The organism is Pseudomonas soli (assembly GCF_900110655.1).
Lineage (GTDB): Bacteria > Pseudomonadota > Gammaproteobacteria > Pseudomonadales > Pseudomonadaceae > Aquipseudomonas > Aquipseudomonas soli.
Window position 1 is genome coordinate 1 of record NZ_FOEQ01000018.1, and the last position, 56,972, is coordinate 56,972.

The window sequence follows — 56,972 nt, forward strand, 5'->3', positions numbered from 1 at the left end:
CGGGCCGCGGATATCAAACTGCACGCAAGCTTGCTGAGCGGACAGTCCGTCTTGCTCAATGCACTGCAAAACCTTCAATTTGAACTGCGCGTCGTAGTGGCTGTACTTGGCAATCAAACCGGCTGCACCGTGTTGCTCGTAGCCCTTTACCCAGCGGCGTAACAGCGATGGACTCAGGTCATGCTTGAGCGCCACCTCATGAACACTGCGGGCAGAAAGGCACTCTTCGATGAGTATCTGCTTGAGTGCCAGGTTGTATTTCGTCATGGAACACCCTCCGGTTGGGGATCAGGTGTCCAACTTTCGGGGGTCAGTTCACGTAAGGGCGAAAAGGTGACTATGCGTCATTATAGCAAATGAATGCGCTTAAAACTGTGAAAACCCACGCCGATCGCATTTGACTTTGACTTTGACTTTGACTTTGACTTTGACTTACACAGCGTGTGTTTTGAAAGTTATATACGCATTCATTCGCCATGTCGACGCATACTCACCTTTTCGCCTTTACGGCGACCTCCTTTTCTCTTGGGAAAAGGAGGCAAAACCGTTCGGCTCCGTTCATACGGCCCCTACGCTTCGCTCCGGGGTCCCCTCACTCCGGGCTTGCTCCGGGAGGACGCGCCGACGGGCCATCCATGGCCTGATCGGCGCTTGACGGGCATCCATGCCCGTCACCTCCCTGCGCAAGCCCTCCGTTCGGCCTCTTGAAGTCGCAATTTGTGTCGCCTGAACTATCGCGCGCTTAGAAGCAACAGCAAGGGCAAAGGCAAAAGCTGGGCTGGGCTGGGCTGGGCGTAATGATTTTGCGGAACATGCCTGCATGACATTGCATTGGTGCAAAGAGCCGACTGCGTCGTTAAATATTATTGACCTAGCTTGCGCCAAACCCTTGTCGCCCAAGGCTCCGACCGCCTACAGCCCCCGAAAAATGGCGGCTTGAGGGTTCGTCACTCGTTTGACATATCGAACGGCTCTGGCAAGCTATGAGTCAGGCCCCGACCGACATCGCCTGCAGGGCGAGCCGGCAGTGCTCGGGGCTTCAGGCAGCACTCAAGGCCCCGGCCGTGCGCCTGCACAACAACGACAGGCATGACCTGTCTCAAGGTGACATATGTCCAACAGCAACATTGGCAACAAGCAACCTTCCCTGCGCAAACCCGTCGTCCTCATGACCATGGGCAGCCAAGAGCGCAAAGGCCATGACTATCAGGTCATGACACACAAATACATCTCCCCGCTGGTCGAGTTCTCCGGTTGTGTTCCGGTCCTGGTGCCCACCTGCTGCGGCGTTGAAGACCTCGAGACCTACCTGGACATGGCCGACGGCGTGTACCTGACCGGTGCCGGCAGCAACATCGACCCGGCCCTCTACGGCCAGGACAACCAGACGCCCGGCAAGGGCCAGGACAAGGACCGCGACCTGTTCGACATCCCGCTGGTCAAGGCGGCGATCAAGCGTGGCCTGCCGATCTTCGGCATCTGCCGCGGCATGCAGGAAATCAACGTGGCCCTCGGTGGCGACATCTACCAGAAGGTCTACGCCGAGCCAGGCTTCAACGACCACCGGGAAAACCCCGAAGATCCGGTCGAGGTCCAGTACGCCCAGGTGCACGGCGTGAAGATCAAGCCGGGCAGCTGGCTGCGCGACACCCTCGGCAGCGACGAAATTCGCGTCAACTCGCTGCACGGCCAGGGCCTGCGCAACCTGGGCGCCGGCATCGAGCCGATCGCCCATGCCGAGGATGGCCTGGTCGAGGCGATCCACGCCCCGAGCATCTCGCCCTTCCTGTTCGCGGTGCAATGGCACCCGGAGTGGCAGGCGGCGAAGAACCCCGATTCGATCAAGATGTTCCAGGCCTTCGGCGACGCCTGCCGCGCCCAGGTCCGCAAGTCCCAGGTCAAGCGCAACCAGGCCGCCTGACCCTCTGAAGCTTCGTTAGCTTTGATCGCGGGGCGGCGCAAGGTCGCCCCCGTTTCCCACGGTCACCCTCTGCTGGTCCCAGAACACCTCCCGTGGAAGCGGGCGGCGGGCTTGTGCCTGTCTCCGCGATCTTTTTTCCTCTCTCCCTCATAGAGATACGATGACTCGTAAGGTCTCGTGTCGTTTCGCCGCCCCTATCGCAGCGCAAGCCCGCTCCCGCAGCCCGGCAGAGCTGTCACGTCATGACTATAGGCGCGGGCTGCCCACGCGCTGAGGCCAGATCTGATCACTACCCCCGCAGAAAATCCATGGACAGGGCTAGTCACAGAACAAGTTGTACGATAACTTACCTCCAACCTTGGTACCCCTCCTTCCAAGCGCCACAGGATGCCTATAACAATGAATCCACAAGAACTGCAATCCATCCTCTCCCACGGCCTGCTGTCGTTCCCCGTCACCGACTTCGACGCGGCCGGCGACTTCAACCCCGCAGGCTATGTCAAACGCCTGGAATGGCTCGCCCCGTATGGCGCAAGCGCGCTGTTCGCCGCCGGTGGCACCGGCGAGTTCTTCTCCCTGGCCGCCAGCGAGTACAGCCAGGTGATCAAGACCGCCGTCGACACCTGCGCCACCTCGGTACCGATCCTCGCCGGCGTCGGTGGCTCGACCCGCCAGGCCATCGAATACGCCAAAGAGGCTGAACGCCTGGGCGCCAAGGGCCTGCTGCTGCTGCCCCACTACCTCACCGAAGCCAGCCAGGACGGCGTCGCCGCCCATGTCGAGGCGGTGTGCAAGGCGGTGAACATTGGCGTGGTGGTCTACAACCGCAACGTCTGCCGGCTGAACGCCGACCTGCTGGAACGCTTGGCCGAGCGCTGCCCGAACCTGATCGGCTACAAGGACGGCCTGGGCGACATCGAGCTGATGGTGTCGATTCGTCGCCGCCTGGGCGATCGTTTCAGCTACCTGGGTGGCCTGCCCACCGCCGAGGTGTATGCTGCGGCGTACAAGGCGCTCGGAGTGCCGGTGTATTCGTCGGCGGTGTTCAACTTCGTGCCCAAGACCGCGATGGACTTCTACCACGCCATCGCCCGCGACGATCACGCCACCGTGGCCAAGCTGATCGACGACTTCTTCCTGCCGTACCTGGACATCCGCAACCGCAAGGCCGGTTACGCCGTGAGCATCGTCAAGGCCGGGGCGAAGCTCGCCGGTCATGACGCGGGCCCCGTGCGCACGCCGCTGACCGACCTCACCGCGCAGGAGTACGAGATGCTCGCGGCGCTGATGGACAAGATGGGCCCGCAATAAGCGAGCACCCCGCGGCCTGCCAAAGCCGCCGCCGGAGCAGGGACGCCCCGCTCCGGCCTACAACCAATCCCCGTATAAAAATAACGAGTGGGAGTAACCAGCATGCAAGCGACGCAAAAGACGCATGTACGCTACCTGATCCTGTTGATGCTGTTCCTGGTGACCACCATCAACTACGCCGACCGCGCCACCATCGCCATCGCCGGCTCCAGCCTGCAGAAAGACCTGGGCATCGACGCGGTCACCCTCGGCTACATCTTCTCCGCCTTCGGCTGGGCCTACGTGGCCGGGCAGATCCCCGGCGGCTGGCTGCTCGACCGCTTCGGCTCGAAGAACGTCTACGCCTTCAGCATCTTCACCTGGTCGCTGTTCACCCTGCTGCAGGGCTTCGTCGGCGGGCTGCCGGTGGCCTGGGCGGTGGTCACGCTGTTCACCCTGCGCTTCCTGGTGGGCTTCGCCGAAGCGCCGTCGTTCCCCGGCAACGCGCGGATCGTCGCGGCCTGGTTCCCCACCCAGGAGCGCGGCACCGCCTCGGCGATCTTCAACTCGGCGCAGTACTTCGCCACCGCGCTGTTCGCCCCTATCATGGGCTGGATCGTCTTCACCTTCGGCTGGGAACATGTGTTCGTGGTCATGGGCGTACTGGGTATCGTGTTCTCGGCGGTGTGGATGAAGACCATCTACAACCCGCGCCAGCACCCACGCATAGGCCAGGCCGAACTCGACCATATCGAACAGAACGGCGGCCTGGTGGACATGGACCAGAAACGCGGCGGCGACGGCCCGAAATGGGGCTACATCAAGCAGCTGCTGACCAGCCGCATGCTGCTGGGCGTCTACCTCGGCCAGTACTGCATCAACGCCATCACCTACTTCTTCCTCACCTGGTTCCCGGTGTACCTGGTACAGGAGCGCGGCATGACCATCCTCAAGGCCGGCTTCATCGCTTCGCTGCCGGCGGTATGCGGCTTCATCGGCGGGGTGCTCGGCGGGGTGCTGTCGGACTGGCTGCTGCGCCGCGGCAACTCGTTGACCTTCTCGCGCAAGCTGCCGATCGTCTGCGGCCTGCTGCTGTCGACCACCATGGTGTTCTGCAACTACGTCGAGGCCGAATGGATGGTGGTCGGCTTCATGACCCTGGCGTTCTTCGGCAAGGGCATCGGCGCCCTGGGCTGGGCGGTGGTCGCCGACACCTCGCCCAAGCAGATCGCCGGCCTGTCGGGCGGGCTGTTCAACACCTTCGGCAACATCGCCTCGATCACCACGCCGATCGTCATCGGCTACATCATCAGCGCCACCGGTTCGTTCAAATGGGCTCTTATGTATGTGGGCGCCAACGCCCTGGTGGCGGTGTTCAGCTACCTGGTGATCGTCGGCCCGATCAAGCGCATCGAGCTCAAGGAGCCGCCCAAGCACGAACCTGCGCCCGATGCGGAACTGGCCCGCCAGTAAGCCGGACACGTCGGCGCCCAACGGCGCCGGCGACAGCACCACGCCTGAGAGACAAGACAAGAAGGGCCTGAACCATGCAGCTGATCGAACATTCCGAGTCGCCCCGCTACGTGCGCCTGCACCCCGACGACAACGTCGTGGTGGTGGTCAACGACGGCGGCCTGGGCGAAGGCGCGCGCTTTGCCGATGGCCTGACCCTGGTCGAGAGCGTGCCGCAGAGCCACAAGGTTGCCACCGTGGACATCCGCCAGGGCGAGGCGGTGCGCCGCTATGGCCAGGTCATCGGCCATGCCCTGGCAGACCTGCGCCAGGGCAGTTGGGTCAAGGAAGATCAACTGGCGATGCCGGCCGCGCCCGAGCTTGCCAGCCTGCCACGCTGCGACGCCGTACCCGCCCCCCTGCCGCCACTCGACGGCTTCACCTTCGAGGGCTACCGCAACGCCGACGGCAGCGTCGGCACCCGCAATATCCTCGGCATCACCACCACCGTGCAGTGCGTGACCGGCGTGCTCGACCATGCGGTCAAGCGTATCCGCGCCGAACTGCTGCCCCGCTACCCCAATGTCGACGATGTGGTCGCCCTCACCCACAGCTACGGCTGCGGCGTGGCGATCAACGCCCGCGACGCCTACATCCCGATCCGCACCGTGCGCAACCTGGCGCGCAACCCCAACCTTGGCGGCGAGGCGCTGGTCATCAGCCTGGGCTGCGAAAAGCTCCAGGCCGGCCAGGTGATGCACGAAGGCGATCCGTCCGTGGACCTCAGCGAGCCGTGGCTGTACCGCCTGCAGGATGCAACCTTGGGCTTCGGCGAGATGATCGAGCAGATCATGGCCCTGGCCGAGACCCGCCTGAAAAAGCTCGACCAGCGCCGCCGCGAGAGCGTGCCGGCCAGCGAACTGATCCTCGGCATGCAGTGCGGCGGCAGCGACGCCTTCTCCGGCATCACCGCCAATCCGGCGCTGGGCTATGCCGCCGACCTGCTGGTGCGCGCCGGCGCGACGGTGCTGTTCTCTGAAGTTACCGAGGTGCGCGACGCCATCTACATGCTCACCTCCCGCGCCGAAACGCCGGAGGTCGCCGAAGCATTGGTGCGCGAAATGGACTGGTACGACCGCTACCTGCAGCAGGGCGCCGCTGATCGCAGCGCCAACACCACGCCGGGCAACAAGAAAGGCGGCTTGTCCAACATCGTCGAAAAAGCCCTGGGCTCGATCGTCAAGTCCGGCAGCGGCGCGATCCAGGGCGTGCTCGGGCCCGGCGAGCGGGTAACGCGCAAGGGCCTGATCTTCTGCGCCACCCCGGCCAGCGACTTCGTCTGCGGCACCTTGCAACTGGCGGCCGGGATGAACCTGCACGTGTTCACCACTGGTCGCGGCACGCCCTATGGCCTGGCCATGGCGCCGGTGGTCAAGGTGTGTACCCGCAGCGAGCTGGCCCAGCGCTGGCCGGACCTCATCGACATCGACGCCGGGCGCATCGCCAGCGGCCGGGCGAGCATCGAGGAGCTGGGCTGGGAGCTGTTCCATTTCTACCTGGACGTGGCCAGCGGCCGCAGGCAGACCTGGGCCGAACAGCACCGGCTGCACAACGACATCACCTTGTTCAACCCAGCCCCTATTACCTGAACGACACAGGTGGCGTGGGAGCGGACCTGCCCCGCGATGATGCAATCGCGGGACAAGCCCGCTCCCACGCATTGGCTCAACACTCATCCTGGAGTTTCCATGCCCAATATCCTCGGCCACAACTTCATCGCCGGCCAGCGCAGCGCCCTTGGCCCGCAACGCCTGTACAGCCTCGACGCCACCAGCGGCGAAGCGCTGCCCTACAGCTTCGTCCAGGCCACCGAGGGCGAAGTCGACCGTGCCGCCCGCGCCGCCGCCGACGCCTTCAGCGCGTTCCGCCAACTGCCCCCGGCCCGCCGCGCCGAGTTCCTCGAAGCCATCGCCGCCGAACTGGACGAACTCGACGACCACTTCGTCGCCATCGTCTGCCGTGAAACCGCCCTCCCCGCCGCGCGCATCCAGGGCGAGCGCGGCCGCACCAGCGGCCAGATGCGCCTGTTCGCCCAGGTGCTGCGTCGCGGCGACTACCTCGGCGCGCGCATCGACCTGGCGCTGCCCGAGCGTCAGCCGCTGCCACGGGTGGACATCCGCCAGATGCGCATCGGGGTCGGCCCGGTGGCGGTGTTCGGTGCCAGCAACTTCCCGCTGGCCTTCTCCACCGCAGGTGGCGACACCGCCGCGGCCCTGGCCGCCGGCTGCCCGGTGGTGTTCAAGGCCCACAGCGGCCATATGGCCACCGCCGACCTGGTGGCCTGCGCCATCCTGCGCGCCGCCGACCGCACCGGCATGCCCAAGGGCGTGTTCAACATGGTGTTCGGCGGTGGTGTCGGCGAATGGCTGGTCAAGCACCCGGCCATCCAGGCCGTCGGCTTCACCGGCTCGCTTAAAGGCGGCGACGCGCTGTGCCGCATGGCCGCCGAGCGGCCGCAACCAATTCCGGTGTTCGCCGAGATGTCCAGCATCAACCCGGTGATCGTCCTGCCCGGCGCCCTGGCCAAGCGCGGCGAGGCCATCGCCCGCGAACTGGCAGGCTCGGTGTGCCTGGGCGCCGGTCAGTTCTGCACCAATCCCGGGATGGTGATCGGCTTGCAGTCCCCAGGCTTCAGCCAACTGCTGGGCGAGTTGGGCCAGCACCTGGATCAGCAGGCCGGCCAGACGTTGCTCAATGCCGGCGGTCTGCGCAGTTATGTCGGCGGCCTGGAACATCTGCAGGCCCACGCCGGCATCCAGCATCTGGCGGGGCAGCCGCAGCTAGGCGATCAGGCCCGCGCCCAGCTGTTCAAGGCCGATGCCCGCCTGCTGGCAGAGGCCGACCCGCTGCTGCAGGAGGAGGTGTTCGGCCCGGCCACGGTGGCCGTGGAGGTCGCCGACGAGGCACAGTTGCGCGCCGCCCTGCTCGGCCTGCGCGGCCAGCTCACCGCCACGCTGATCGGCGAGCCGGACGACCTCGAGGCCTTTGCCTGGCTGGTGCCGCTGCTCGAAGAGAAGGTCGGGCGCATCCTGGTCAATGGCTACCCGACCGGGGTCGAGGTGTGCGACGCCATGGTCCATGGCGGGCCTTACCCGGCGACCTCGGATGCCCGTGGCACTTCGGTGGGAACGCTGGCGATCGATCGCTTCCTGCGGCCGGTGTGCTACCAGAACTACCCGCAGGCTTTGCTGCCGGAGGCGTTGCGCGATGGCAACCCTTTGGGGCTGCGGCGGCTGGTGAATGGACAGTGGAGCGAAGGGGCAGTCTGACTACCTGGAAACGCGATTGGAAACGACGTGGGAGCAGGCCTGATACCGGGCTCCCACGCGTTTGACCACCTCGGACGTCAGCCCCGCTGCGCCTCGGCCTCTTCATGGGCCTGGCGCAGGCGTTCGCGGCTGTTGCTCAGGTGCATGCGCATGGCCATCTTGGCGCCTTCGCTGTCGCGCCGGGCGATCGCCTCGTAGATCGCTTCGTGCTCGTGCATCAACCGGCTCATGTAATGCGCCTGGTCGTCATGGGCCAGGCGCGCCGAGTTGAGCCGGGTACGCGGGATGATGCTGGTGCCCAGGTGATTGATGATGTCGGCGAAGTAGTGATTGCCGCTGGCCTGGGCAATGCGCAGGTGGAACTGGAAGTCCGCCGACACCGCATCCGAGGCATGGGCCGCGCCCTCGTTGAGCTCGTCCAGCGCGGCGCGCATGCCGGCCAGTTGCTCGTCGCTGCGACGCTCGGCCGCAAGGCCCGCCGACTCGATCTCCAGGGCAATGCGCAACTCCAGCACCGCCAGCACCTCGCGCAGGGTGACGATGGTCGCCGGGTCGATACGAAAACCCCCGGTACTTGGGGTGTCCAGCACGAAGGTGCCGATACCGTGGCGGGTCTCGACCTGGCCTGCGGCCTGCAGCCGCGAGATGGCCTCACGCACCACCGTGCGGCTGACCCCTTCCTCGGCCATGATCTGCGATTCGGTGGGCAGCTTGTCGCCGCGTTTGAGCTGGCCGCTGCGAATGCGCTCGGTCAGCACCGTGACCAGTTCCTGGGCCAGACTGCGTGGCTTGCGCCGGGTCCGTGCCTGTACCTGCTGCTCTGTCATGCCCTGTCTGTCTGGTTGTGGAAGACAGGCGCGATGATAGCGCAAGCAGTTGTACGATCACATACGTCCGGGCGGGTTTTCATGCGCCGTGGCGCGCCGCCGAGGGCGTGTGGCCCATGACCTTGCGGTACAGGCTGGAGAATGCGCTGGGGCTCTCGTAGCCCAGGTCCAGGGCGATGGCCGTCACCGCCTCGCCTGCCGCCAGGCGTGTCACCGCCGCCATCAGGCAGGCCTGCTGGCGCCATTGGCCGAACGACAGCCCGGTCTGCTCGCGAAAACGCCGGCTGAAGGTGCGCGGGCTGCAGTTGAGTTGACGCGCCCAGGCCTCGGCCCGGGCATGGATCAACGGCTGCGCCAGGAACGCCTGGCACAGGGCCGCCAAACGTGGCTCCGTCGGCATCGGCGCGAACAGCGGCAGGCGCTCGGCCTGGCCCAGCTCGTGCAGCAGCAGCCCCAGCAGCAGGCCGTCGCGCCCCGCCTCGTCATGCAGTGCCGGCACTTCGGCGCTGGCCAGCAATAGCTGGTGCAGCAGCGGTTGGACACGCAATGCCTCGCATAGCGGCCCCGGGCGAGGCAGTGCTGTCGGCTCGATGTAGAGGCTGCGGGTACTCACGCCGCGCATGCGCACCTGGTGCGGCTTGCCGGGAGGAATCCACACGCCGCTGCCGGGTGGAATGACCCAGGCGCCATCGTCGGTCAACACCTCCATCAGCCCGCTCATCCCGTACAGAAATTGCGCCCGGCGATGGACGTGCCTGGGCAACAGGGTGTCGGGCGGGTAATCGGTGGCGATGGCCAGTACCGCACGGGGGGTGGCATCGACTTGGGACAGGGGAACATTGCGCATGACAACAGGCTCTGGCCGTGATGCGATGATTATTGGCCAATTGGCGCAAGCCGGCCAAGAGGCAGGGGCCTACGCTGGGAGCCCCTGTCCTGGCCCTGAGGCTGTTCCCATGCTCTACCCCCTGCTTGGCTTGTTCGGCTTGTGTGCCGGCGTCACCACCTTGCTGTTCGGCTTCGGCGGCGGGTTCTTCGCCGTGCCGCTGCTCTATGCCCTGCTGCTGACCAGCCACGGCGCAGGCACGGCCGTGGCGGAGCATGCCATGCAGATCGCCGTGGCCACCTCGGCCACGGTGATGATCTTCAGCAGCGCCCTGGCCACCTGGCGCCACCACCGAGCCGGCAGCCTGCGCTGGGACCTGGTGCGGCCCCTGGCGCCGGCCATAGCCATAGGGGCGCTGCTCGGCGCCTGGGCCGCCCTGTACGTGACCAGCGCCTGGCTGCGCGGGTTGTTCATCGCCTATCTCCTGCTCAGCCTGCTCGATGCCTGGCTGCGCCCGGGCTTCGTCCGCACAAGCGGGCAGGCACTGGCTGAAATGAGCCGTACCGGCGCAACCCTCGCCGGCCTGCCCATCGGCGCGCTGGCGGCGCTGCTTGGCGTCGGTGGCAGCGTGATGACCGTGCCGCTGATGCGCCGCCGCGGCGCCAGTATGCGCACCGCCACTGCCATGGCCAATCCGCTGTCGCTGCCCATGGCCCTGGCGGCCACGCTGGTCTATGCCCTGGTGCCGAGCAGTCAGGCTGACCTGGGCTCCGGCGTGCTCGGGCTGATCGACCTGCGCGCCGCCCTGGTTATGACCGTCGGTGCCTGGCTGGGCATGCACCTGGCCGCGCCGTTGCTGGGGCGCATCCCCGACCACGTGCATGCCCGGGCCTACCTGGCGCTGCTGGCCTGCGTACTGCTGGTGATGCTGCTCGTTGGCGATTGAGCCTGGCCATGGGACATGCCCGCGCTGTAGGCTGCGACCTGCTCTCTCCAAGGAAGGAAACCGCATGAAGACGTTCGATCGCCTGCTGCTCGCCACTGGCCTGCTCATTCCGCTCTGGCTGTTGTCGGGCGTTGGCCTGACCGCCCTGGCCTATCCCGGCTACGACCATCTGCAACAGGCCATGAGCCAGCTCGGCGCGGTCGGCGCGCCGACCCATGGCTTCTCGCCCTGGGTCAACAACTTCCCCTTGGCGTTGCTCTTCGGCCTGTTCGGCTGGGGCCTGGCGCGGCGCTGGCAGTACTCGGGTCTGGCTCGGTTGAGCGCGGGGCTGGTGCTGCTGCACGCTGTCGGCAGCCTGGGTACCGGCTGGTTCCCCTGCGACCAGGGCTGCGCGCCGCTGGAGCCGTCATTCTCGCAACAGATGCACAACCTCAGCGGCCTGCTGATGTTCCTCTCGCTGACCCTGGCCAGCGTGTTGTGGATCTGGCTGGGCAAACGCGTGGCAGGTTCCCCCTGGCTGGGAAGGTGGTCGCTACTGTGCTCGGTGCTGGCGATGATCACCGTGGTGCTGATGGCCAAAGCCGCGCAAGGCGGTGAACTGTTCGGCCTGTACCAGCGCCTCAACTACGGCATCAGCGTGTTGTGGGTTGCCGCCCTGGCCCTGCAATCGTTGCGCTGGCGTTCGCGCGATGGCCTGCAAATGGCCATCGCCTGACGGCAAACTGCTGGCCCCCAGGCGTCGAAAGCGCGGGCAAACTTCGTTTTCCTTCAGATGCTTAGGACAGCAACATGCGCGTAATTCTAGCAACCGTGGCTGGCTGCCTGCTGGCCACGACCGCCTTTGGCGCCCAGGCCCGGGCCCTGAGCCAGAACGATCGCCAGGTGTGCGGCTGGGGCGCGCAGATCGCCGCCGAGGCGCAACAGGCCAAGCTTTCCGGGGTGACCCTGTATGCCACGCGCAAGAAGCTGCAGGCACGCAAGTTCGCCAAGCCATGGATGCGCATGACGGCGTTCGGGATCACCGAGCAGACGTATAACAGTCGCTCGCGGCTGAAGCCTGCGGCGATCAAGCAGACGTATTACGAGCAATGCGCCCAGCATGCAGTCGCTAAAAATTAATTCATATAATTCAAATAGTTATGAGTTATATCAAATGTATTTTATTAGAACATGCTGAAGTGATTTCGAGGTATTCGGCGGCGTAATCGGCAACCGGTGGGAGCGGGCTTGCCCCGCGATCTGGCCAAGCGGCCATCGCGGAACAAGCCCCCTCCCACAACACCTCCCTGTCAATCGAGCCTGTCGATCAAGGCTCCACAATCCCCGTGGTATCACCGATCAGCGTCTGAGCCTTGAGCGGCACCGGTGCTGCCTTGCGTAGCGCCGCCACCTGCCCCGCGGTCACCGCCGCGGCCTGGTTGCCCCAGCTGCTGCGAATGAAGTTGACCACATCGGCCACCTGCTGGTCCGACAGCCGCCAGCCGAAGCCGGGCATGCTGAACGTCGACGGCGCGCTCGCCGTGGCCGGTAGGGTCGCGCCTTCCAGCACGATGTGGATCAGCGAGGTGGCATCCTGCCCCTGCACCACTGGATTGCCTGCCAGCGCCGGGAACACCCGGGCATAGCCTTGGCCGTTGGTACGGTGGCAAGCCCCGCAGTTGTCCACGTACAACGCCGCGCCCGTCTTGCCGTCATTGCCTTGCCACAGCGCCTGGGCCGCGCTGGGGTCCGCCTGGAACGGCTGGTCGTCCGGGTTGCTCGGCGGCAAGGTCTTCAGGTAGCGGGCAATGGCCGTCAGGTCGGCATCGCTCATGTACTGCATGCTGTGCTCGACCACGTCGCTCATGCCGCCGAACACCGCGGTGCGCTCGTTGCGGCCGGTCTTGAGGAAGGCGACGATCTGCGCCTCGTTCCAACTGCCCAGGCCGTCCTTGTGGTCGCCGCGCAGGCTCTTGGCGATCCAGCCCTCAAGCGGTGCGCTGCCGGCCAGGAAGGCGTCGCCGTCGTTGGTATCCAATGCCTTTTCCTGCATGGTGATCGCCCGTGGCGTATGACAGGCGCCGCAATGGCCCAGCCCTTCGACCAGGTAGGCACCCCGCGCCACCACCGGATCACGCCCTGCGGCTTCGAACGGCTTGACCTCGGGCGCGAACAACCCACGCCAGAACGCCAGCGGCCAGCGCATGCTCAATGGCCAAGGGATGTCGCTGGCCTTGTTCTGCTGCGCCACCGGCTGCACGCCGTGCATGAAGTAGGCATACAGCGCCTGCATGTCCTGATCGCTGACCCTGGCATAGGACGGGTATGGCATGGCCGGATACAGCGTACTGCCATCCTTGCCGATGCCCTGGCGCACGGCGCGCTCGAAGTCTTCGTAGCGATACTGGCCGATGCCGCTGGCGTGCGGGGTGATATTGGTCGAATAGAGGGTGCCGATCGGCGTCTCCATCGGCAGCCCGCCGGCGAAGGGCTTGCCGCCCTTGGCGGTGTGGCAGGCCACGCAGTCGCCGGCACGGGCCAGGTACTCGCCCTGCTTGACCAAGGCTGGATCGACGCCGTCGGCGGCGTGCAGCAAGGTGCTCGCACCCAGGCCGAGCATGGCGATGAACAGTGTCTTGAGTTTCATGACCGGCCTCCTCATGCCTGCACCAGTGGGCCGGGGTTCTTCAGGTAGCGTTCGCGGATCGCCCGCGCCGACCAGTAGGTCAACGCCGCCACCAGCCCGGTGGGGTTGTAGCCCAGGCCCTGGGGGAAGGCCGAGGCGCCGGGCACGAACACGTTGTGCACGTCCCAGCATTGCAGGTAGCGGTTGAGCGCGCTGGTCTTCGGGTCGGTGCCCATGATTGCGCCACCATTGAGGTGGGTGGTCTGGTAGGTGGAGGCATCGAAGTGCTGGCCGAAGGCCTTTTTCCCCGCGCTGATCGCCTTGGGCCCCATGGCTTCGGCGATCTTGCCCATGCGCTCGACCATGAAACGGTTCATCTTCACGTCGTTGTCCTTCCAGTCGAAGGTCATGCGCAGCAACGGCTGGCCGTAAGCGTCCTTGTACACCGGGTCCAGGTCGAGGTAGTTGTCGCGATAGGACTGGTGCGCGCCGTGGGCGTCCATCGACAGCATATGCCGGTAGCTGTCGGCCACCGCGGCCTTCCAGCCACTGCCCCATTTCGGCGTGCCCGGTGGCACCTTGGTACCGGAGATCGGCTTGGCGCCCGCCTGGTTGACCCAGAACGGCGAGCCGCCGACGAAACCGTGGGGGCCATGGTCGAAGTTATCGGCGTTGAAATCGTCCACCGCCACACCGTTGCCGCCGGCACCGATGAAGGGGTTGGTATGGTGGCTGTCGCGATCAAAGAACGCGGTCACGGTGGAGATGTTCTGGTAGGCGAAGTTGCGCCCCACCACGCCTTGGTTGCTGACCGGATCGTAGGGTTTGCCAATGCCCGAGAGCAGCATCAGGCGCACGTTGTTGTACTGGAAGGCGCCGAGGATCACCAGGTCGGCCGGTTGCTCGACCTCGCGCCCCTGGCTGTCGACATAGGTCACGCCGGTGGCCAGGCGTTTGTCCTCGGTCAGGTTGACCCGCAGCACATGGGCATTGTTGCGCAACTCGAAGTTCGGCACCTGGCGCAGGGCTGGCAGGATATTCACGTTGGGCGAGGCCTTGGAGTACATGTAGCAGGCATAGCCGCTGCAGTAACCACAGAAGTTGCACGGTCCCATCTGCGCACCGTACGGGTTGGTGTAAGGCCCCGAGGTGTTGGCCGACGGCAGGTTGTAGGGGTGATAGCCGACTTCACGGGCGGCCTTCTCGAACAGTTGCGCCGACACGGTGTTCTTCTGCGCCACCAGCGGGAAGTCGCTGGAGCGGTCGGCGGCGAACGGGTTGCCGCCCTTGTCGCGGCCCACCACCTGGCCCTTGATCGACCAGGCCGTGCCGGAGGTACCGAACACCTTCTCGGCGAAATCGAAGTACGGCTCCAGCTCTTCGTAGCTCACGCCGAAGTCCTGGATGGTCATGCCTTCGGGGATGAAGGCCTTGCCGTAGCGCTCCTCGTAGTGGCTGCGCAGGCGCAGCTCCACCGGGTCGACGCGAAAATGCACGCCGGACCAGTGCAGCCCCGCCCCACCCGTGCCGGTGCCGGGCAGGAAGGCGCCGAACTGGCGATACGGCACGGCCACGTCGTTGACGCTGTGGCGCAGGGTCACGGTCTCGCGGGAGATGTCCATGAACAGCTTCTTGCGCGAGTTGTAGGTCAGCTCGTCCATGGTCTGCGGGTAGACGCCATCCGGGTAGGTGTCCCGGGCCGGGCCACGCTCCAAGGCGAGCACCTGCAGGCCGGCCTCTGTCAGCTCCTTGGCCATGATCGCCCCGGCCCAGCCGAAACCGACGATGACTACATCGACTTTCTTCATCTGGCTCATGCTTCAACCCCGCTCGCCGCTGATGGAGACCGGCGGGAACGGATAACGCTCGTCGCGCTCCACCCAGTCCATGAAATCGGCGCGGGCGCCTGGGAAGCCCACCAGCTTCCAGCCGACCAACCCCTGGTTGCCACCGTGCAGCGGATCACTGAAAAAGCCTTCGCGGGTGTTGAGCCAGAGCATGTTGAAGAAGGTGGCCGCCGGCAACGAGGCAAATGTCACCGTACCGCCGTCCAGGGCCTCCAGTACCTGCTGCTGGCGCGCAAGATCGAGCTGGGCGAACGCCTTGCCGAACTGCGCCTTGCACCAGGCGTCGGTCTCGGCGATGCCCAGCCGGTAGATCTCCTGGGGGTTGAGCTTGAGCTGGTAGCCCAGCTCGCTGGGGGCGTCGGGGTGGAATGGCCCCTGCATGTACCACAGCCCGCCACTGCCGTAGCGGGTGTTGAGCTGGCGGTCGATGAACTCGGGCACGCCGGCATCGGCCGCGCCCGCGCCCAGGGCATCAGTGGGGATGAGCACGGCCACGGCGGCGCTGACGAAGGCCCACTCCTCCTGGGTGAAGAAGGTCGGCTGGTAGGCGCGCGCGGTGACCGGCCGGGCCGGTTCGGCGGCTGCCGGGGTGGCGCTGTCGGCGAGCACTGCACCGCCCAGTCCCGTGCTGGCGAGGGTCGCCACCGGGATCAGGGTCAGGGATTGGCGCAGGAACGCCCGGCGCGCCGGTTGCACGGAGGCGGGTTGGTCCTTGGACATGAGGATGTCTCTCTGTTGATCAGGTCATACGGGAATCGTCGCTCCTTTGGTGGGTGGGGCCAGGGCTGCGCAGCGGCCCCACTCCTCGAAATCACACAAGAGCTGTTGTTATCAGGCAAACGAAACGCTTGCCAGGTTCAACGCATACGCAACTCCCACGCCCTCGGGTTGACCAGGTTCGCCGGCCGCTCGCCGGCCAGCGCGGCCAGCAGGTTGTCCACCGCGCAGCGGGCCATGGCTTCGCGGGTCTCCAGCGTGGCCGAGCCGATATGCGGGGTGACCACCAGGTTGTCTAGTTGCAGCAGCGGCGAATCGGCCGCCAGCGGCTCCTGCACGAACACGTCCAGCCCGGCGCCGCGAATGCGCCGCTCGGCCAGGGCCTGGAGCAAAGCCGCCTCGTCCAGCACTCGGCCACGGGAGATGTTCACCAGGATCGCAGATGGCTTCATCAGCGCCAGCTGTGGCGCGCCGATCAGGTTCTCGGTCGCGGCGGTCAACGGCAGGCACAGGCAGACGAAATCGGACTCGGCCAGCAATGCCTCCAGGCTGCGATGCGCGGCGGCGAACCGCGCCTCCACTTCGGGCCGCGGCTGACGGGTGTGGTACAGCACGCGCATGCCGAAACCGGCATGCGCGCGTCGGGCCAGGGCCTCGCCGATACGGCCCATGCCGACGATGCCCAGGGTCTTGCCCTGCACGTCGCAGCCGAACTGCGCCGGCCCGATCCCGGCCCGCCAGTGGCCGGCGCGAATCCAGCCATCGAGCTCGACCACGCGCCGGGCACAGGCCAGGATCAGCGCGAAACCGGTGTCGGCGGTGGTTTCGGTGAGCACGTCGGGAGTGTTTGTCAGCAGCACCCCACGCTGATCCAGCGCCTCGATATCGTAGTTGTCCACGCCCACCGACACGCTGGAGATCACCTCCAGCTGCGGCGCCAGGTCGAGCAGCGCGCGGTCCAGGCGCAGGCTGGCGCCCAGCAGGCCATGGGCGCCCGGCAGCGCCGCGCGCAAGCGCACCAAGCCATCGGCGGCCGGCGCCTCGACCAGGGTCACCTCGGCCTGCGCGTGCAGGCGCGCCATCAGTTCATCGGACAGGCGTTTGTAGGCGACGATGCGCTTTTTCATGCTGAGGCTCCTATCGGCTCGGCGCCAGGCTTTGCCGGCGCGCCTGTTGCAAGGGGTTGAGGACGGCGGTCAGGGCCACGGCCAACAGCAGTGCACCGCACATGAACAGGTACGAAGCGCCGGGGCCGCCGGTGACACCATTGAGGTAGCCGACCAGGTACGAGCCCGAGAACGAGCCCAGCGCGCCCATGCTGTTGATCAGCGCCATGGCGCCCCCGGCGACGTTGGCCGGCAACAGTTCGGGAACGATCGCGAAAAACGGCCCGTAGGGCGCGTACATGCAGGCGCCGGCGATCACCAGCAAGGCGTATGACCACCAGAAGTGCTCGGTACCCAGGGCATAGGAGCCGTAGAACGCCAGCGCGGCGATCAGCAACGGCGGCCAGACGAAGCGCTTGCGCTTCTGCAGGCGGTCCGAGGCCCACGACACCCCGAGCATGGCCAGCACCGCCCCCAGGTACGGCACCGCCGACAGCCAGCCGGCGGTGACGATGTCCAGCGCGGCGGCCTGCTTGAGGATCGACGGCAGCCAGAGGACGAAGCCATACACGCCGATGCTCCAGCAGAAGTACTGCAACGACAGGATGATCACCGTGGGCGAGCGGAATGCCTCGGCATAGTTCTTCACCGGCTTGATGCCCTGCTGCTCGGCGTCCAGCGCTTGGCGCAGCGCGGCCTTCTCCCGGGCATCGAGCCACTTGGCCTGCTCCGGTCGGTCATCGACCAGGCGCCACCAGATGAACGCCCAGAGAATGGCCGGCGCGCCCTCGATGATGAACATCCAGCGCCAGTCGAACTGCTGCACCAGGTAGCCCGAGACCACCGACATCCACAGGATGGTCACCGGGTTGCCGAGGATCAGGAAGGTGTTGGCCCGCGAGCGCTCGGCGCGGGTGAACCAGTGACACAGGTAGATGAGCATGGCCGGCATCACCGCCGCCTCGACCACGCCCAGGAGAAAGCGGATGGCGATCAGCCAATAGACGTCGTGGACGATCCCGGTCAGCGTGGCCAGCCCGCCCCAGAGGATCAGGCTGGCGAAGATCAGCTTCTTCACGCTGCGCTTCTGCGCGTACAGGGCGCCGGGCACCTGGAAGAAGAAGTAGCCAAGGAAGAACAGCGCGCCGAGCAGCGACGACAGCGCCGGGGTGATCTTCAGGTCGTCGGCCATGCCCGAGGCCGCGGCGAAGCCGTAGTTGGCCCGGTCGAGGTAGGCCAGGCTGTAGGTGATGAAGACGATGGGCATGATGTACCACCAGCGTCTGGGTGCGAGTCGATCGATCTGCATGGGTGTTCTCCTGGTCTTGTTGTTCTTGTCACATCAGGTTGCGTACAGGCCGGCGCTTCAGCGTGCTTCGCGCTCAGGGCTTTCGTGGTGGTCCAGTTCATGACGTTGCGGCAGGCCTTCCATGTCGCCGCGGCTCTGCACCGCGCGGCTGCCGCACCAGTTGCCGCGGGCCACGGCGCGGCGCAGCGGCAAGCCTTCGAGCAAGGCGCTGATCACCCCGACGGCGAAGGCATCGCCCGCGCCCACGGTGTCCACTACCCGCGCGACCGGCTGGCCGGGCACCACGCCATGGGCACCCTGGGCATCGCGCCAGTAGGCGCCTTCGGCCCCCAGCTTGATCGCCACGTACTGCGCGCCCTGCTCTAGGTAGAACTCGGCGATGGCCTGCGGCGCCTGCCGGCCGGTGAGCAGGCGCCCCTCCTCCAGCCCTGGCAGCACCCAGTCGGCCTTGGCCGCCAGGGCGTTGACCTCGCGCACCATGGTCTGGCGGTCGGGCCACAGTGACGGACGCAGGTTGGGGTCGAAGGAAATGCTGCGGCCATTGGCTCGCATGCCGTCCAGCAACTGGTGACACAGTTCGCGGCAACTGCCTGAAAGCGCCGCCGGAATGCCCGTGGCATGCAGGTGCCGGGCCTGCAACAACGCCGGCCGCACCAGCGCGGGCGACAGCCGACTGGCCGCCGAGCCACGGCGGAAATACTCGACTTTCGGATCGCTGCCATCGTCGCAGCGCTCCTTGAGCTGGAACCCCGTGGGGTGCCCGGCATCGACCTCGACACTGGAACAGTCCAGGCCTTCGCGGCGCAGGCTGTCGAGCACGAAGGCACCGAGCGAGTCGTCACCGACCCGGCTCAGCCATTGCACCCGCAGGCCCAGGCGTGACAGGCCGATGGCCACGTTGCTGTCGGCACCGGCGATGCGTTTGCCAAAGCCCTCGACCTGGGCCAGGTCGCCCGGCTGCGCCGCCACGAACATGGCCATGGTTTCACCGAAGCACAGCACGTCATGCTCAGCCATGGCACACCTGCCCTTCCAGCTCGGCCAGTTGCGCGACCTGGCGCGCCGTCAGTGCCAGCAGGTCCTCGCCGGCCAGGGGGTACTCGATGGCACGCGGCAGGCCCGGGGCGAAATGCGTCATCAATTCGCGCCACTGGGCCAGGTCGAGGTCCTCGGGCACCACGGCTACCAGGCGCCCGTCGGCGCGGCGCGCCACCGCCTTGCAGTGCACGTAGCGCACCCAACGCCCCAGCAATTGCGCGGCCAGCAGCGGCGACTCGTCGTGCCAGTACCAGTTGCCGATGTCGAAGGTCATGCCCGGCGCCACGCCTTGCGCCTGGGCCTCGCGGAAAAACTTCACCAAGGTCGGCAGCCGCCCACCGTAGGGCGTCTGGTCGTTTTCCACGTACAGCGCCGTCTTGTGTTGCAACAGTGGTGCCAGCGCCAGTAAATCGCAGCCATCCTGGTAATGACCCAGCGACACCTTGAGTGCCACCGCGCCGATCTCGCTCGCCAGTTGCAGGCGCTGGGCAATCGCGGGCTCCAGGCTGCCATCCTCGCGCCACAGTTCCAGTGGCGTGGAGTAGAGACTCTGCAGGCCATGCTCGGCGGCCAGGTTGGCCAGGGTAGCGGCATCAGGCGCAGCGTCGAACAGCTCCTCGCGCCATTCCACCCGCCGTGCCCCTGCCGCAGCGAGCAACGGCAGGTAGCTGGCCTGGCCCAACCGCCTTACGGCATCGGCACCGAAACTCGACAAGCTGATGGAAACAGTGTGCGTGCGCATCGTGGTAATCCTTGTTCTTGTGGATGAAACCGGTTTCATTTTTCTCCGGCAACAACGGCGTCCGCGACGCCGTCAGTGTTGTGATCGGGTAGAGCCTCGCGCAATGAGCTGCGCGCGCAGATCCAGGCGCCGGGCCGGCAGTGGGCTGCCTTGCAGGCGCTCCAGCAGGCACTGGAACGCCGCCGCGCCGATGCGCCCGGTGGGTTGCGCCAACGCGCTGATGCCGTTGCCCACCAGCGGGTACCAGTCCAGGTCGTCCAGCGCCAGCAGGCCCAGGTCCTGGAACAGCGGCTCGCCCCTGGCGTGCAGCACCCGCACCAGCTCCAGGGTGGCGACACCATTGCAACTGAACAGCGCCTGCGGGCCGTGCCCTGCCCCGGCGATGAACGCGCCCAGCTGCTCGGTGAGGCCCGGGCCTACCTCCAGCACCTGCCCGCGCAACCCACGACGCCGGGCGATGGAGGCCTGGAAGGCATCCACGCGCTCCTGCCGCGAGCTGGTGCCATCAAGTGGCTCGGTGACGGCGAGGATGTCGCGATAACCGTTGTGTTCAAGGTGATCCAGCGCCTGCTCGACGGCGTCGCTGTTGTCCAGGCCCACCAGATCGACCGGCAGGCCCGCCAGTTGCCGGTCGACCAATACCATGGGCAGGTCGCGGACCAGGCTGGCCAGCTCCCCGGCGCGGTGGCCCAGGGTGTTGACGATCAGGCCGTCGACGTTGTACGCCTGCAGGGCCTGCAGCTGGCTGCGCTCCTGGGCGTCGTCACAGTCGGTGTTGCACACCACCAGGCTGTAGCCGTGCTGGCGACAGGCCGTCTCGACAGCGTGCATCACCGCCACGGAATAGGGGTTGCGGATATCCGCCAGGAGCATGCCGATCAGCCCGGTGCGACCGCGCTTGAGGGCACTGGCCATGCGGTTGGGGCGATAGCCCAGGCGCTCGACGACGGCTTCGATCCGCTGCGCGGTCGCCTCGGCGAGCAGTTGCCGATCCTCGCCCATATAGCGCGAGACGGTTGCCTTGGAGACGCCGGCCGCCTTCGCGACCTCGCTGATAGTGACCCGCCCGCGGACAGGAACTGCGTCTTTATCCACCCCTGAGCCCTTCTTGTAGGTGTTTGTGCAGGGTTGATGAAACCGGTTTCAATGAAATCAGGGATGATCCATGCCGTCAAGTGGCGAGCTTTGTGCCAAAGCAGGCGCATACACTGCCAAACCCTCCCTCCTGCCCTGTACCTCGGCCTTCGGAGCGGTATGGTGATACTTCGGACTTCGCTCGCCCTGCCCTGGAGATCGCCATGACCGCAGTGTTTCGTATCAGCCTGGTGCTAATGCTCGCCGGCATGGGGATGGGGGATATCGTGGTGGCCAGTGTCGGACTGCTGGGCTTGTGCGCAGGGGCCGTGGTGCTCAGCATTCGCCAGGATGCGGTTGCTCAGCCGGCAAGAGAATCGGAGTTCATCGCCTAGGCCTGTGCCCACATGAAAGAAGCTTCATGATTGCCGCAGAGCCCCTGCCTGCGGGCCAGAGCAATGCCTGGCCAGCATTGCGCGGGGCGCTGCGCCTTGAGCCTCACCGCCTGCCCGCGTAGCATCGCCGCCCCACCCGCCGCTCCCCTGTGCTCATGCCGCAACCCATTCCCCTCAAGGACCACGAAAAGGAAAAGCACCTGGTCAACCGCCGGCTACTGGCCTGCGCCCTGCTGGTGCTCGGCCTGGTGGCGGTACTGGTAGGCCGGCTCTACGTGCTCCAGGTGTTGCAGCACGACCAGCAGTCGGCGGTATCGGAAAACAACCGCGTGCACGTGCTGCCGATCCCGCCCGAACGCGGCCTGATCTACGATCGCAACGGTGTGGTACTGGCCGACAACAAGCCCAGCTTCAACCTGACCATGACCCGCGAGCGGGCCGGCGATTCGAAGAAGGTGCTCGACAACCTGGCGCAGGTCCTGGGACTGTCCGAGGACGACCGCCAGCAGTTCGACAAGGACCTGCGCCGCGGCCGCAAGCCGTTCGAGCCGGTGACCCTGCTGGTCGGCCTGAGCGAGGAGCAGATCGCCCTGATCGCGGTCAACCAGTTCCGCCTGCCGGGGTTGGAGGTGGAGCCGCAATTCATTCGCGAGTACCCCTTGGCCGAACACTTCGCCCATTCGGTCGGCTACGTCGGACGCATCAACGAGAAGGAAGCCAAGAGCCTCGACAGCACCGCCTACCGCGGCACCCAGTCCATCGGCAAGACCGGCATCGAGCGGTTCTACGAGGACCAACTGCATGGCCAGGTAGGCTACGAGGAAGTCGAGACCAACGCCCAGGGCCGGGTGATGCGCGTGCTCAATCATCACGACCCGGTGCCCGGCAAGGACATCGTGCTGAGCCTCGACGCCCACCTGCAGCAAGCCGCCGAGAAAGCCCTGGGCGATCGGCGCGGCGCGGTGGTGGTGCTCGACCCGGACAACGGCGACGTGCTGGCGATGGTCAGCAACCCGGCGTTCGACCCCAACCTGTTCGTCAAGGGCATCAGCTTCAAGCAGTACGCCGCCCTGCGCGACTCCATCGACCGGCCACTGTTCAACCGCGTGCTGCGCGGGCTGTACGCCCCAGGCTCGACGGTCAAGCCCGAGGTGGCCATCGCCGGCCTCGACAGCGGCGTGATCACCCCCGGCAGCCGGGTGTTCGACCCCGGCTACTACGAGCTGCCCAACTACGAGCACAAGTACCGCAACTGGAACCGCACGGGCGATGGCTGGGTCGACCTGTACAGCGCGATCATGCGCTCCAACGACACCTACTTCTACGACCTGGCGCACAAGCTGGGCATCGACCGCCTGCACGACTACATGGCCGAGTTCGGCCTCGGCCAGAAGGTCTCGCTGGACATGTTCGAGGAAGCGCCGGGGCTGATGCCGTCCCAGGCGTGGAAACGCGCCACCCGGCGCCAGGCCTGGTTCCCCGGCGAAACGCTGATTCTCGGCATTGGCCAGGGCTACATGCAGGTGACCCCGCTGCAGCTGGCCCAGGCCACCAGCCTGCTGGCCAGCAAGGGCGTGTGGCACCGCCCGCACCTGGCCCTGACCATCGGTGGCCAGGCGCCGGTCGACCCGCATCCGATGGCAGATATCGTGCTGCATGACAAGCATGCCTGGGACCAGGTCAGCCAGGGCATGCAGATGGTCATGCACGACCCGCGTGGCATCGCCCGCGCATCCGCCGCCGGCGCCCAGTACCGCATCGCCGGCAAGAGCGGCACCGCGCAAGTGGTGGCGATCAAGCAGGGTGAGCGCTACAACCGCAACAAGACCCTCGAGCGCCACCGCGACAACGCCCTGTTCGTCGGTTTTGCCCCGGCCGATCATCCGGCGCTGGTGGTGGCGGTGATGATCGAGAACGGCGAGGCCGGTGGCCGCGTAGCGGGACCGGTGGTGCGCGAGGTGATGGATGCCTACCTGCTGGATGAGCAGGGACATTTGAAAGACCGGTATGCCGGAGTGCAGCAGCCCAGGAACATCCCGCACAGCTAGGGTCGCGTTGCCTCAACCAGCGGCATTCGGCATCAGGTCATAGGGGTGTTTCCACCCTGGCATGTCCTGGATTCGCTGCTTCCAGGCTTCGATATGCCCGAACTCGGCAACCGCCAGGCCGGTGTCCTCGGGCATGTACACATAGCCCGCCAGGGACAGATCGGCGATGGTCAGTCGCCCACCCACCATGAACGGCGTCTTCGCCAGGTGCGCATCGACGATCTGGTACGCCGCCCTGGCCCGCTCGCGCAGAAAGCGGGTGACATCCGACTCGCCCATCTGCTTCAGGCAGTAGATAAAGCGCAACGCCGCGTAGTAGCTGGTGAACTTGTGGTTGTCGAACAGCATCCAGCGCCAGATCTCGCGCTTTTCGTGATCGTCACGCGGGCCGAACTGGCCGGTGCGCTCGGCCAGGTAGTCGAGGATCAGGGCCGATTGGGTAAGCTTCTCGCCGGCATGTTCCAGCACCGGCACCTCCCCTTGCTCGTTGACCGCGTCACGCCAGTCTTGCCCGCGGGTCTGGCCATGGAAGAAATCGACGAACACCGGCACCCAGTCCTGGCCGGTGAGTTGCAGCATCAGCGCGGCCTTGTAGGCATTTCCCGACTCGGCAAAGCAGTGGAGCGTATATTCGGCCATGGAGTACTCCTAGATTCCTTTAATTGGTGGCTGACGCAGGCTAAGAAGGTACGGCGATAAAAGGGCTAGTCAGCTTCAGGTAACACCCATTGGGCAAGTTATCACCCCTCAATGAGAATTGCAGCCTACCGCTTTTTTTCATCCATCGAGACAGCTAGCCATCCGCATTCTTTCACACACGCAATCCTGAATGTCTTACCTGTCAATTCTGCTAGTTGCCAATCAGCCGCGACGAAGGCAAGGTCATATCGACACGTTCCCTTTAGGCGCGCTGATGAAAAAACCAGAAACCATCCGAGTCATGCGAGCAATGCTCGCTACTGATGCGCTAGGTTCGATCTTGTGCAATCAGACCGTGCAGGATATTCATAGGTTGGCGTACTCAGTTTATGGCTATGATCCAATCGCCGTCTTGCACTCCTCGCAGCTAGGCTTCAGTGGGCAAGCACGTGAGCCTAATGGCTTGTACTCGCTCGGCAATGGATACCGATTCTACAGCACCCTCCTGATGCGTTTTGTTTCACCCGATGACCTCAGCCCATTCTCCAGGGGAGGAATCAACACCTATGGATATTGCGAGGCCGACCCCGTAAACGCTTCAGACAAGACCGGACACTCAAGGACCCTTCTAATAGAACGGTTCAAGATAATAAAACGCCAACCACAAACCACCGTAGTACCTGTGGGGAAAAACAAGTTCAAACTCCACACATGGCAGCCAAAAAGCACATTCAGCCATGAGGTTATCGAACTGCAATCAGCATTCGCGAATCAGGGAGCCCCAAGGTATTTAAAGAGCATCGACAGGCTTAACTTTGACATAAACATGCAGCAAATTGCATCCTTGAAATTCGCGCTTTCATCAAAAATGCGTGTCGACATCCCCACAGTAGAAAGCACTATCAAGCATCTTGAGAGCATTAATGAGACCTACCTCGCAAGAGGAGCGGAGCTCTTGCGCCAGGCTGCTGACAGCGACGACCTAACTACCTACTTCAAGGGTGAGCCCAGGACGACTCCTGGCAGCAGTTGATTGCAGACGCTTTCTGCGTAGTAGCCTGCCTCTCGTTGTCATACCCGAGCCCACCGATTGAACTCTCATCCCACAGCAGGGTTCTTAACATCATGCAGTAACACCCTTGGGCATCACCTTTCCGGAGGACTCGCCATGCGCCACTTACTGCTCGTTCCCTCGCTGCTGCTCCTGCTCCCTGCCGGTGCCGCCCTGGCCCGCGTCGATGCCGGGGACGTCGCGACCTCGGCGGGGGTTTCCGCCTCGCTGTACTCGACCTTCAAGGACGACAAACGGATCATCCCGGCCCGCGACGAGCTGTCGGCCTTTGTCGCCAGCGGCGGTGCCATTCGCGGGGCCTATCTGGAAGCGGCGCTGGCCGAGGTGCGCCGGGCCAATCCGGGGCTGCAGGCCAGTGACGAAGAGCTGGCCCAAGCGTTGCTGTCGCAGGATGACAGGTTGGCGGATCACTGACGGACCAGGGCGACCTGGCGCCGCTTGCGCGGCGCCAATGGTCAGCCCGCCCGGTTGGTCACGCCGAACGGGATATGCACCGACGGCACCACCGTGCTGGTCCTCTTAAGGTGCCCGGACTGGTCATCGAAGAAGATGTGCGGCTTGAGCACCTGCAATACCCTGCGCTTCTCGATGCCGCCCAGGAAAAACGCGTCGTTGGCCATCACCCCCCAGCTTTTCAGGGTATTGAGCGCCCGCTCGTGTGAAGGCGCGTTGCGCGCGGTGACGATCGACACCCGCAGGCGGTTCTCGTAACTGGGATTGGCCAGCTTGTGCTGTTCCTCGGCCGCCTGGATGCGGGCAATGCGCACGAAGAACTCCTTGAGCGGGCCGGGATTGTGCGGCTGGGTGACATTGATCACTTCATGGGCGTGGAAACTGCCCAGGCCGCCCGACTGCATCACTGCCTCGGACTCATCGCCGGCCAGCACACCGTCGAAGTCGAAGGCTATGCGCAGATTGTCGTCGCTTTCATCGTCGTCGAACTTCGAATCCAACACCTGCCCCGCGGGGTAGCCGGCCTTGATCGCGGCGTCCACGTGCTGCTTGTCGGCGGACAGGAACAACGCGATGTTCAACGCCGGGATGTACTCATACGGCGAACGGCCTTGGGTGAAGATTGCCCGGGTCATGTTCAGGCCGTAGTGACCGATGGTCTTCATCACCCGCATTCCGGTGTCCGGGTCGTTCTGCGACAGCAACACCACCTCCACCAGCGGGTCCTCTGGATCACCGCGCAGGTCATTAAGTGCCAGCAGGCGCTTGATGAAGGGATAGGCGATGCCCTTGCCCAGCGGCACGTCCAGGTGCTGCTCCTGGTACTTGCGGTATTGCGCCTCGCCGTCGCGACGGAACACGGCGTCCGACTCGCTCAGGTCGAACACGGCGCTGGAAGCGACACCGATGACCAGGCGATCATCCAGTTCGAAGGCCATGGGGCATTCCTTGTGTGGGTAAATGTTGTGCGCAATGCCGTTCAGCTTTCGCTGCGGCCTTGCAGGCGTGAAGTCCAGTCCTCGACCTGGCGTTGCTCCAGGCGTTTTTCCAGGGTGCGACGCCAGTTCGGCACCAGCGGCAGTTCCAGGCATTCACGCAACAGGCCGGGCTCCAGCTGCTTGTCGAACAGCACCGCCGAAAGCCGCGCCACCGACCACTGGCCATAGGGCCGCTCGACCAGTTGCAGGGCATCGCCCGCCTGTACCTCGCCCTCCTCCAGCACCCGGTAGTACCAGCCGGTGCGCCCGCTCTGCTGCACCCGCAGCGCCATCTGCGCCACGTCGAAACGGTCGTTGAGCTTCCAGCACGGCATGCGCCCCTGGGAGACTTCCAGCAACACCGTGCCAACGCGGATACGGTCGCCCAGGCACACATCGGTCTCGCGCCAGCCGCTGCTGCTGAAGTTCTCGCCGAAGGCACCGGGCCGGGTCAGCAAGGGATGTTCGCCGAGTTCAGCGACCCAGTCAGGGTAGTGATCGCGGGGATAATGGTGGATGGCCTTCTCAACGCCGCCGTGCACGCGCAGATCGCCCTGCTCGTCACCGACGATACCGAGCAAGGTCACCTGCAAGGGGCCCTGGCGGGGTTGCTTGTCGATGGCGCTGAGGGAACCTGGGCGGGTGAATGGCCGGGCGCTGCCGGTGAGCAGGCTGTCCAGGCGCGGACTGGGCGAGGTCATGCGGCGGGGCTCGTTAGAAGGACCGGGAGAGCTTACACCAGAGCCCATGAGAGGCCCAACCGGCCGATTGCCGGGGCTGGCCTCCAAGCCCGCTCCTGCTGGAGCGGACTTGTCCCCGAGAGGTCTCGACAGCGCCTACTTGCCCCGCGCCTTGTTGTAGATCGTCTTGGCACGGTCGGCCGAGGCCTGGCAAGTGGTCATGTCGCCTTTGGCCTGGGCGGCCTTGGCCTGCTCGAGCAGCTTGTGGTAATCGGCGGCCATGCCGCCATGCAAGGCCTGGCCATCGCTCTTGCTGATGTATTCCAGGTCCTTGATCTTGGCATCGCAGTTGGTGGCCGGGTCATCCTCGGCGTGGGCGGCGAAGCTCAGTACGCAAGTGATCACTAGCAGTGTCATGGATTTCATGGAGTGTTCTCCTGGGAAACAACCTGACTGCCGGAACATCCGCCGGCCAGTTGGCCGACGCAGCACAGAGCATAGTCCGCCAAGGTCGCCGCCACAGGGCTTCAGCCCAACGGTAGACCCACCTCGGCCACCAGGAAGTCGATGAACACGCGGACGTTAAGCGGCATGTGCCGGGCCTGGGGATACACCAGCATGAACGGCCGCGACGTGCCGCCATATCCGGCCAGCACCTCCACCAGCTCGCCGCTGTCCAGGGCGTCCTGCACGGTGAACCGGTAGGCCTGCATCAGGCGGCCGCCGTGACGCACCAGGGTGGTGGTGGCGAGAAAGTCGCCCAGGCAGGTAAAGGCACCCTGGGCTTCCAGCTCGCCCGTCGCTGGCGCGACGGTGACGGTGCTGCGCCAGCGCGAACGTCGCTGAAACCATCACGGGCGAAAGGGTAATGTCTGTCAGTTCGCGTCACTGGGGCTGCTACGCAACCCATCGCCGGCAAGCCGGCTCCCACAGGTACAGCGCAGAGCTCACGAATTGCGCGACCCCTGTGGGAGCCGGCTTGCCGGCGATGGGCCCCGGGTTTCAGCCGCGGCCCACCGATCGCGCCACACGGTCCACCGCGATACGCGTCTTTTCCACCAGTTCGTCCAGCTCGCCACGGCTGGCCACCAGGGCCGGGGCCATGATCATTCGCCCCAAAGTGGAGCGGATGATCACTCCTTCCTCGAAACCAAAGGTGCGGCACTGCCAGGCCAGGTCGTTCTCGTTGGCGAAGCGCTTGCGCGTGGCCTTGTCCTCGGCGAACTGTAAGGCTGCCACCAGGCCGGTGCCCTGTACTTCACCGATCAACGGGTGATCGGCGAACACCTCGCGCAGGATACGCTGCAGGTACGGGCCGGTGTCGTCCTTGACCCGGCGCACGATACCCTCGTCGCGCAGGGCCTTGAGGTTGGCGATGGCCACCGCCGCCGCCACCGGGTGGCCGGAATAGGTCAGGCCGTGGGCGAACACCCCGCCCCGCTCCACCAAAGCCTCGGCGATACGCTTGCTCAGCACCAAACCGCCCATGGGCACGTAGCCGCTGGTCAGGCCCTTGGCGATGGACAGGGTATCCGGCTCGAAGCCGAAGTGCTGGTGGGCGAACCATTCGCCGGTGCGGCCGAACCCACCGATAACCTCGTCGGCGCACAGCAGCACGTCGTACTGGCGGCAGATGCGCTGGATCTCCGGCCAGTAGCTCTCGGGCGGGAAAATCATGCCGCCGGCGCCCTGGAACGGCTCGGCGATGAAACCTGCGACATTCTCGGCGCCCAGTTCGAGGATCTTCTCTTCCAGTTGCAAGGCGCAACGGCGGCCGAATTCCGCCGGAGTCAGCTCGCCACCGGCGGCGAACCAGTACGGTTCATCGATATGCGCCACATCCGGGATCAACCCGCCCATCTCGTGCATGAACTTCATGCCGCCCAGCGCCGTGGCCGCCAGGGTCGAGCCGTGGTAGCCGTTCCAGCGGCCGATCATGATCTTCTTGCGCGGCTGGCCGACCACCTGCCAGTAGCGACGCACGGTGCGAATCAGCACCTCGTTGGCCTCGGAGCCGGAGTTGGTGTAGATGGCGTGGCTGTAGTGGCCGGGCAGCAGGCTGAACAGCAGCTCGGACAGCTCGATCACCGCTGGGTGGGTGGTGTGGAAGAACATGTTGTAGTACGGCAGCTGGTCCATCTGTGCGGCGGCGGCGGCGGTCAGGTCCTTGCGGCCATAGCCGAGCTGGGTGCACCACAGGCCGGACATGCCGTCCAGGTAGCGGCGGCCGTCGTTGTCCCACAGGTACAGGCCCTCGCCGCGAATGATGACCCTTGGTCCCTCGGCGTTGAGCGCCTTCTGGTCGAGGAAGGCGTGGATGTGGTGGGCGGCGTCGCCAGCCTGGTAGTCGCGGGTATCGCGTTTGCCGGTCGTCGGGGTGATGGGTGCGTTCATTGTTGTTCTCCTCGGGTGAATGTCAGCGCAGCTGGATCCAGGTGGTCTTGAGCTGGGTGTACTTGTCGAACGAATGCAACGAGAGGTCGCGGCCGAAACCGGACTGGCGCCCGCCGCCGAAGGGCACGGTCACGTCCAGGGCGTCGACGGTGTTGACCGACACCGTGCCGGCCCTGAGCCGCCTGGCCACGCGGTGGGCGCGGTTGAGATCGTCGCTCCACACCGACGCGGCCAGGCCATAGACGCTGTCGTTGGCAAGGGCGATGGCCTCTTCCTCATCGTCAAAGGCGCTGACCGCCAGCACCGGGCCGAAGATTTCGTCGCGGGCCAGGGCCATGTCCTGGCGTACGTCGCTGAAGATCGTCGGCGTGATGAAGTTGCGCGAGCCGTTCACGCTCAGGCGCTCGCCGCCGCAGCGCAGACGCGCGCCCTGCTCCCGGGCCTGGCCGATGGCGGCCTCGACTCGCGCGGTCTGCGTGGCATCGACGATGGCGCCGGCACGGCTGGCCGGGTCCAGCGGGTCGCCCGGTAGCCATTCGCGGGCCTGGCGCAGCAGACGCTCGACGAATTCGTCGTGGATCGAGCGCTGCACATACAGCCGCGAATTGGCCGAGCACACCTCGCCCTGGTTGAAGAAGATGCCGAACGCGGCCTTCTGCGCCGCCAGGTCGAGGTCGCGGCAGTCGTCGAACACCAGGTTCGGGCTCTTGCCGCCGCATTCGAGCCACACCTGCTTGAGGTTCGACTGCGCCGAATACTGCATGAAGTACTTGCCCACCTGGGTGGAGCCGGTGAACACCAGGCAGTCCACGTCCGGGTGCAGGCCCAAAGCCCGGCCAGCGGTTTCGCCCAGGCCCGGTACCACGTTGAGCACCCCCTCCGGCAACCCGGCCTCCAGGGCCAGCTCGGCCAGGCGCAGGGCCGAGAACGGCGACTGCTCGGCGGGCTTGAGCACCACGCTGTTACCTGCGGCGAGCGCCGGGGCGACCTTCCAGGCGGCCATGTCCAGCGGGAAGTTCCACGGCACCACCGCACCGACCACGCCCAACGCCTCGCGGCTGATCATCGCCACCGCGCTGGCGGCGGTCGGCGCGACCTGGTCATAGAGCTTGTCCAGCGCCTCGCCATACCAGGCGAACACCTGGGCCGCGCCGGGCACATCGATGCTGTAGGCATCCATCACCGGCTTGCCCATGTTCAGCGAGTCGAGCAGCGCCAGTTCCTCGCGGTGGGCCAGCATCAACTCGGCCAGGCGCAGCAGCACGCGCTTGCGCTCGGCCGGCGCCATGCGCGCCCAGGGTCCATGCTCGAAGGCACGGCGGGCGGCGCGCACCGCCTGGTCGATCTCGCTGTCGGCGCAGGCGGCGACCTGGGCCAGGCACTGCTCGGTCGCCGGGTTGATGGCGGCGAAGGTGGCGCCGTCGCGGGCCACCACCGGGCGTCCGTCGATCAACGCGGTGGTGATGAAGCTTTGCCGCGCGGCGCGCTGCAGCCAATCGCTTTTCGTATGCACGCAGGTCTCCCCTCCGGCCACACGCGGGCCGGTGATTGTCGTTGTCTGGATGAGGTGAAGCGGTGGTCAGCGCCGTCGCAGGTAGCGTTCCAGCGGGTCCTTGCTCAAGCCTTCCTGGGCCTGGGTCAGCGAGGCGATGAACAGCGAGAACAGCTCGGCCTGGGTGGCGATATCGAGCTTGGCGTAGAGGTTCTTGCGGTGGGTCTTGACCGTGTCTTCGCTGATGCCCAGGCGCTCGGCCAGCGAACGCGTGGAATGGCCGCGCAGCAGGTACTGGGCAATATGGCACTCACGCTCGGTGAGCAAGGACGAGCCGAAGTTGTTCAGCGCGGCGTTGATCTGCCGCCCCAGCGCGCTTTCGAAGCGCCCGCCCAGGGCGTCGGCATCCAGCTGCCCCCAGTGGCGGCGCACCACCGCCACCACCCAGGCGGCGACGCACTTGAGCTCGGCCACCTGGCGACTGCCCAGGCGTCGGGTACTGCCCAGGGCCACTGCGATGGTCAGTTGGGCGTCCAGCGGCACCAGGTAGTTGAGTTCGTCCTCCAGGTGCGCGTGCTGGTAGAACGAGGTGTAGTACTCGCTGCGCTTGAAGTGGTCGGGGGCGACATCGCTCAGGCGATAGCAACCGGCGGGCACTCCGTCCATGCAGGCGCGGTAGAACGGGCACAACAGGTAGTAGCCTTCGAGGTACTTCTGCACGTTGCCCTCGGGCAGCCAGGGCCCCTCGTCGTCCTTGGCGAACAGCGCCGACGGCAGGCCCTTGCGCGGATACAGGAACACGGTGATGGCCTGGCACGCTGCCAGCTGGTTGAGCGCGGCGAACAGTGCCTCGACGAAGCCTGGGGTGCCGATGGCGTCGACCACACGGGCCATCTGCGCATACCAGTCGGGCGAATTCAGCTGGGCATTGCTCATTATTGTCTTCCCCGCCAGGGTGAGTGCTGGCCGGGATTGTTTCATGGGGGGACGGAGGCGGCTATCACCCTTCGGGGTGAGAGGCGACCGTCGTTCAACCTGTAGCGACGCCATCGCGTGGCAAGCTCCGCTCCTACAGGTAACCGGTAGTTGCTACAGTGGCTGCCTCGACCAAGAGCGCGCGTGACGACAAAAATGCACGGCAGCCCTGCAGATTTGCCAATTGTGCAAGGTAAATTTGCATGACAGGATCGACCGATCCGCTCGCGCACTCCAGGACTTCACTTGGAAAATCAATAACAAAGCAGGGAGACCGCGATGACCGCGCACGCTCAATCCTCGGCAACGGATCAGGTACTGGCCGAGGTCCGCAACCACATTGGCCACCTCACCCTCAACCGTCCCGCCGGCCTCAACGCCCTGACCCTGGACATGGTGCGCAGCCTGCAGCATCACCTCGACCAATGGGCGCAGGATCCGCAGGTGCAGGCCGTGATGCTGCGTGGCGAGGGCCCCAAGGGTTTCTGCGCCGGCGGCGACATCCGCTCGCTGCACGACAGCTTCAAGGCCGGCGAAAAACTGCACGAGGAGTTCTTCGTCGAGGAGTATGCCCTGGACCTGTGCCTGCACCGCTACCGCAAGCCGGTGCTGGTATTGATGGACGGCTTCACCCTCGGCGGCGGCATGGGCCTGGCCCAGGGCTGCGACCTGCGCATCGTCACCGAGCGCAGCCGCCTGGGAATGCCGGAGGTGGGTATCGGCTACTTCCCGGACGTCGGCGGCAGCTACTTCCTGTCCCGCGTGCCCGGCGAGCTGGGCATCTACCTGGGTGTCAGCGGCACGCAAATCAAGGCCGCCGACGCCCTGTACTGCGGCCTCGCCGACTGGTACCTGGACAGCGCCAGGCTGGCCGCGCTGGATGACGGCCTGGACCGCCTGGTGTTCGGCGAGCACCCGCTCAAGGACCTGCAGGGCCTGCTGGCCAAGCTCGGCACCCAGGTGCTCGAAGACGCCCCGCTGGCGCGCCTGCGCCCGGTGATTGACCACTTCTTCGCCCTGCCCGACTTGCCCAGCATCATCGAACAGCTGCGCGCCGTGACCATCGGCGACAGCCACCCGTGGGCGCTGGAGACTGCCGCCCTGCTGGAAACCCGCTCGCCGCTGGCCATGGCCGTGACCCTGGAGCTGCTGCGCCGTGGCCGCCACCTGAGCCTGGAAGACTGTTTCGCCATGGAACTGCACATCGACCGCCAGTGGTTCGAGTACGGCGACATCATCGAGGGCGTGCGCGCCCTGATCATCGACAAGGACAAGCAGCCGCGCTGGAACCCGCCGACCCTGGGCGAACTCACCGCGCAGCGCGTCGACCAATTCTTCGAAGGCCTGTGAGCCCGGGAGTACACAGATGCAAGACCTGGAACTGAGCGAAGAACAGATCATGATCCGCGACATGGCGCGCGATTTCGCCCGCGGCGAGATCGCCCCCCATGCCCAAGCCTGGGAGAAAGCCGCCTGGATCGATGACGACGTGGTACGCAAGATGGGCGAGCTGGGCCTGCTCGGCATGGTGGTGCCGGAGGACTTCGGCGGCAGCTACACCGACTACGTCGCCTATGCCCTGGCAGTCGAGGAGATCGCCGCCGGCGACGGCGCCATCGGGGCGCTGATGAGCATCCACAACTCGGTGGGCTGTGGCCCGTTGCTGGCCTACGGCACGCCCGAACAACAGCAGGCCTGGCTGCCGCCACTGGCCAGCGGCGAGGTGATCGGCTGCTTCTGCCTGACCGAGCCCCAGGCCGGCTCCGAGGCCCACAACCTGCGCACCCGCGCCGAACTGGTCGATGGCCAGTGGGTGATCAATGGCGCCAAGCAGTTCGTCAGCAATGCCCGCCGCGCCAAGCTGGCCATCGTCTTCGCCGTGACCGACCCGGAGCTGGGCAAGAAAGGCCTCTCGGCGTTCCTGGTGCCCACCGACAACCCTGGGTTCAAGGTCGACCGCAGCGAACACAAGATGGGCATCCGCGCCTCCGACACCTGCGCGGTGACCCTGGACAACTGCCGCATCCCGGCCGCCAACCTGCTCGGCGAACGCGGCAAGGGCCTGGCCATCGCCCTGTCCAACCTCGAAGGCGGGCGCATCGGCATCGCCGCCCAGGCCCTGGGTATCGCCCGCGCAGCCTTCGAGGCGGCACTGACCTACTCCCGCGAGCGCATCCAGTTCGGCAAGCCGATCAACGAGCACCAGAGCATCGCCAACCTGCTGGCCGACATGCAGGTGCAGATCAACGCCAGCCGCCTGCTGATCCTGCACGCCGCGCGTCTGCGCAGCGCGGGCAAGCCTTGCCTGTCGGAGGCCTCCCAGGCCAAGCTGTTCGCCTCCGAGATGGCCGAGCGGGTCTGCTCGATGGCGATCCAGGTGCATGGCGGCTACGGCTACCTCGAAGACTACCCGGTGGAGAAGTACTATCGGGATGCGCGGATCACCCAGATATACGAGGGGTCCAGCGAGATCCAGCGCATGCTGATCGCCCGTGAACTGAAGCATTATCCGATCTGACGTACCCATCGTCGGTCAAGCCCGCTCCACGGTGGAGCAGGCTTGACCGACGATGAATGATTCAATCCATGAGATTTATTCGTCTCATATGATACAGTGATGGATCTTTCGTCTCTTTTCGCCTGCCCGACAGCCGAACCCCGACTGAGGTCCCTATGCGCAGATCCCTCCAAGAAGAACGCCTGCTCAAGGCGCTGGCCCATGCCATTGTCGTCCATCCCCGCGCCACCTTGAAAGAGCTGGCGGAAACCGCCGGGGTCAGCAAGGCCACCCTGCACCGCTTCTGCGGCACCCGCGAAAATCTGGTGAACCTGCTCGAGGACCACGGCGAGCACGTACTCAACCAGGTCATCCAGGAAGCGGACCTGGAGCGCACCGAACCCTTGGTCGGCATTCGCCACCTGATCGCCGAACACCTCAAGCACCGCGAAATGCTGGTGTTCCTGATGTTCCAGTACCGCCCCGACACTCTGCTCAACAACGCCGAGGACTTGCGCTGGCAGGCCTACACCCAGGCCATGGACGCGTTCTTCCTGCGTGCCCAGCAACTGGGCGTGCTGCGCATCGACATCAGCGCGGCGGTGTTCACCGAAATGTTCATGACCATGATCTACGGCATGGTCGATGCCGAGCGCCGCGGCCGCGCCGCCAGCGCCAACACCGCGCAGACCTTGGAGCAGCTATTCCTCAATGGCGCGCGGGCCCAGGCCTGAAGCTGAGGGCGTCTACCGCCCCTGCTCGCCCGCCAGCGCCTCGATGCTGATCTCGCGCATCCTGAACTTCTGCACCTTGCCGGTCACCGTCATGGGGAATTCATCGACGAAGCGGAAATGGCGTGGCACCTTGAAATGCGCGATGCGCGCCCGCGCCCATTCACGCAGTTCTTCCTCGCCCAGGGCCTGCCCCGGGTGCAGGCGAATCCAGGCGACGATCTCCTCGCCATAGCGGCTGCAGGGGATGCCGATCACCTGCACGTCGGCCACCGCCGGGTGGGTGAAGAAGAACTCCTCCAGCTCCCGCGGATAGATGTTTTCGCCACCGCGGATGATCATGTCCTTGCTGCGCCCGACGATGCACACGTAGCCCTGTTCGTCCATCACCGCCAGGTCGCCGGTGTGCATCCAGCCCTCGGCGTCGATGCTCTCGGCGGTGGCCTTGGGGTTGTCCCAGTAGCCGAGCATCACACTGTAGCCGCGGGTGCACAGCTCGCCGATCTCGCCGCGTGCCAGGGTGGTGCCTACGCTGTCGATCACCTTGCTCTGCAGCCACGGCTGGGTGCGGCCAACACTGGTCACCCGGCGCTCCAGGTCGTCGGCGGCGCCGGTCTGCAACGACACCGGGCTGGTCTCGGTCATGCCGTAGGCGATCTGCACCTCGCCCATGTGCATTTCGTCGATCACCCGGCGCATCACCTCGATCGGGCAGGTGGCGCCAGCCATGATCCCGGTGCGCAGGCTGGACAGGTCGAATTCATGGCGACGCGGGTGGTCGAGTTCGGCGATGAACATGGTCGGCACGCCGTACAGGGCAGTGGCGCGTTCTTCGGCCACGGCCTGCAGGGTGAGCAGCGGATCGAAGGCGTCATTGGGGTAGATCAGGGTGCTGCCGTGGGTCATGCAGCCGAGGTTGGCCATGACCATGCCAAAGCAGTGGTACAGCGGCACCGGTACCACCAGCCGGTCATGCTCGGTCAATCCGAGGCTTTCACCGACCATGTAGCCGTTATTGAGGATGTTGTGGTGGCTGAGGGTCGCGCCCTTGGGAAACCCGGTAGTGCCGGAGGTGTACTGGATGTTGATCGGCGCGTGCTGGTGCAGGCTGGCCTGGCGCGTGGCGAGTTGCCCGGGGGCGGTTTCACCGGCACGGGCCTGCAACGCCGACCAGGCCAGCAAGCCACCAGGTGGCGTGGCCGCCAGGCTGATGACCCCGCGTAACGCTGGCAGGCGCGCGCTTTGCAGCTCGCCCGCTCGGCAGGCGCGAAGTTCGGGCACCAGATCCAGCAGCATGGCGTGGTAGTCAGAGGTCTTGAAGGCGTCGGCGCAGATCACCCACTGGCAGGCCGACTGGCCCAGGGCGTATTCCAGTTCGCTGCTGCGGTAGGCCGGGTTGATGTTGACCAGGATCGCACCGATCTTGGCGCTGGCGAACTGGGTGATGCACCATTCGGCGCAGTTGGGCGCCCAGATCCCTAAGCGGTCGCCGACCTGCACGCCCAGGGCCATCAGCGCGCGGGCGTGCTGGTTGACCGCATCGGCCAGCTGCCGCCAGGTGTAGCGCAACTGCTGATGGCGGACGATCAGCGCCTCGCGGTCGGGGAAGCGGGCGACGGTGGTGTCGAAGGCGTCGCCGATGCACAAGTTGAGCAAGGGAATGGCGTTGCTGCCTACGGTGTGGCTGGGCTGTGGCATGGGCTGTCTCGTGTCTTTGTTTTGCCTGACGTGGCCCTATCGCGGGCCAAGCCCGCTCCCACCGGTCCAGTGTGGTCGGCGTGGGAGCGGGCTTGCCCCGCGATGGCGTTAGCGAACGAACACCTGCGGCGTGGTGGTCGACATGTCGCCACCGGGCAGTTTGATGTTTCCCACCTTCTCCAGTGTATTGGGGTCGAACACCGCCAGGTCGTTGAACGTTCCGCCCAGGTAGAGCTTGTCGCCGGCCTTGTCGAAGGTCACGCAGTAGTAGGTATGGTCCAGGTTGGCGGCCTTGACCAGCTTCTTCTGCGCGATGTCGTAGCGGGCCAGGCGATTGAGCACGCCGTACATCTGATTCGGGTCCTTCGGCGAGCGCAGGCCGGTGAAGTACAGCTCGGTCAGCTCGGCGAACTCCTGGGTATGGGCCTTACCGGTCTTCAGGTCGATACTCAGGTAGCCGTACAGCGGCTCGGCGGTTGCCGGGTCCTGCTTGGCGTCCTTGAATTTCGCGATGGTGTAGAGCATCGAGAACTCGTGCAACGAGCTCTGGTGCGGCCAGAAGTACAGCACGTCCGGCGCGCTGTAGCCCGGGCGGTTCCAGCTGCGCAGCGGCAGTGCGACGGTGTATTTGCCGGTGTTGACGTCCAGCTTGTAGATGTCCGGCCCGGCCACATAGAGACTGCCGTCGTCGGCGGCGCGCATCAGGTACACCTGGCGCGGCATCGGGAAGCTGCGCACGGGCTTGGCATCCAGGCCGTCGCCGGTGCGGAACACCTCCAGGCGCGGCGGCTTGACCACATAGTGGTCGTTCAGGCGCTGGCTGGGGTTGACCGTGGCGTACACCTCCTTGCCGTCGGGGCTGATGGCGAAGGAGTACATGGCCTTGCCGACCTCGCCCGGCACGCTGGACAGGTTGGCGTGGAAGGTGGTCTTGCAGCTGTCCAGGTCGATGCCATAGATATCGGCGAAGTGGTTGTTGAGCACGTAGGCGGTGCGGTTGTCCGGCGCCATCATCGCCGTGCCGGGGCCGAACGAATCGGGCATGCGGCAGGTCTTGTACAGCGTGTCGCTGGCCACCTCGACCACGTGCAGGTTATTCGGGTAGTTGGTGGCGATCAGGTATTCATGGCCGGCCTTCAGGGCCTTGCCTGCGTCGTCGGCCTGGGCCGCGCAGGCGCAGGCCGTGGCGGCGACGGTGAGCGCGAGTTGCGCGCAGAATCCAGGTTTCATGCGGTTTCCCCTTGTCGTTCTATTTGTCTTTCGGGAATACGGTGCCGAGGTTGCGCCAGTCTTCGGCGGAGTTGGTCGCCTGGGCGTTCCAGTCCTGGTAGGTGCTCATCATGTCCGGCACCTGGGCTGGCCACCAGCAAGGGTCGGAGCAACCGTACAGGTCGGCCTCCATCGGCTGGCACAGCGAGCTGACGCCACCGAAGGCGTCCACTTCCCAGCCCGGGTCGGTGGTGGCGGTGCAGCCGGCCACGGCGCTCATCGCCAGCACGTCCTCGACGCGATCTTCGGCGGCCGCCTGCTCGAGGATGCGCGCCTTGTTGTTCAGCGGTTTGAGGTGCTTCATGTCAGTGCGCCTTCCGGGGAGTGATGTAGCGATCGATGAAGGCCGGGTTGACGGCCATGATGCGGCTGTAGACCTCGATGCCGAAGTCGACCCAGTCGCGCATCAGCTCGCAATAGTGGTAGGTCGGATGCTGCGGGTCGCCGTAGCGGGCGTAGCTTTCGTGGTAGCAACCGCCGGAACACAGGTTGCGGATGCGGCAGCTGTCGCAGCCGGTGCCGCTGCGGTCCAGGCGCTGCGAGAGAAAATCGTTGAGCTGCGCCTGCTTCACGCCCTGGTGCACATTGCCGAAGGTCGGCAGGCTGGAGCCGGTGAAGCGGTGGCACAGGTTCAACTCGCCCTCGTGGTCCACTGCCAGCATCTTCAACCCGGCACCGCATGGCAGGGCCTTCTTGTGGCCTTCGTGAATGTCGGTGATCAGCTGGTGCAGGTTGGAGAAACCGATGTTGCGGTGCGCCAGCGCCGCCTCCAGATAACGCCGGCCGAGGGCCTTCATGTTGGCGAACACCTGTACCAGCTCGTCGCCGCTGAGGTTGAAGTCGGCCATGTCACCGGAGGTCACCGGGGCGAACCCCACCTCGGCGAAGCCCATCTCGTTGAACAGGTGGTTCCAGATGGTCTCGACATCGGTGATGCCACGGGTCAGCGTCACCCGCGCCCCCACCGGCCGGCTGCGGTAGCGCGACAGCAGCATGTCGGCCTTGCGCCGCACCACGTCGTAGGTGCCCTGCCCGCCCACGGTGATGCGGTTGCGGTCGTGCACGGTCTTGGGCCCGTCGATGCTGATCGACAGGCCGAAGCGGTGGGCATCGAGCCAGTCGATGATCTCTTCGGTGAGCAGCGTGGCATTGGTGGTCATGATGAACTCGACCTGCTTGCCCGCCTCGGCGAAGCGTCGCTCGCAGTACGCCACCATGTGCTCGATCAACGCCCGGTTGGACAGCGGCTCGCCGCCGAAGAACACCACGCTGTAGCGCTCCTCGTTCGGCGACTCCTTGAGCAGCATCTCCACCGAGGCTTCGGCGGTGGCGCTGTTCATCTTCTTGCCGGCGGAGGGCTTGTCGAGGTCCTCCTTGTAGCAGTACGTGCAGCTGAGGTTGCAGCCGGTGTTGACGTTGAGCACCACGGTGTTCAGCGCGGTGCGCTCGACCTGTTTCAGGGCGATTTCCGGGGTCAGCGGCGAGCCGTCGCTGACCACTTCCAGGGCGATCAGCTCGCGCAGGGTCTCCTCGATGTCCTGGCCGTCGAACTGCTGGCCGAGCTGCAGCAGCAGCTCCTCGGCGGAGCAGCCCTGGCGGCGCAGGGTGTCGATGATGCCGCCGGTCACCGCGTCGGTGGCGAACAGCGAACTGCTGGGGATATGGAACAGCATGCGGTCGGCATCGACCTGCACTTCGTGCAGGTTGCGTTCGACCAGGTTCAGTAGTGCGCCCATGGCGACCTCCCGATAAGCAATTGGTCAGGTTGATGCCTATGGCAGCGGCGGATTGTTCCAGCGCTGCACAGTGACGATCATGTGGCCCTCGCCCTGCTGGCCACCGTCGGCGAGGGTGGCGATCACCTTCAGGTTGCCGGCGTTGTTGGTCATCATCTTGCGCTCGGGGTTGGGCCCTGCCCCGCCCGGCACGAACACGCCGTCGGCCTGCATCTGCCCGGCGAACCTGACGTCCTCGTCCTCGACCGCCCGTTCGTTGAACGGCTCGACTTTCCAGGTGGCCGGCAGGTAGCCGATGCGCAGCGGCTGGCCACTGGCGTCCTTGCCCCAGGCTTCAGCCTCGAAGCGGCCCTGCACCTTCGGCACCGAGGCGCCGTTCTCGCCGATGCGGGCGATGGAGAACGCCGGCACCACCTTGACCTCATCGACCTTGTCGTACACCGCCAGTTGCACGCCCTTGAGCGCGCCCACCGCCACCTCGCGGGGGCCGGCGGCGGCATCCTTGGCGGCCCGTGCCTTGACCCGGATCAGGGTCGGCGTCGACTCCAGCACTTCGGTCACCTGCACGCCCGCGCCCAGGTCTGGCTTGCCGAACAGGTCACTGCCCACCAGGGTGATCTCGCTGTCGCTGCCGGTCTTGATGAACGCCGGCTGCACCGCCAGCAGCCGCCCCTGCCCGGCCTTAGCCGCACTGAAGTCCAGGCCGCGCTCGTCGTGCTCGGCCTCGAACATGCGGCCCTTCATCTGCCCGTCGATGGCGGCGAACACCTGGCGCAGGTTGGCCTCGCCGACCTTGACATTGCCGCGCCATTCGTAGCCGTTGTAGAGGATCGCCGAGCCGCTGCCATTGAACGGCGTGCCGTCGGCGTAGGCGCCCTTGACCTCGACCTTGAAGGTGTCGCCCTGCTCGGCGCTCACCGTCATCACCCCACGCACGTCACCCTTGGCCAGCATATGGCCGCTGAACGCCCATTGCCCGGCCAGGACCTTGGACTCGGGCCGGGCCTTGAGCCACTCGGCCCAGGCCGGGTTGTCGAGGGGGAAGCGCTTGGCCAGGTCGGGCACCATCTGCTTGAGGGCGATGTCCAGCCAGTCGCGGTCGCGGGCCTGGGCCTGGTATTCGAGGGACGGCCATTGGCCGAGGTGGAAGTTGACCAGGTGCTCCCACTCCTTGGCCGGGCGCCGTTGCAGGGCGACCCGGGCGCCGGAGTGGCAACGCCCGCACATCTGGCTGAGCGGGTCGTCGAAGTGTTCGACGGTATTGAGCCGGCGCTCCATGGCATAGCGCACACCGTCGGTCTCGCTGGGCGCCAGGCCCTGCTTGTCGGCCAGGTACTTGACCAGGGTACGGCGGTCGTCGTCGCTGATCGAAAGGCCATGCATCACCTGCATGCGGGCGATGCTCATCAGCCAGCCCTCGGGGGTCTTGCGCTGGTGGCTGATGCGGCTGTAGCTGTCGTTGCCTTCGGGGATATGGCACCCCATGCACTTGTTCTGCAACAGGCTCGGGCCCTGCTCGGCCGCCATGGCCTGGGCGGACAGCAGTGCGGTGGCGACCAGCGCCAGTGTGCCCGCCTGCCGCCGGAGTCGAGTCGTCTTCAAGGTCAGACCTCCACGGTATCGTTCTTATCGTTATTCGCACGCTGCGGTGTGCATCTGACAGTAGCGATACAGGAAGTGTGCCAATTGCGGCAAATATTTTGTGCATCAACGATTTGAACGCTGAGCAGGGGCAAACCCCAGCAGCGCAGGCTGTGGCCGAACGTGCCATTTCGCGACGAGGTGTTTCACCTTGAGACACGGGGCGTGCTGCGCATGCCATCGCTGGCAAGCAAGCTCCCACAGGGATCTAGCCAGCTTCGAGAGCAACGCCGCCTGTGGGAGCCGGCTTGCCGGCGATTGGCCCGCACAGCGGTCCGTTTCATCTGCGTCTCACACAGTCTCAATGTGCAACAGGTCAAGCCTCCCTGACTGCATGCCATGTAATGCGAAAACCACATGTATCAAGGGTTGTGAACGCGTTGAACGGCTTGGCACGCCCATTGCCCTGCCCTGGTCACAACCATGACAAGAGGCACCGCCCCATGCATTCCGAACTGCCGATCCTGCCCGCCACCCGTGCCTTCCTCACACGCCAGCTGAAGATGCGCATTGGCGCCGACTGGCAGGACGCCGCCAGCGGCCGCACCATGACCTTGCGCAACCCGGCCAGTGGCGAGGTCCTCGCCGAGGTGCCCGCGGCCGAGGCACAGGATGTCGACCGGGCCGTGCAGGCCGCCCGCCAGGCGTTCAAACACTCGGCCTGGAGCCGGATGCGTCCGCGCGAGCGACAGAACCTGCTGTGGCGCCTGGCCGACCTGATGCAGCGCGATGCCCAGGAGCTGGCCGAGCTGGAATGCCTGAACAACGGCAAGAGTGCCGCCGTGGCCCAAGTGATGGACGTGCAACTGGCCATCGACTTCCTTCGCTACATGGCCGGTTGGGCGACCAAGCTCGAAGGCAGCACGGTCGAGCCGTCGCTGCCGCTGATGCCCAATGACGACTTCCACGCGTTCGTGCGCCGCGAGGCGGTGGGCGTGGTCGGTGCCATCGTCGCCTGGAATTTCCCGCTGCTGCTGGCCTGTTGGAAGCTCGGCCCGGCGCTGGCCACCGGCTGCACGGTGGTGCTCAAGCCTGCCGACGAAACCCCGCTGACCGCCCTCAAGCTCGCCGAACTGGTAAGCGAGGCCGGCTATCCGGACGGCGTGTTCAACGTGATCACCGGCACCGGGCTGAACGCCGGTGCCGCGCTGAGCCGCCACCCGGGCGTGGACAAGCTGACCTTCACCGGCTCCACCGAAGTCGGCAAGCTGATCGGCAAGGCCGCCATGGACAACATGACCCGCGTCACCCTCGAACTGGGCGGCAAGTCGCCGACCATCGTCCTGCCCGACGCCAACCTGCAGGAGGCCGCCGCCGGAGCCGCCACGGCGATCTTCTTCAACCAGGGCCAGGTGTGCTGCGCCGGCTCCCGGCTGTATGTGCAGCGCAAGCACTTCGACAACGTGGTGGCCGATATCGCCGGCATCGCCAATGCGATGAAACTGGGCAGCGGCCTGGACCCTAGCGTGCAGATGGGCCCGCTGATCTCGGCCCGGCAGCAGGAGCGGGTGACCGGTTACATTGACCTGGGTCGCGAGTTGGGCGCGACCATCGCCTGCGGCGGCGAAGGCTTCGGCCCGGGCTACTTCGTCAAGCCGACGGTGATCGTCGATGTCGACCAGCGCCACTGCCTGGTGCAGGAGGAAATCTTCGGCCCGGTGCTGGTGGCCATGCCATTCGACGACCTCGACGAGGTGGTGGGCCTGGCCAACGACAACCCCTACGGTCTGGGCGCGAGCATCTGGTCCAACGACCTGGCCGCGGTGCACCGGATGATTCCGCGGATCAAGTCCGGGTCGGTGTGGGTGAACTGTCACAGCGCGCTGGACCCGGCGCTGCCGTTCGGTGGCTACAAGCTCTCCGGCGTCGGCCGCGAGATGGGCGCGGCGGCGATCGAGCACTACACCGAGCTGAAGTCGGTGCTGATCAAGCTCTGATTCACCTGTGCCGGCCTCATCGCCTGACCGGCGATGTGACCCGGCCAGGCAATGAAAAAACCAGAAAACAACAAAAACATGGAGCACACCATGACGCACAAGCTCGCCTGCACGTTGGCCCTGCTGCTGGCCTCTCCCCTCACCCAGGCCCAAGAACTCTACAACCACGCCGGCACCACCCTGGACGCCAACCTCGAAGCGCTGTTCGGCGTGTTCCACAGCGACGAAAGCTTCGACCAGTTCGGCAACCGCCAGGCCGGTAGCAGCAACTGGCGCGAGGGCTACGTCAAATACGGCCTGAGCGCCAGCCAGGCGCTGACCGGCAACGGCACGCTTTACGGCGCCTTCAGCCTGCTCAGTTCGGCCACCTGGGGCGATGGCGACGCCGCGGGTTTCACGCTCGGTGACGAACGTCGCACCGGCATCGAGGACGCTTACCTTGGATGGCGCTCGGGTACCCTGTTTCCGGCGCTTGGCGAAGACGGCATCGATCTCTCCGGCGGGCGCCAGGTCATCACCCTCGGCGACGGTTTCCTGATCCAGGGCGACCCGGTCAATGCCGGCAACGTCGACCTGGGCGCCGATTTCGACCGTGGCGGCGCCTACTACCTGGCGGCGCGCAAGGCGTTCGACCGCACCGCCGTGTTGCGTCTGGGCGGCAAGCAGGGTTGGCGCGGCGACCTGATGTGGCTCAAGTCCGACAACCCGTTCCAGGCCGACACCTCCATGGCGGTGGCCAACCTCGAGCATGTCGCCGACGCGGGCACCCTGGGCCTGAGCTGGATCCGCGGCCTGGATGTCGACCGCCGCTATGCCGAGATCCTTGGCCTGGAACACCGCGACGGCATGGACACGGTGAGCCTGCGCGGGCGTGGCAACCTGGGAGTGAAAGACCTCGAACTGGCCGCCGAGTATGTCACCCAGGACCGCACCGACGGGCGCGAGAATGCCTGGTACCTGGAGGGCAACTGGACCTTCTCCGGACTGCCCTGGTCGCCCACCGCCACCTACCGCTACAGCCGCTTCTCGGAGCACTTCGACCCGCTGTTCTATGGCCTGAGCCGGGGCTATGGCACCTGGTTCCAGGGCGAGGTGGCGGCCAACTACGCCGGGCCATTCAACAGCAATACCCAGGTGCACCATGTGGCGCTCAAGGCCACGCCACGGGAGGGGTTGACCGTGGGCGCGCTGTACTTCGACTTCGACCCGCTCAGCACCGACCAGGGCAACCTGGGTGGGCGCGAGGTGGACCTGTATGTGGAGTGGATGGTCGACGAGCATTGGCTGATCAGCCCGCTGGTGGGGTTCTACACCCCGCAGCGCAGCGCGCAGGATGGCGGCGTGCAGTTGGGTGGCCGGGATAGCGGGGCCTACCTGCAACTGGTGGTGGGGACATTCTTCTAAATCAAAAGCCCTGTTCGCGTAACCAGCGCTCGACCATCGGCTGGTGCGCCTGTGTCACCAGGCGCTCCAGGCCGATGCCAGCCTGCAACCCGCGAACCACCGGCGCCAGCTCGACACCCTGCAGGTGCCACACCCCCAGCGGCTGATCAGCCGTCACCACCACTTCGGCCTCCTCCACCCAACCATCGCGCAGCACCGGGCGGGGCTCCACCCGCACCGCCTGCCAGTTTGCCGCCGCGTGCAGCGGTTGAGCATCCGGCCAGCCTCGGCGGCGAGCCCAGAACGGCTGCGTGCCACGCTGCGCTTCCTGGGCGTAGAAGTCGCGCCCGATCCGGGCGAAACGCAGGAACAGCTGTTCGATCCGCGTTTGATGGAAACGCTGCGCCAAGGCCGCCTGCCCGGGCCGCTGCAGCAGGGTATTGATCACCACGGGCGCCTGCAGCGCCGAGGACAAGGACTGGAAGATGCCATTGCCCGACAACGGATCGACCGCCATCGCCGCATCGCCAACCCGCAGCCAATCAGGACCTGCGCAGTTGCCGACAAGAATCGCGGTGCTGCTGCGTGCATGCACCTGGGCAGGGGCAAAGGCCTGCTCGCCAAACAGTTGCGCCACCAGCGCCGAGCCACGGCGGCGCCCGGCACAGTATTCGGGTAACGCCGTCTTGCCCGGCAGCCGCGCCGCCATCACGTCCAGCGTCACCTGCCAGTAGCAGCGGCCATCGGCCAGCCGCGCCATCCAGGCCCAGCCGTCGTCCAGGCTCTCCACTGCCGAGGCCAGCGTGCCGGGCTCGGCTTGCCAGAGGTTGAGCAGGCTGACGGTTTCCGGCCCGCGCAGGCGACCTTCGCTCAACGGGGCCTGACGACCACGGGCCTCGACCAGGAAATCGCCGTGCAAGGCGCGCCCGTCGTCCAACTGGACCCGGTACCCCTGCCCCTGTTCCACCTCTCGCACACGCCCTTCGACGAGCTCGACACCAGCACGATTCAAGTCATCACGCAGTGCCTGGTCGAAGCGCTGGCGATCCAGCAGCCACTCCTGGTTCGGTTGCAGCCGCTCGCCGTTCCAGTGCACTTGCCGCGTGGCCGGCGTGGTCGCTTCGGCCAGGGCAGCGCCCAGGCCCGCATGGCGCAAGCCCTCCAGCACACGTTGCGAAACACCTTCCACCGCGGCGAAACGGCGCCAGTCGGACACCACGGTGACGGCGTAGCCCATCCGCCGCAGACCCAGGGCAGTAGTGGCCCCCGCAGGTCCGGCACCGAGTACCAGGATGCTCGGCTCAGACATCGGTCGACTCCTTGCGCTCAGGGCCGACGAACGCCGCATGCTGCTCCAGCCAGTGCAACAGTGCCTGCCGCGTCATGCCGGGCTCCTCGCGCAGGAGGGCCGCCACCCGTCCAGTGAACGCGGCACAGGCCAGACTGGCGCCGGCCACCCCGGCGGCACCAACCGCCGCGCCGAAGTCGGCCTGAGGAGTGTCCAGCCACGACCATTGCCCAGCGGCGCAGCGGGCATCGCCAGTGACGCGAATAACCCCGGGATAACTGGCTGGGTACACCGGCTCGCCCCGCGCCGGACTGGAGGCGCACAGCAGCACGCCAGCGGCCACGGCCTCGGCGCAGGCCAGGCGCAGCACCGGGCGATCCTGGCGCAGGCCCAGGCTCAGGTTGACCACGGTCGCGCCCGCTTCCACCAGCCACAACAGGCCAGCGGCCACCTGCAAGGCGCTGGTGCTGCCCTGCCCGGCGAACACCTGGGCCAGCAGCACCGGCTGGCCGCCGGACTCGGCCCGCAGCCGCGCCAGCACCGCGCTGCCGTGGCCCAGGGCATCCGGCAGCGGCTCGCCCTCACACAACACGCCGTCCTCAAGCCAGAAGCGCCGCGCGCCGAGCAGGCTATCGGCCTGCTGCGCCGAGCAGCCACTGTCGATCACGCCAATACACGGGTCAGCGGCCATGGTCGGCGGGCTCCTTGCTGCGCAATTGCCCGTCACGCAGTTCCAGGTGCAAGTCGGCATCGGCGAGGGTCGAGGCACGATGGCTGATCAGGATCCGCGTACGCCCGGCAAACAGCTGGTCGATGGCGGCAATCACCTCACGCTCGGTGGCTTCGTCCACCGCCGAGGTGGCCTCATCGAGCACCAGGATCGCCGGTTGCTGCAGCAGCGCCCGGGCGATGGCGATACGTTGCTTCTGGCCACCGGACAACTGCTGGCCGCGTTCGCCCAGCAGACCATCGAGCCCCAGCGGCAGGCTCTGCACCAGGCTGTCCAGGCGGGTCAGGCGCACCACCTGCTCGATCTCCTCACGGCTGGCCTGGGGCGTGCTGTAGGCCAGGTTCTGCGCCAGGGTGCCGCGAAACAGCACGATGTCCTGGCTGACCACCGCGATGCGCCGCCGCAGGGCCTGCAGGTCAAGCTCGCGCAGGTCGACGCCGTCGAGCAGGATGCGCCCGCCATCCGGGTCGTAGAAGCGTTGCAGCAGGTCGATCAGGGTCGACTTGCCGACGCCGGAAGCGCCACTGATGGCGATCTTGGCGCCGCCGGGCAGACAGGCCTGCACCTGCTCCAGCACCATACCCTGGCGCCCATCGTGGGCGAAAGATACGCCGTCCAGTCGCAACTCCCCGGCCCCTTGTGGCATGGGCCGGGGATCGTCCACCTCACGCACCGCTAGCGCTTCTCGCTTGAGCTCCATCACCCGTCCCAGGCTCACGGCCATCCGTTGCACCGCGACGTACAGGCCCAGCAGGCTCTGCACCGGACCGACGGCCATACCCATGTAGGTGGAAAAGGCGATCAGCGCGCCCAGTTGCCAGGTGCCCTGGATCGCCCACCAGCCACCGACCAGGAATGCGCAGGCCCGGCACCAGGAAGTCAGCGTGCCGGGCACCGCCTGGGTAAAGAACTCGGTGACCTGCACCCTGAGCAGTTGCCCCATGTAGCCCTGCCCCAACTGATCGAGGCGCTCGGCCTCACGCCGCTGCTGGCCGGCGGCCTGGATGAACTTCATCGCCGGCAGCGTCTCGACCAGGAACGACGACACGTCCGCCGAGCGTTCGCGCAGGCTGCGCACCTCCCGCTCGACCTTGCGTCGCATCCAGCGCAGCCACAGCACTTCGAGCGGAATCAGCAACGCCAGCAGCAGCGACAGCTGCCAGGACAGCATCAGCATCAAGGCCACCGCGCCGACCAGGCCGATCAGCGCCGACACCGCCGAGAACAGCGAGTCCACGGCAAAGCGCTGGATCTCGGCGACATCGCCATCGAGCCGCGACAGGATGTCACCGGTGCGCCGCCGCCCGTAGAAGGTCGGCGAAAGTTGTTGCAGATGACGGTACAAGTCGTCGCGCAGGGCGAACAGGATGCGCCCGGACAGGCGCGTGTGCAGGTAGCGGTTGATCCCTGCCAGCAGCGTGCCGAGCAGGCCAGCGACGATCATGATCACCGCCATGTGCCAGAGGGTCTGGTAATCCTTGGCCAGCAGGCCCTCGTCGATCAGCGTCTTGACCAGCCAGGGTTGCGCCAGGGCCAGCAGCGAGGCGCCCAGGGACAACCCCAGGAGCACGCCGATGGCGCCACGCTGCGGGCGCACGAAGCCGTAGAGCCACGCCAGGGCCTGGCGCATCAACTGCGGGTCGCTGGATTCGATCAATCGGGAAAACAGTCCGCCCATGGCTCAACCACGCAACTGCTTGAGCTTGCGGTACAGCGTCGCCCGGCTGATGCCCAGGGCCTCCGCCGCGGCCGAGACATTGCCCTGGTGCCGGGCCAGCGCGGCGCGGATCAGTTCCAGTTCGTTGTCGCGCAGGCTGCCGGACGGCGCGGCGCCACTGGCCAGTTCATCGAGCAGGCAGTCGGTGAGGTGGTCGAGGGTCAGCACCTGCTCACCCTCCTCACGCATTGCCAGGGCGGTGCGCACCACCATTTCCAGCTGGCGGATGTTGCCCGGCCAGTCGAAGTTTTCCAGCAGCGCGACTAGTGCCGGGTCGAGGCTGACAGCGCGGGCCCCGGCCTTGTCCAGCAGGCCCTGGATGATCGTTGCCAGGTCGTCGCGCTCGCGCAGTGCCGGCAGGCGCAGGGACACGCCGTTGACCCGGTAGTAGAGGTCTTCGCGGAAGTGCTGGTCGGCGACTCGACGTTTGAGGTCGCGATGGGTGGCGCAGATCAGCGCCACGTCGATGTCCTGCTCGTCGCCGGCGCCAAGGGGCGCCACGCGGCGCTCCTGCAGCACACGCAGCAGGCGCGCCTGCAGGGCCAGCGGCATATCGCCGATCTCGTCGAGGAACAGCGTGCCGCCATGGGCCTGCATCAGTCGCCCGACCATGCCGCCCCGGCGCGAGCCGGTGAAGGCACCGTCGCGGTAGCCGAACAGCTCGGACTCGATCAGCCCCTCGGGAACCGCCGCGCAGTTGACCGCCACGAATGGCTTGTCGACACGCGGACCGGCCTGGTGCAGGGCACGGGCAACCACCTCCTTGCCGGTGCCGGTTTCGCCCAGCAGCAGCACTGGCAGCCCGTTCGCCAGGCCTTGGCGGGCCATGCGCAAGGCACGCGCCAGGCGCGCATCGCCCCCGGCCAGCGCTTGCAGTGCCTGGGCCTTCGGCGGTGCTGGTTTGACGACCGGGGACGGGCCACTGATGCGAGCATGCCGTGGCAGTTGCAGCGCCCGGAAAAAGAACTCGCCCGCAGCCGTCTGCACGCTGCTGACACCGCCCTGCCACAGGCGCGCGATGAACGCCGGCGAGCGCTCGCCCAACAGGTCGCTGCTGCGCCGCCCGAGCAGCGCCTGGCGTGGCATCTGCAACAGTTGGCAGGCATTGTCGTTGGCTGCCAGCACCTCGCCCTCCAGGCTCAGCGCCAGCAGGCCCTGCCAGGCGCTGGCCAGGTATTGCGGGCGGCTGTGGAAGGCCAGCACCAGATGCTCGGAATGGTAAAGCCCGAACAACCGGCCTTCGATATTGCCGGCGGCGAGCAGCAACGTGGACAGGCTGTCCTGGGGCTGGGCCATGACCCCTTCACGGGTCACGTCGAGCACGCCGATCACTTCGCCACGCGGATCACGCAGCGGCACCGAGGTGCAGGAGAACGGGCTGAGCCGGTCCAGGTAATGCTCGCCGCAGTTGATCAGGGTCGCCTGGCCCTCGACCACTGCCGTGCCGATGGCATTGGTGCCGCGCAGGGCCTCGCTCCAGCAACTGCCGGGGTGCAGGTCGCGCAGGCCCTCGCGCTGTAGGACGTGTTTCTGCCCGTCGATCGTCAGCACGTTGGCCTGGGCGTCACCGAGGATGACGATGCCGCTCTTGCCCTGGCGCTTGATCAGGTAGTCCAGCTCGGGAGTGGCCGCGTCGATCAGCAGGCGGTTGTGTTCCAGCAGCGTGTTCAGGTCCAGGCCGTGGCGAATACCCAGCCCGACCTGCTCGCCCTGCAGGCAGTCCAGGCCATGGCCAAGGCTGCGCCGCCAGGAGGCGTCGATCTCGTCGCGCAGCATGCCGCAGGGCAGTTCGCCTTCGCTGGCAAGCTTGAGGCGGACCAGGCGAGATTGCTGCAAGGGGTCATTGGCGGTTGTTGTTGGAAGTTGTCGCGCCATTGCGTGCTCCTGGTGTGCCTCGCTCAGGCGGGGCAACGGGCATCGGATTTTTCGGCAGTGTGCTTCAGAATTGACTGGCAGTCATCAGCCACGACAGACACCGAGCCTCACCCCATTCCCCAATGCTGGGGCCACCCGCCCACCATGGCTACCTCGCCAGATCGTTGCCGGTAGGTTGAAACCCTCGTCGCAAAGGCCCTGGACGCCCCTCCGCAAAAACTTGGCACAACAGTTGCCGATTCCTCCCCAGACGCCCCAACCCATGGGCCCGTTTGCAGGAGGAAGCAACTCATGCACCGACCGACACCCCACCCGCTGGCCGTGGCGATCTTCGCCGGCCTGCTCCAGCTCCCGGCCCAGGCTGCGCTGTATGCGGTCGACACCGGCCCCTATACCCTGCCCACCGGCAAGTTCCCTGCCTGGTACCAGGACAGCCACGGCCGGGTGCTCGACCTGTGCCTGTCCAAGGCGGTGAGTTCACGGGTTGCCGGTACTCCTGGCGCGCCCTCGTACATGTGCACGCTGCTGCCCACGCCCGGCGTGTTCGACGACACCCAGCCAGTGGTCTTCCCCAGCAACTTCCCCGACGAAGCGTTCTGGTTCACTGCCGACGCCGCCATCGTCGATGCCGCCCGCGGCGTCGACCTGAGCTACGGTTCGGCCATCGAAGCCGCGTTCAGTGCCGAGGAACCGGTGGATGGCGACCAGGTCAGCTTTGCCCGGGTGCGCATCCGCGTCGATGTGCCGGTGGCCGGTACGTACACCATCACCCACCCTTACGGTGTCGATGTGTTCGAGGTGGCTGCCGGCGGACGCCGGGCGATCAACATGACGCGCGACATCGGCATCGGCTCGCCAGGCGACTACAGCGGCGCACTCAGGGGCGACGTCGGGCCGTTCCTGCGCAGCGTCAACGGACCCTATACCGAAACCAACCCAGGCACTGGCGCCAGCGAACGCTTCATCGGCGACCCGAATCTGGAAGAGCCGGTCACCGGCAGCCCGTTCAACACCAACTTCGTACGCATCGAAGGGCCCAATGGCATCGACCTGCGTACCGAGCTGTTCGCCATCTCCGGCAAGCTGTCCACGGTCAACCGCCCGACGCCGCTGATCCCGCTGCGCAGCACCTATTCGCGACATACCGTGAATGGCGACCTGCGCGCCCAGCAGGATGTGTTCGTGATGGCGCCGCCGGCGCCCGCCACGGTCACCCTGACCAGCCAGACCCCCACCCTGCCCCTCGGCGAGGCCAACGGCACCGGTGCCTGGTACGCCCAGTCGCCACTTAACCCGACCTTGCCGCTGACCTTGCAGGTAACCGCCGACAACAGCCTGGCCATCGCCACCAGCACCCCGACCAGCGCACCGATGCCGCTGACCGACCTGGTGACCATCAGCCGCGCCGAATACAGCCTGGGCAGCGGCCAACTGACCCTGGTGGCCAGCAGCAGCGACGAGACCAGCCCGCCGTCTCTCACAGCCCACACCGGCAACGGTGCGTTGATCGGCAGCCTGAGCGGCAACGGCGCGGTCAAGACCCTGACCACTGGGCTGTCACCGATCCCCCCAGCGACGGTGCAAGTCACCAGCGCCCATGGCGGCAGCGACAGCGAAGACGTGGTGCTGGTGCCATGAACAGGACACGCCTTCAAGGAGGCAGCATGAATACTTGGTCGCGTCGCGCGCTCTGCGCCGCAGGTTTCACTCTCACCCTCAGCAGCGCGGCCTGGGCCGCGCTGTCGGAGGTCGACCCCGGCCCCTACACCTTCGCCACCGGGGGCTACCCCATGTGGTACAAGGACACCAACAACCTCGCACTTGAGCTGTGCCAGTCACGCGCCACCAGCACCCGGTCACCGGGCGCTCCAGGCGCTCCGGCCTACATGTGCACCTTGCTGCCCGAGCCAGGGGTGTATGACGATGCCCTGCCGCTGGTATTCCCGGACAACTGGCCACCGGAGATGTTCTGGTTCCTGGCCGAGACCTCGATTCCGCAGGTAGGCAACAGCGGCTACGAGCTGGAAGTCTACGTCGCCGGCCTGGAAGCGGCCTTCGCCGCAGAAAACCCGGTCAACGGCGACCAGCAGAGCTTCGCTCGCATCCGCATCCGCGCCTCGGTGCCGAGCGCCGGCACCTACACCATCACCCACCCCTATGGCGTGGAGACGGTCAACGTAACCACGGCAGGCCGGCGGGCGATCAATATCACTCGCGACATCGGCATCGGTGCGCCCGGCAACTTCAGCGGCGCGCTGAACGGTAACCTCGGACCGTTCCTGCGCGGTGTCGGCGGCCCCTACACCGAAGTCAACCCGGACACCGGCGCCAGCGAGACCTTTGTTGGCGACCCTAACATCACCGAAGCGGTGACGGGCAGCCCGAACAACACCAACTTCGTGCGCATCCAGGGCCCGGCGGGCACCATCCAGACCAACGTCTTCAGCGTCTCTGGCAAGGTGCTCGACCCACGCCAGCAAACTCCAGCAACACTGGAGCGCGCCACCTATCAGCGCAACGCCACCGGCACTCGCGTCGAAGTCTTTGCCAAGGCGCCGAACAGCGCCAGCCTATGCCTGCGCAACGGCCTGGCGCTGGTTGGCTCGCCGCCTTCACCCTGCCAGTTCAGCATGCTCGCCGACAACAACGGGTTGTTCTTCAGCCAGCAACTGAGCCAGGCAGTGCCCCCCTCGGTGGTGGTGGTCACCGCCAGCAGCCCAGCCGGCACTACCCGACCGACTTCGCTGTCAAGCAAGCTCAGCGATGTGGTCAAGGTGGGCACGGCGCGTTATGACTGGAACGCCAAGCAGTTGCTGATCGAGGCCCGTTCCAGCGACGAAGTCGCAGTGCCGGACTTGCTGGTCCAGGGTTTCGGGCGGATGTCCAAGTCCGGAGTCCAGCAAAGTCTCACGGTCAACGACCTGTCCCAGCCACCTGCCAGCATCACGGTCAAGTCGGCTCACGGCGGTTTCGACGTGGAGCCGGTGGTGGTGGTCGGCAATGCTCCGGTACAGGCCGAAAACCAAGCCCCCGTAGCCCAGGCCGACAGCGCCAGTACCAGTGTCGGCATACCGATCACCCTCAATCTGTTGGCCAACGACAGCGACCCGGACGGCAACGTGCCGCTGAGCATCACCGACCTCACCCAACCGGGCACCGGCCTGGGCGGCGTGGTGATGAACGGCACCACGGCGGTGACCTATACCCCACCGGCCGGGGCCACCTCCCCGCTGGTGGCGACCTTCAGCTACCGCGCCCAGGATGCCAAGGGCTTGAAGTCGCCAGTCACCAGCGTAACCGTCAACGTCGCGCCGAACCGTCCACCGACCGCGGTGGCCGACAGCGTCGCCACCCTCGGTGTGCCCCTGACCATCAACGCCCTGGCCAACGACACCGACCCGGAAGGCAACCTGCCACTGACCATCGCCAGCGTCACCCAGCCGACCCCGGCCGGGCGCGGTACGGTGAGCACCGACGGCAACGTGATCACCTACACGCCACCGGCGACGGTCACCGCGGCGTTTACCACCAGCTTCACCTACGTCGCCCGTGACGCGATCGGCGCCACCTCGACGCCTGGTACGGTCACGGTGCAGGTATCGCCACGACCGGCCCAGGAGACCTTCGCGGTGACCGCGGCGACGGTCACGGCGCGCTCCAACAACCGCTTCAACTGGGACATCAGCGGCACGTCCTCGGTGACCACCGGTAACACCATCACAGTGCGGGTGACCACCACCAGCGGCGTGCAGACCCTGGGTACCACCACCGTGCCGGTCACCGGCCGCTGGCGCCTGACGGTGAGCAACAGCACCACGCTGATACCGACCGCCGCGCCAACCGCGACCGTGACCAGCAGCCAGGGCACCACTCGCACCACCAACGTGGTCGTGCAGTAGCGCCGGGAGGATGCCATGAACGCCCTGTTTCCACTGCTGCTTTGCCTGGCCCTCGGGGGCCAGGCCTGGGCCGACGACCTGATGGACAACGCCGACCTCGCCGCCGGCAGCGACCTGGGCGAGCCACTGGTGCTGCGCCTGCTGCCAAACGGCGCCGGCCAGGTCGCGGTGATCGAGCAACTGGGCAGCGGCAACCGCGCCGCCCTCGACCAGAACGGCCAGGCCCTGCTGGGCCGCATCGTCCAGGCCGGGGGCGCGCAGGAGGCTTACATCCTGCAGGAAGGCAGCGACCTGACGGCCGCGATCAGCCAGCAGGGCCAGGGCAACGACGCGACGATCCGCCAGAGCGGCAGCGGCAACAGCGCCGCCATCGAGCAGATCGGCAACTACAACAGCGCGACCATCGACCAGCGCGGCACGGGGCTCAACAGCGCCGTGACCCAGGCCGGCAACGGCCAGCAGGTTCACATCACCCAGTACCGCTAGGCCCTCATCGTCAGATTTGGAGGCAATACCATGCACAAGCTAGCCCCCCTGAGCGCTGCCATCGTCCTGGCCCTGGCCGGCCAGGCCATGGCCGACGACAGCACTTCGACCCAGTCCCAACAGGGCAACCAGAACATCGCCGAGGTCAAGCAGACCCAGGCGCCGTTCGCCTCAGCCACACAGACCCAGGCTGGCCACGACCACAACCACATGGCGCTGCAGGACAACAGCACCAGCCATATCCAGCAGAGCGCCACCGGTTCGTTCAACGCCGGCTACGCCGAGCAGTTGTTCGAGAACGGCAGCCACATCAACCAACAGGCCGGCGGCAGCCTCAACGACGCCTTCGCCAGCCAGTCGGTGGGCGAGAACAACGAAGCCCTGCAGGTCCAGCAAGGCAGCGGCAACCGTTCGGTCATCTGGCAAGACACCCAATACGGCAGCCAGGCCACCACCTTGCAGTCCGGCCATGGCAACGACGCCACGATCGAGCAACTGTTCGGTGGCAGCAACAACAAGAGCGTGATCATGCAGGGAGGCAGCGACAACCAGGCGGCCGCCGAGCACATGACCCACCAGAACGGTGATATCGCCATCTACCAGGAAGGCCGGCAGAACTGGGCCTACGGTGACCAGCGCGACGGTTTGGGCGGCACCATCGGCATCAACCAGTACGGCACCGGCAACTCGGTGGAGGTGTGGCAAGACAACCAGGCCGCCAGCCAGGCCAGTGTCTACCAGAACGGCCAGAGCAACGAAGGCTATATCGACCAGAGTTTCGGCCAGGCCAACAGCGCGGGCCTGAGCCAGACCGGTCGCGGCAATGCCAGCTGGTCGGACCAGTTCGAGACCAACCAGGCGGTGACCAGCATTTCCCAGGTGGGCAACACCAACCTGCACTTCACCTACCAGACCGGTGACAACCACAGCCTGACCATCAGCACGGTGGGCAACGCCAACAAGATCATGGCCAGCAACTGGAAGGGCGAGAAGTCTGGCGGGCAGTTCGGTGTTGGTCAGCAGGCGCAGATCAACCAGGCGGGCAATGGCAACGGGGTCAATCTCACCCAGGAAGGCAACAGCCAGATCGCCCGGCTGAACCAGGATGGCAACCGCAACCAGATGGAGACCCGCCAGGCCGACAGCAACAACGAGCTGTACTTCGAGCAGAACGGCAGCGACAACCTGCTCATCGCCGACCAGCGCGGCACCGCCAACTACGCCGAGGGCCTGGCGGCGGGCAACGGTGGCAGCATTACCCTCGATCAATCGGGCAGCGGTAACCAGAGCTACACCTACCAGCTGTATGGCAGTGGCAACGAGGCGACCATCAAGCAGACCGATGGGGTCAATCTCGCCTACGTTACCCAGGGGGGGAATGGGAACCAGGCATTTGTCGACCAGAGTGGGGCTAGTCAGACGGCCACCATTACGCAGTTCGGGAATGCCAATATGGCGACTGTTACCCAGCAGTGACGGGGTTTCCCCTTGGACCGTGGCGTTGGTTCTCCCCTGGCGCTGCGGTTCCTTTTTTCTTTGGGTTCGGGTTCGGGGCGATTGTTTTGTTTTTTGTAGGCGCATTCGTGGAAGATGTCGACATTTAGTCACCCTTTCGCCTTTACGGCGACCTACTTTTGTCTTGACAAAAGTAGGCAAAACCGTTCGGCTCCGTTCATACGGCCCCTACGCTTCGCTACGGGGTTCCCTCGCTCCGTTCTTGCTCCCGTGGGTACCGCGCTGTACGCCCCATCCTGGGGCGCAGCGCTCGACGGCCATCCATGGCCGTCGCCCCACTACGCAAGAACTCCACTCGGCCTCCTGAAGTCGCAATTGGTGGCGCCTGAACTATCGCGCACTTAGAAGCAAGATCAAGAGCAGATCAAGAGCAGATATGTTGGTTTTGTTAGTGGCTTTTATGTTGTTCTTCATTA

General features: G+C 65.9%; 49 protein-coding genes and 1 pseudogene. 22 read left to right on the plus strand and 28 right to left on the minus strand.

Annotated features, from left to right (window positions below):
- Nucleotides 1-267 (minus strand): helix-turn-helix domain-containing protein (locus BMY03_RS24735; protein WP_143067577.1); only part of this gene is annotated, 267 nt, incomplete at its 3' end.
- A gap of 844 nt (nt 268-1,111) precedes the next feature.
- On the opposite strand from BMY03_RS24735, the gene BMY03_RS24745 reads away from it, so the two are divergent.
- From BMY03_RS24745 to BMY03_RS24765, 5 genes are all read left to right on the plus strand, one after another.
- A complete protein-coding gene (locus tag BMY03_RS24745; RefSeq protein WP_046855389.1) occupies nt 1,112-1,921 on the plus strand; it encodes a gamma-glutamyl-gamma-aminobutyrate hydrolase family protein in 810 nt (269 codons plus the stop codon).
- A gap of 399 nt (nt 1,922-2,320) precedes the next feature.
- Nucleotides 2,321-3,232, plus strand: coding sequence for a 5-dehydro-4-deoxyglucarate dehydratase (kdgD, locus tag BMY03_RS24750; protein WP_038706239.1), 912 nt, complete (start codon nt 2,321-2,323; stop codon nt 3,230-3,232).
- Between the two features lie 102 nt (nt 3,233-3,334).
- On the plus strand, nt 3,335-4,684 hold the full coding sequence (locus BMY03_RS24755) for an MFS transporter (RefSeq protein ID WP_094012515.1): 1,350 nt from the start codon (nt 3,335-3,337) through the stop codon (nt 4,682-4,684).
- A 74-nt stretch (nt 4,685-4,758) separates the two neighbouring features.
- Complete coding sequence (garD, locus tag BMY03_RS24760) at nt 4,759-6,312, plus strand: galactarate dehydratase (RefSeq protein ID WP_094012516.1); 1,554 nt, start codon at nt 4,759-4,761, stop codon at nt 6,310-6,312.
- 99 nt (nt 6,313-6,411) lie between these two features.
- A complete protein-coding gene (locus BMY03_RS24765; protein ID WP_094012517.1) occupies nt 6,412-7,992 on the plus strand; it encodes an aldehyde dehydrogenase (NADP(+)) in 1,581 nt (526 codons plus the stop codon).
- Nucleotides 7,993-8,069: 77 nt separating this feature from the next.
- Here BMY03_RS24765 and BMY03_RS24770 read toward each other — a convergent pair whose 3' ends face one another.
- The gene (locus BMY03_RS24770; RefSeq protein ID WP_023632887.1) at nt 8,070-8,819 is read right to left on the minus strand and encodes a FadR/GntR family transcriptional regulator; all 750 of its coding nucleotides are present in this window, start codon (nt 8,817-8,819) and stop codon (nt 8,070-8,072) included.
- 79 nt (nt 8,820-8,898) lie between these two features.
- Nucleotides 8,899-9,666 (minus strand): AraC family transcriptional regulator, encoded by a 768-nt coding sequence (locus tag BMY03_RS24775; RefSeq protein WP_094012518.1) that lies wholly within the window; start codon nt 9,664-9,666, stop codon nt 8,899-8,901.
- 109 nt (nt 9,667-9,775) lie between these two features.
- On the opposite strand from BMY03_RS24775, the gene BMY03_RS24780 reads away from it, so the two are divergent.
- From BMY03_RS24780 to BMY03_RS24790, 3 genes are all read left to right on the plus strand, one after another.
- Nucleotides 9,776-10,591, plus strand: a complete 816-nt coding sequence (locus tag BMY03_RS24780; RefSeq protein WP_094012519.1) for a sulfite exporter TauE/SafE family protein — start codon at nt 9,776-9,778, stop codon at nt 10,589-10,591.
- 64 nt (nt 10,592-10,655) lie between these two features.
- Nucleotides 10,656-11,306 (plus strand): DUF998 domain-containing protein, encoded by a 651-nt coding sequence (locus BMY03_RS24785; RefSeq protein ID WP_094012520.1) that lies wholly within the window; start codon nt 10,656-10,658, stop codon nt 11,304-11,306.
- Between the two features lie 74 nt (nt 11,307-11,380).
- Nucleotides 11,381-11,710, plus strand: a complete 330-nt coding sequence (locus tag BMY03_RS24790; RefSeq protein ID WP_023631866.1) for a hypothetical protein — start codon at nt 11,381-11,383, stop codon at nt 11,708-11,710.
- A 187-nt stretch (nt 11,711-11,897) separates the two neighbouring features.
- On the opposite strand, the gene BMY03_RS24795 is transcribed toward BMY03_RS24790, so the two are convergent.
- The 8 genes from BMY03_RS24795 to BMY03_RS24830 form a co-directional block, all read right to left on the minus strand.
- Nucleotides 11,898-13,217, minus strand: a complete 1,320-nt coding sequence (locus tag BMY03_RS24795; protein ID WP_094012521.1) for a cytochrome c — start codon at nt 13,215-13,217, stop codon at nt 11,898-11,900.
- Between the two features lie 11 nt (nt 13,218-13,228).
- On the minus strand, nt 13,229-15,004 hold the full coding sequence (locus BMY03_RS24800) for a GMC family oxidoreductase (protein ID WP_094012522.1): 1,776 nt from the start codon (nt 15,002-15,004) through the stop codon (nt 13,229-13,231).
- Nucleotides 15,005-15,016: 12 nt separating this feature from the next.
- Nucleotides 15,017-15,763 carry a gluconate 2-dehydrogenase subunit 3 family protein gene (locus BMY03_RS24805; RefSeq protein WP_094012523.1) on the minus strand — a complete coding sequence of 249 codons (747 nt, stop codon included), beginning with the start codon at nt 15,761-15,763 and terminating at the stop codon, nt 15,017-15,019.
- 137 nt (nt 15,764-15,900) lie between these two features.
- Nucleotides 15,901-16,887, minus strand: coding sequence for a 2-hydroxyacid dehydrogenase (locus tag BMY03_RS24810; RefSeq protein ID WP_038706247.1), 987 nt, complete (start codon nt 16,885-16,887; stop codon nt 15,901-15,903).
- A 10-nt stretch (nt 16,888-16,897) separates the two neighbouring features.
- Nucleotides 16,898-18,175 carry an MFS transporter gene (locus BMY03_RS24815; protein ID WP_038706248.1) on the minus strand — a complete coding sequence of 426 codons (1,278 nt, stop codon included), beginning with the start codon at nt 18,173-18,175 and terminating at the stop codon, nt 16,898-16,900.
- A gap of 57 nt (nt 18,176-18,232) precedes the next feature.
- Nucleotides 18,233-19,192, minus strand: coding sequence for a sugar kinase (locus BMY03_RS24820; protein ID WP_094012524.1), 960 nt, complete (start codon nt 19,190-19,192; stop codon nt 18,233-18,235).
- Nucleotides 19,185-19,955 (minus strand): sugar phosphate isomerase/epimerase family protein, encoded by a 771-nt coding sequence (locus tag BMY03_RS24825; RefSeq protein ID WP_094012525.1) that lies wholly within the window; start codon nt 19,953-19,955, stop codon nt 19,185-19,187. Before BMY03_RS24825 ends, BMY03_RS24820 begins: the two co-directional genes overlap by 8 nt.
- Nucleotides 19,956-20,027: 72 nt before the next feature.
- On the minus strand, nt 20,028-21,050 hold the full coding sequence (locus BMY03_RS24830; protein ID WP_094012526.1) for a LacI family DNA-binding transcriptional regulator: 1,023 nt from the start codon (nt 21,048-21,050) through the stop codon (nt 20,028-20,030).
- Between the two features lie 203 nt (nt 21,051-21,253).
- Between BMY03_RS24830 and BMY03_RS26445 the strand changes: the two genes are divergently transcribed.
- Both BMY03_RS26445 and mrdA read left to right on the plus strand, forming a co-directional pair.
- Nucleotides 21,254-21,424, plus strand: a complete 171-nt coding sequence (locus BMY03_RS26445; protein ID WP_177182955.1) for a hypothetical protein — start codon at nt 21,254-21,256, stop codon at nt 21,422-21,424.
- 155 nt (nt 21,425-21,579) lie between these two features.
- A complete protein-coding gene (mrdA, locus tag BMY03_RS24835; RefSeq protein ID WP_094012527.1) occupies nt 21,580-23,472 on the plus strand; it encodes a penicillin-binding protein 2 in 1,893 nt (630 codons plus the stop codon).
- 12 nt (nt 23,473-23,484) lie between these two features.
- Here the strand turns inward: mrdA and BMY03_RS24840 are convergent, their stop codons facing one another.
- Nucleotides 23,485-24,111 (minus strand): glutathione S-transferase family protein, encoded by a 627-nt coding sequence (locus tag BMY03_RS24840; protein ID WP_094012528.1) that lies wholly within the window; start codon nt 24,109-24,111, stop codon nt 23,485-23,487.
- A 274-nt stretch (nt 24,112-24,385) separates the two neighbouring features.
- Between BMY03_RS24840 and BMY03_RS24845 the strand changes: the two genes are divergently transcribed.
- Both BMY03_RS24845 and BMY03_RS24850 read left to right on the plus strand, forming a co-directional pair.
- On the plus strand, nt 24,386-25,144 hold the full coding sequence (locus BMY03_RS24845) for an RHS repeat-associated core domain-containing protein (protein ID WP_244891351.1): 759 nt from the start codon (nt 24,386-24,388) through the stop codon (nt 25,142-25,144).
- A 135-nt stretch (nt 25,145-25,279) separates the two neighbouring features.
- Nucleotides 25,280-25,597 carry a DUF2388 domain-containing protein gene (locus tag BMY03_RS24850; protein ID WP_038706253.1) on the plus strand — a complete coding sequence of 106 codons (318 nt, stop codon included), beginning with the start codon at nt 25,280-25,282 and terminating at the stop codon, nt 25,595-25,597.
- A gap of 41 nt (nt 25,598-25,638) precedes the next feature.
- On the opposite strand, the gene BMY03_RS24855 is transcribed toward BMY03_RS24850, so the two are convergent.
- The 4 genes and pseudogenes from BMY03_RS24855 to BMY03_RS24870 all read right to left on the minus strand — a co-directional run.
- Nucleotides 25,639-26,574: a 5'-nucleotidase gene (locus BMY03_RS24855; RefSeq protein WP_094012530.1), complete on the minus strand. Its 936-nt coding sequence runs from the start codon at nt 26,572-26,574 to the stop codon at nt 25,639-25,641.
- 41 nt (nt 26,575-26,615) lie between these two features.
- Entirely contained in the window at nt 26,616-27,314 is a 699-nt protein-coding gene (locus BMY03_RS24860) for an MOSC domain-containing protein (protein ID WP_094012531.1), read from the minus strand.
- 135 nt (nt 27,315-27,449) lie between these two features.
- The gene (locus BMY03_RS24865) at nt 27,450-27,719 is read right to left on the minus strand and encodes a hypothetical protein (protein ID WP_094012532.1); all 270 of its coding nucleotides are present in this window, start codon (nt 27,717-27,719) and stop codon (nt 27,450-27,452) included.
- 101 nt (nt 27,720-27,820) lie between these two features.
- Nucleotides 27,821-28,087 (minus strand): annotated as a pseudogene (locus tag BMY03_RS24870) (LysR substrate-binding domain-containing protein); the annotation flags it as partial.
- Here BMY03_RS24870 and BMY03_RS26450 point away from each other — a divergent pair.
- Nucleotides 28,019-28,162 carry a hypothetical protein gene (locus BMY03_RS26450; RefSeq protein WP_158659504.1) on the plus strand — a complete coding sequence of 48 codons (144 nt, stop codon included), beginning with the start codon at nt 28,019-28,021 and terminating at the stop codon, nt 28,160-28,162. The pseudogene BMY03_RS24870 and the gene BMY03_RS26450 overlap by 69 nt on opposite strands.
- 133 nt (nt 28,163-28,295) lie before the next feature.
- On the opposite strand, the gene BMY03_RS24875 is transcribed toward BMY03_RS26450, so the two are convergent.
- From BMY03_RS24875 to BMY03_RS24885, 3 genes are all read right to left on the minus strand, one after another.
- On the minus strand, nt 28,296-29,687 hold the full coding sequence (locus BMY03_RS24875) for an aspartate aminotransferase family protein (protein ID WP_094012533.1): 1,392 nt from the start codon (nt 29,685-29,687) through the stop codon (nt 28,296-28,298).
- Between the two features lie 22 nt (nt 29,688-29,709).
- Nucleotides 29,710-31,200, minus strand: a complete 1,491-nt coding sequence (locus tag BMY03_RS24880) for an aldehyde dehydrogenase (protein WP_094012534.1) — start codon at nt 31,198-31,200, stop codon at nt 29,710-29,712.
- A gap of 66 nt (nt 31,201-31,266) precedes the next feature.
- Nucleotides 31,267-32,115 carry a helix-turn-helix transcriptional regulator gene (locus BMY03_RS24885; RefSeq protein ID WP_094012535.1) on the minus strand — a complete coding sequence of 283 codons (849 nt, stop codon included), beginning with the start codon at nt 32,113-32,115 and terminating at the stop codon, nt 31,267-31,269.
- Between the two features lie 318 nt (nt 32,116-32,433).
- Here BMY03_RS24885 and BMY03_RS24890 point away from each other — a divergent pair, with 318 nt between their 5' ends.
- The 3 genes from BMY03_RS24890 (at nt 32,434) to BMY03_RS24900 (ending at nt 35,385) form a co-directional block, all read left to right on the plus strand.
- Entirely contained in the window at nt 32,434-33,504 is a 1,071-nt protein-coding gene (locus BMY03_RS24890; protein WP_094012536.1) for an enoyl-CoA hydratase/isomerase family protein, read from the plus strand.
- A gap of 16 nt (nt 33,505-33,520) precedes the next feature.
- Entirely contained in the window at nt 33,521-34,672 is a 1,152-nt protein-coding gene (locus BMY03_RS24895) for an acyl-CoA dehydrogenase family protein (protein ID WP_038706259.1), read from the plus strand.
- A gap of 155 nt (nt 34,673-34,827) precedes the next feature.
- Nucleotides 34,828-35,385 carry a TetR/AcrR family transcriptional regulator gene (locus BMY03_RS24900; protein WP_094012537.1) on the plus strand — a complete coding sequence of 186 codons (558 nt, stop codon included), beginning with the start codon at nt 34,828-34,830 and terminating at the stop codon, nt 35,383-35,385.
- Nucleotides 35,386-35,397: 12 nt separating this feature from the next.
- Here the strand turns inward: BMY03_RS24900 and BMY03_RS24905 are convergent, their stop codons facing one another.
- From BMY03_RS24905 to peaA, 5 genes are all read right to left on the minus strand, one after another.
- Nucleotides 35,398-37,080, minus strand: coding sequence for an AMP-binding protein (locus BMY03_RS24905; protein WP_094012538.1), 1,683 nt, complete (start codon nt 37,078-37,080; stop codon nt 35,398-35,400).
- Between the two features lie 108 nt (nt 37,081-37,188).
- Nucleotides 37,189-38,310 (minus strand): quinohemoprotein amine dehydrogenase subunit beta, encoded by a 1,122-nt coding sequence (gene peaD / locus BMY03_RS24910; protein WP_094012539.1) that lies wholly within the window; start codon nt 38,308-38,310, stop codon nt 37,189-37,191.
- A gap of 19 nt (nt 38,311-38,329) precedes the next feature.
- A complete protein-coding gene (qhpC, locus tag BMY03_RS24915; protein ID WP_094012540.1) occupies nt 38,330-38,653 on the minus strand; it encodes a quinohemoprotein amine dehydrogenase subunit gamma in 324 nt (107 codons plus the stop codon).
- 1 nt (nt 38,654) lies between these two features.
- The gene (peaB, locus tag BMY03_RS24920; RefSeq protein ID WP_094012541.1) at nt 38,655-40,085 is read right to left on the minus strand and encodes a quinohemoprotein amine dehydrogenase maturation protein; all 1,431 of its coding nucleotides are present in this window, start codon (nt 40,083-40,085) and stop codon (nt 38,655-38,657) included.
- A 36-nt stretch (nt 40,086-40,121) separates the two neighbouring features.
- Nucleotides 40,122-41,687 carry a quinohemoprotein amine dehydrogenase subunit alpha gene (gene peaA, locus BMY03_RS24925; RefSeq protein ID WP_094012542.1) on the minus strand — a complete coding sequence of 522 codons (1,566 nt, stop codon included), beginning with the start codon at nt 41,685-41,687 and terminating at the stop codon, nt 40,122-40,124.
- A 482-nt stretch (nt 41,688-42,169) separates the two neighbouring features.
- On the opposite strand from peaA, the gene BMY03_RS24930 reads away from it, so the two are divergent.
- Both BMY03_RS24930 and BMY03_RS24935 read left to right on the plus strand, forming a co-directional pair.
- The gene (locus BMY03_RS24930; protein WP_094012543.1) at nt 42,170-43,663 is read left to right on the plus strand and encodes an aldehyde dehydrogenase family protein; all 1,494 of its coding nucleotides are present in this window, start codon (nt 42,170-42,172) and stop codon (nt 43,661-43,663) included.
- Nucleotides 43,664-43,753: 90 nt separating this feature from the next.
- Entirely contained in the window at nt 43,754-45,067 is a 1,314-nt protein-coding gene (locus BMY03_RS24935; protein WP_094012544.1) for an alginate export family protein, read from the plus strand.
- Nucleotide 45,068: 1 nt separating this feature from the next.
- Here BMY03_RS24935 and qhpG read toward each other — a convergent pair whose 3' ends face one another.
- The 4 genes from qhpG to BMY03_RS24955 are packed head-to-tail and all read right to left on the minus strand — an operon-like array spanning nt 45,069 to nt 50,656.
- Nucleotides 45,069-46,355 (minus strand): flavin-dependent monooxygenase QhpG, encoded by a 1,287-nt coding sequence (qhpG, locus tag BMY03_RS24940; RefSeq protein ID WP_094012545.1) that lies wholly within the window; start codon nt 46,353-46,355, stop codon nt 45,069-45,071.
- Nucleotides 46,348-47,025 (minus strand): subtilisin-like serine protease QhpE, encoded by a 678-nt coding sequence (gene qhpE, locus BMY03_RS24945; RefSeq protein ID WP_094012546.1) that lies wholly within the window; start codon nt 47,023-47,025, stop codon nt 46,348-46,350. The genes qhpG and qhpE overlap by 8 nt, the downstream gene beginning before the upstream one ends.
- Entirely contained in the window at nt 47,015-48,742 is a 1,728-nt protein-coding gene (locus BMY03_RS24950) for an ABC transporter ATP-binding protein (protein WP_094012547.1), read from the minus strand. The genes qhpE and BMY03_RS24950 overlap by 11 nt, the downstream gene beginning before the upstream one ends.
- Before the next feature lie 3 nt (nt 48,743-48,745).
- A complete protein-coding gene (locus BMY03_RS24955) occupies nt 48,746-50,656 on the minus strand; it encodes a sigma-54-dependent Fis family transcriptional regulator (RefSeq protein WP_094012548.1) in 1,911 nt (636 codons plus the stop codon).
- A gap of 291 nt (nt 50,657-50,947) precedes the next feature.
- On the opposite strand from BMY03_RS24955, the gene BMY03_RS24960 reads away from it, so the two are divergent.
- The 4 genes from BMY03_RS24960 to BMY03_RS24975 are packed head-to-tail and all read left to right on the plus strand — an operon-like array spanning nt 50,948 to nt 56,517.
- Entirely contained in the window at nt 50,948-52,294 is a 1,347-nt protein-coding gene (locus tag BMY03_RS24960) for a hypothetical protein (RefSeq protein WP_038706267.1), read from the plus strand.
- Between the two features lie 26 nt (nt 52,295-52,320).
- Nucleotides 52,321-54,555, plus strand: a complete 2,235-nt coding sequence (locus BMY03_RS24965; RefSeq protein ID WP_094012549.1) for an Ig-like domain-containing protein — start codon at nt 52,321-52,323, stop codon at nt 54,553-54,555.
- 15 nt (nt 54,556-54,570) lie between these two features.
- A complete protein-coding gene (locus BMY03_RS24970) occupies nt 54,571-55,041 on the plus strand; it encodes a curlin (protein ID WP_094012550.1) in 471 nt (156 codons plus the stop codon).
- Nucleotides 55,042-55,071: 30 nt separating this feature from the next.
- The gene (locus tag BMY03_RS24975) at nt 55,072-56,517 is read left to right on the plus strand and encodes a curlin (protein ID WP_094012551.1); all 1,446 of its coding nucleotides are present in this window, start codon (nt 55,072-55,074) and stop codon (nt 56,515-56,517) included.
- The last annotated feature ends 455 nt before the right edge of the window (nt 56,518-56,972 follow it).

Excerpts from the sequence above, each read along its gene's own strand:
- BMY03_RS24745 (WP_046855389.1), top strand. The coding sequence starts at position 1,112 with ATGTCCAACAGCAACATTGGCAACAAGCAACCTTCCCTGCGCAAACCC.
- kdgD (WP_038706239.1), top strand. The coding sequence starts at position 2,321 with ATGAATCCACAAGAACTGCAATCCATCCTCTCCCACGGCCTGCTGTCG.
- BMY03_RS24755 (WP_094012515.1), top strand. The coding sequence starts at position 3,335 with ATGCAAGCGACGCAAAAGACGCATGTACGCTACCTGATCCTGTTGATG.
- garD (WP_094012516.1), top strand. The coding sequence starts at position 4,759 with ATGCAGCTGATCGAACATTCCGAGTCGCCCCGCTACGTGCGCCTGCAC.
- BMY03_RS24765 (WP_094012517.1), top strand. The coding sequence starts at position 6,412 with ATGCCCAATATCCTCGGCCACAACTTCATCGCCGGCCAGCGCAGCGCC.
- BMY03_RS24770 (WP_023632887.1), bottom strand. The coding sequence starts at position 8,819 with ATGACAGAGCAGCAGGTACAGGCACGGACCCGGCGCAAGCCACGCAGT.
- BMY03_RS24775 (WP_094012518.1), bottom strand. The coding sequence starts at position 9,666 with ATGCGCAATGTTCCCCTGTCCCAAGTCGATGCCACCCCCCGTGCGGTA.
- BMY03_RS24780 (WP_094012519.1), top strand. The coding sequence starts at position 9,776 with ATGCTCTACCCCCTGCTTGGCTTGTTCGGCTTGTGTGCCGGCGTCACC.
- BMY03_RS24785 (WP_094012520.1), top strand. The coding sequence starts at position 10,656 with ATGAAGACGTTCGATCGCCTGCTGCTCGCCACTGGCCTGCTCATTCCG.
- BMY03_RS24790 (WP_023631866.1), top strand. The coding sequence starts at position 11,381 with ATGCGCGTAATTCTAGCAACCGTGGCTGGCTGCCTGCTGGCCACGACC.
- BMY03_RS24795 (WP_094012521.1), bottom strand. The coding sequence starts at position 13,217 with ATGAAACTCAAGACACTGTTCATCGCCATGCTCGGCCTGGGTGCGAGC.
- BMY03_RS24800 (WP_094012522.1), bottom strand. The coding sequence starts at position 15,004 with ATGAAGAAAGTCGATGTAGTCATCGTCGGTTTCGGCTGGGCCGGGGCG.
- BMY03_RS24805 (WP_094012523.1), bottom strand. The coding sequence starts at position 15,763 with ATGTCCAAGGACCAACCCGCCTCCGTGCAACCGGCGCGCCGGGCGTTC.
- BMY03_RS24810 (WP_038706247.1), bottom strand. The coding sequence starts at position 16,887 with ATGAAAAAGCGCATCGTCGCCTACAAACGCCTGTCCGATGAACTGATG.
- BMY03_RS24815 (WP_038706248.1), bottom strand. The coding sequence starts at position 18,175 with ATGCAGATCGATCGACTCGCACCCAGACGCTGGTGGTACATCATGCCC.
- BMY03_RS24820 (WP_094012524.1), bottom strand. The coding sequence starts at position 19,192 with ATGGCTGAGCATGACGTGCTGTGCTTCGGTGAAACCATGGCCATGTTC.
- BMY03_RS24825 (WP_094012525.1), bottom strand. The coding sequence starts at position 19,955 with ATGCGCACGCACACTGTTTCCATCAGCTTGTCGAGTTTCGGTGCCGAT.
- BMY03_RS26445 (WP_177182955.1), top strand. The coding sequence starts at position 21,254 with ATGACCGCAGTGTTTCGTATCAGCCTGGTGCTAATGCTCGCCGGCATG.
- mrdA (WP_094012527.1), top strand. The coding sequence starts at position 21,580 with ATGCCGCAACCCATTCCCCTCAAGGACCACGAAAAGGAAAAGCACCTG.
- BMY03_RS24840 (WP_094012528.1), bottom strand. The coding sequence starts at position 24,111 with ATGGCCGAATATACGCTCCACTGCTTTGCCGAGTCGGGAAATGCCTAC.
- BMY03_RS24845 (WP_244891351.1), top strand. The coding sequence starts at position 24,386 with ATGAAAAAACCAGAAACCATCCGAGTCATGCGAGCAATGCTCGCTACT.
- BMY03_RS24850 (WP_038706253.1), top strand. The coding sequence starts at position 25,280 with ATGCGCCACTTACTGCTCGTTCCCTCGCTGCTGCTCCTGCTCCCTGCC.
- BMY03_RS24855 (WP_094012530.1), bottom strand. The coding sequence starts at position 26,574 with ATGGCCTTCGAACTGGATGATCGCCTGGTCATCGGTGTCGCTTCCAGC.
- BMY03_RS24860 (WP_094012531.1), bottom strand. The coding sequence starts at position 27,314 with ATGACCTCGCCCAGTCCGCGCCTGGACAGCCTGCTCACCGGCAGCGCC.
- BMY03_RS24865 (WP_094012532.1), bottom strand. The coding sequence starts at position 27,719 with ATGAAATCCATGACACTGCTAGTGATCACTTGCGTACTGAGCTTCGCC.
- BMY03_RS24875 (WP_094012533.1), bottom strand. The coding sequence starts at position 29,687 with ATGAACGCACCCATCACCCCGACGACCGGCAAACGCGATACCCGCGAC.
- BMY03_RS24885 (WP_094012535.1), bottom strand. The coding sequence starts at position 32,115 with ATGAGCAATGCCCAGCTGAATTCGCCCGACTGGTATGCGCAGATGGCC.
- BMY03_RS24890 (WP_094012536.1), top strand. The coding sequence starts at position 32,434 with ATGACCGCGCACGCTCAATCCTCGGCAACGGATCAGGTACTGGCCGAG.
- BMY03_RS24895 (WP_038706259.1), top strand. The coding sequence starts at position 33,521 with ATGCAAGACCTGGAACTGAGCGAAGAACAGATCATGATCCGCGACATG.
- BMY03_RS24900 (WP_094012537.1), top strand. The coding sequence starts at position 34,828 with ATGCGCAGATCCCTCCAAGAAGAACGCCTGCTCAAGGCGCTGGCCCAT.
- BMY03_RS24905 (WP_094012538.1), bottom strand. The coding sequence starts at position 37,080 with ATGCCACAGCCCAGCCACACCGTAGGCAGCAACGCCATTCCCTTGCTC.
- peaD (WP_094012539.1), bottom strand. The coding sequence starts at position 38,310 with ATGAAACCTGGATTCTGCGCGCAACTCGCGCTCACCGTCGCCGCCACG.
- qhpC (WP_094012540.1), bottom strand. The coding sequence starts at position 38,653 with ATGAAGCACCTCAAACCGCTGAACAACAAGGCGCGCATCCTCGAGCAG.
- peaB (WP_094012541.1), bottom strand. The coding sequence starts at position 40,085 with ATGGGCGCACTACTGAACCTGGTCGAACGCAACCTGCACGAAGTGCAG.
- BMY03_RS24930 (WP_094012543.1), top strand. The coding sequence starts at position 42,170 with ATGCATTCCGAACTGCCGATCCTGCCCGCCACCCGTGCCTTCCTCACA.
- BMY03_RS24935 (WP_094012544.1), top strand. The coding sequence starts at position 43,754 with ATGACGCACAAGCTCGCCTGCACGTTGGCCCTGCTGCTGGCCTCTCCC.
- qhpG (WP_094012545.1), bottom strand. The coding sequence starts at position 46,355 with ATGTCTGAGCCGAGCATCCTGGTACTCGGTGCCGGACCTGCGGGGGCC.
- qhpE (WP_094012546.1), bottom strand. The coding sequence starts at position 47,025 with ATGGCCGCTGACCCGTGTATTGGCGTGATCGACAGTGGCTGCTCGGCG.
- BMY03_RS24950 (WP_094012547.1), bottom strand. The coding sequence starts at position 48,742 with ATGGGCGGACTGTTTTCCCGATTGATCGAATCCAGCGACCCGCAGTTG.
- BMY03_RS24955 (WP_094012548.1), bottom strand. The coding sequence starts at position 50,656 with ATGGCGCGACAACTTCCAACAACAACCGCCAATGACCCCTTGCAGCAA.
- BMY03_RS24960 (WP_038706267.1), top strand. The coding sequence starts at position 50,948 with ATGCACCGACCGACACCCCACCCGCTGGCCGTGGCGATCTTCGCCGGC.
- BMY03_RS24965 (WP_094012549.1), top strand. The coding sequence starts at position 52,321 with ATGAATACTTGGTCGCGTCGCGCGCTCTGCGCCGCAGGTTTCACTCTC.
- BMY03_RS24970 (WP_094012550.1), top strand. The coding sequence starts at position 54,571 with ATGAACGCCCTGTTTCCACTGCTGCTTTGCCTGGCCCTCGGGGGCCAG.
- BMY03_RS24975 (WP_094012551.1), top strand. The coding sequence starts at position 55,072 with ATGCACAAGCTAGCCCCCCTGAGCGCTGCCATCGTCCTGGCCCTGGCC.